The sequence below is a fragment of the Vagococcus fluvialis bH819 genome, from assembly GCF_900163795.1.
Taxonomy (GTDB): Bacteria; Bacillota; Bacilli; order Lactobacillales; family Vagococcaceae; genus Vagococcus; species Vagococcus fluvialis_A.
This window is the reverse complement of record NZ_FWFD01000004.1, coordinates 1-56,236: the sequence shown is the minus strand read 5'-3', so window position 1 is coordinate 56,236 and position 56,236 is coordinate 1. Positions and strand designations below refer to the sequence as shown.

Sequence of the window (56,236 nt, the reverse complement as noted above, 5' to 3'; positions counted from 1 at the left end):
TTAAGACACCGCCCTTTCACGGCGGTATCACGGGTTCGATTCCCGTACGGGTCATAAAGCTCAGAATTGATTAATTCAATTCTGAGCTTTTTTAGTTTATTTAAATAAAAAGGAGTTTTCTAAAAATGAAAAAAAAATTATCCATGAAAGAAAGGTTGTTTGTTGGGTCGCTTATATTTGGTTTATTTTTTGGGGCAGGAAATCTAATTTTTCCTATTCAAATGGGACAAGAAGCTGGGGAGAATATTCTAAAAGCTAATTTGGGGTTTTTAATTACAGGGATAGGATTACCTTTTTTAGGCATTATTGCTTTTGGTTTATCGTCTAGTCGTGATTTATATGAATTGTCTAGTAAGGTTGGTAAAAAATATGGTTTAATATTTACAACTGTTCTATATTTAGTGATTGGCCCTTTTTTTGCTATGCCGAGATTGGCTAGTACATCATTTGAAATTGCATTATCCCCTTTTTTACCTGAAAACAGTCAAAAGATAACTCTTTTTATGTTTAGTTTCTTTTTCTTTCTGATTGTTTGGTTTTTTTCTAGAAAACCAAGTAAAATATTAGATTATGTTGGAAAATTCTTAACACCGTTATTTTTAGTCTTACTATTTTCATTATTAATTTTAGCATTTATAAATCCGTTAGGAACTGTTAATGGAAGTTCTGTTCAGGCAACCTATGAATCAAGTGCTTTTTTCAAAGGTTTTACTAATGGATATAATACGTTAGATGCTTTAGCAGCTCTAGCCTTTGGTATGATAATAATCGAAAATATTCAAAATTTAGGTATAAAAAAACCTAGTCTAGTTGCTAAAGAGGCAACTAAATCAGGTTTTATAGGCATTATTTTAATGGGGATTATTTACACGTTACTTTCTCTTCTGGGTGCAATGAGTTTAGGTACTTTTTCATTAAATAAAAATGGAGGTATCACTTTAGCACTGGTTGCACAACATTATTTAGGAACAGCAGGAAGTGTTTTACTTGCTGCCATTGTGATTGTTGCGTGCTTAAAAACAGCTATTGGATTGAGCACAGCATTTGGAAGAACTTTTAATGAATTATATCCATCTAAATCGTACTCATTTTTTACAGTATCGTGTATTTTATTAGCTACACTGATTGCTAATGTTGGTTTAAATGAAATTATTCAAATCTCGCTTCCTGTTTTAATGTTTATCTATCCTTTAGCGATGACATTGATCTTAATGGGACTTTTTAATCGTTTTATTGGGAATAAATCAGATGTATTCAAATGTGTAACTTACTTAACTATGTTTGCTGGTTTTTTTGATGCTTTAAATAGTTTACCGGAAAGTTTAAAAGAATCAACTTTTGTATCTAGTTTATTATCTTTTGCTAGTAAATTTATTCCGTTTTTTACAAGTGGGTTAGGTTGGATAACAATTGCATTGTTAGGATTGATAATTGGCTTACTTATAGATAAAAAAAAGAACTTGTCATAATGACAAGTTCTTTTTTGATTATAAGTAATATTTTTTTGATAATGTTAAATCATCGTTTAGTTCATAAACAAGTGGTTGGCCAGTAGGTATCTCTAGTGCCATGATGTCATCATCAGAAATATTTTCAATATGTTTTGCTAGAGCTCGTAGTGAATTTCCGTGTGCAGCTACTAAAACGGTCTCTCCTTTTAGTAAAGAAGGTGCTATGTGATCTTCCCAGAATGGTAAGGCACGTTCTAATGTTACTTTCAGATTTTCGCCGCCAGGAATACTTTGTTTATCTAAAAGAGCATATTTAGGATCTTGTGAGGCAGATTTAGGATCTGATGGATCTACTAATGGTGGCAATGTATCGTATGAACGACGCCAAAGCTGAACTTGATCAGCACCATATTTATCAGCTGTTTCTTGTTTATTTAATCCTTGTAAAGCACCGTAATGACGTTCGTTTAAGCGCCATGATTTCACTTCTGGAATCCATAGTTGATCAGATTCTTCTAGTACGTAATGAGACGTTTTAATGGCACGTTTCAAGTATGAAGTATAAGCAATATCGAAAGTTATTTCAGCTTGTTTAATTTTCTGTCCAGCTTCTTTTGCTTCCTTCACACCTGTATCACTTAAATCTACATCTTCCCAACCAGTAAATAGATTAAGTGCATTCCACTCGCTTAATCCGTGACGTACAAAAACTAATTTTTTCATCTTCTTCATCCTTTCTATGTTATCTAGATACTTCGATTGTTTGAACACCATTCTCAGAAGTACCTACGATGACCCGTGACGCCATATCTAAGAATAGGCCATGTTCTACTACACCGACTTGATGATCTAACCATGTTGCTAATTCTTTTGGCTCATCGATTTCTTTTAAATACAAGTCAATAATATAATTTTTACTGTCAGTTAGCAAAGGATTACCATTATCTTGTACTCTAATTTTAGGATTCAATTCTTTACTGTTAAATAAATGTAATAGTTGATTGCTACCATATGGGATAACTTCAACAGGCAATGGAAATGCACCTAGTTTATCCACCATCTTAGATTCGTCAACGATCCAAATAGTTTCCTTAGAATAAGTAGCAACGATTTTTTCGAATAAGAGGGCAGCACCACCACCTTTAATACCATGAAAATCTTTAGAAATTTCATCGGCACCATCAATTGTAATATCTACATGATCTACTTCATCAATACTTTTTAAAGGGATACCTAACTCTTTTGCTTGTTTTTCCGTGGCTTTAGAAGTAGTTACACCAGTGATATCAAGGTTTTCTTCTCGCATACGTCGACCGATTTCTTCTACCATATAAAATGCTGTTGAGCCAGTTCCCAAGCCAACAGTCATCCCATTTTTGACATATTTTGCAGATTCAACGCCAACCATTTGTTTTAAATTCATAAGTCGCCTCCAAGTAAATTTTGTTATATACCTTTATTGTAATCATATCTAGGATAAATTGAAAGATAGAAATTATTAAAAAAATATCTAAAAAACTATTGACTAATTTTGTTTTACTATGCTATAGTTACAAAGGTGCTTGGACAGGTCTCGTTAAGACGTGCTAACTAGTAAGAAGGCACGAGCTAAATGCAGGTAACCTTGCATTAATTTTTTTAAATAAAAAAAAGAACCACCTGGATGTGTGGGTCTATAAGAAGTTTTAAGGAAGGAGGAACTATCATGCCTACAATTAATCAATTGGTACGTAAGTCTCGTAAATCACAAACTACTAAATCTGGCTCTCCCGCTTTAGGAAAGAGCTACAATAGTTTCAAAAAATCTCAAACAAATGTGAACTCTCCACAAAAACGTGGGGTTTGTACACGTGTGGGAACGATGACACCTAAAAAACCTAACTCGGCGTTACGTAAATATGCCCGTGTTCGCTTGTCTAACTTAATTGAAGTGACAGCTTACATTCCTGGTATTGGACATAACTTGCAAGAGCATAGTGTTGTTTTAATTCGTGGTGGACGTGTGAAAGATTTACCTGGAGTACGTTACCATGTTGTCCGTGGAGCTTTAGATACTGCTGGTGTTACAGATCGTAAACAAAGCCGCTCTAAATACGGAACTAAAAAACCTAAGAAATAAATCTTTTAAAAAATAAAATACTTGGAAGGAGGAGTTACACATGCCTCGAAAAGGTCCTGTTACAAAACGTGAAGTTTTACCAGATCCGATTTATAATTCTAAATTAGTTACCCGTTTAATCAACCGCGTAATGATTGATGGTAAGCGTGGTGTTGCTTCAAGCATTATTTATGATGCATTCGATATTATTAAAGAATCTACAGGGAATGATCCATTAGAAGTTTTCGAACAAGCTATGGAAAATATCATGCCTGTTCTTGAAGTTAAAGCTCGCCGTGTTGGTGGTTCTAACTATCAAGTACCAGTTGAAGTTCGCCCAGAGCGTCGTTCTACTTTAGGCTTACGTTGGTTAGTGAACTATGCACGTTTACGTGGAGAGCACACTATGGATCAACGTTTAGCTAAAGAAATTATGGATGCTGCTAACAATTCTGGCGCTTCTGTTAAGAAACGTGAAGACGTACATAAAATGGCTGAAGCCAACAGAGCATTTGCACATTACCGTTGGTAAAATCCTCTTATCTATAGTGAGTAAAAGCTTACTATAGATTAAGTATTGATAACATTGAACTACAATAAGAGAGGAGAAACAATTTAAGATGGCAAGAGAATTCTCGTTAGATAATACACGTAATATTGGAATTATGGCCCATGTTGATGCTGGTAAAACAACAACAACAGAGCGTATCCTTTATTATACAGGTAAAATCCATAAACTTGGTGAAACTCATGAAGGAGCTTCACAAATGGACTGGATGGAACAAGAACAAGAACGTGGTATCACAATCACTTCTGCAGCAACAACTGCACAGTGGAAAGGTTACCGAGTTAATATCATCGATACACCAGGACATGTGGATTTCACTATTGAAGTTCAACGTTCACTACGCGTATTAGATGGTGCTGTAACGGTTCTTGATTCACAATCAGGTGTTGAACCTCAAACAGAAACAGTTTGGCGTCAAGCGACTGATTATAAAGTTCCACGTATCGTTTTCTGTAATAAAATGGATAAAATTGGTGCAGATTTCTTGTATTCTGTAAAATCTTTACATGATCGCTTACAAGCAAATGCTCATCCAATTCAATTACCAATTGGTGCAGAAGATAACTTCACAGGAATTATTGATTTAATCACGATGAAAGCTGAAATCTATACAAATGATTTAGGAACTGACATCCGTGAGGAAGAAATTCCTGAAGAGTATATGGAACAAGCAATTGAATGGCGTGAAAAATTAGTTGAAGCGGTAGCTGAAACTGATGAAGATTTAATGATGAAATACTTAGATGGAGAAGAAATCTCTATTGAAGAATTAAAAGCTGGTATTCGTCGTGCGACGATAAATGTTGAATTCTTCCCAGTAATGGCTGGATCAGCCTTTAAAAATAAAGGTGTTCAGTTAATGCTTGATGCGGTATTAGATTACTTACCTGCTCCAACGGATGTTGAAGCAATTAAAGGAACTGATACTAAAACAGAAGAAGAAACAACTCGTCCTGCTGATGATACTGCTCCGTTTGCATCATTAGCATTTAAAGTTATGACAGATCCATTCGTTGGACGTTTAACTTTCTTCCGTGTTTATTCAGGAACTTTAGAAAGCGGATCATATGTATTGAACGCTTCTAAAGACAAAAAAGAACGTATCGGACGTATCCTACAAATGCATGCAAATAGCCGTGAAGAAATAAACCAAGTTTATTCTGGTGATATTGCAGCAGCTGTTGGTTTGAAAGATACAACAACAGGGGATACTTTGTGTGCACTTGATGCACCAGTTATCTTAGAATCAATTGAGTTCCCAGAACCAGTTATTCAAGTAGCCGTAGAACCTAAATCTAAAGCTGACCAAGATAAAATGGGTGTTGCTTTACAAAAACTTGCTGAAGAAGATCCTTCATTCCGAGTTGAAACAAACGTTGAAACTGGAGAAACAGTTATCTCTGGTATGGGTGAATTACACTTAGACGTTTTAGTAGACCGTATGAGACGTGAATTTAGAGTAGAAGCTAATGTAGGAGCACCTCAAGTTTCATACCGTGAAACATTTAGAGCACCTCTTACTCAAGCAGAAGGTAAATTCGTTCGTCAATCTGGTGGTAAAGGTCAATACGGACATGTCTGGGTTGAATTTACACCTAATGAAGAAGGAAAAGGCTTTGAATTCGAAAACGCAATCGTTGGTGGTGTGGTTCCACGTGAATACATCCCAGCTGTTGAAAAAGGATTAGCAGAATCTATGAACAATGGTGTTCTTGCTGGTTATCCGTTAGTAGATATTAAAGCTAAACTTTATGATGGTTCATATCATGATGTCGATTCAAATGAAACGGCATTCCGTGTGGCAGCATCTATGGCATTACGTGCCGCAGCTAAGAAAGCTCAACCAGCAATCTTAGAACCAATGATGAAAGTTACTGTAACAGTTCCTGAAGAATATTTAGGAGACATTATGGGACATGTAACAAGTCGTCGTGGACGTGTTGAAGGTATGGAAGCTCATGGAAATTCACAAATTGTTAACGCACTTGTGCCATTAGCTGAAATGTTTGGATACGCAACAACATTACGTTCTGCAACTCAAGGACGTGGTACATTTATGATGGTATTTAACCACTATGAAGACGTACCAAAATCTATTCAAGAAGAAATCATCAAGAAAAATGGTGGATCTGCTGATTAGAATGACTAGGCATTTTCCTAGATTTCATGTAAAATGAATAGTCGAAGGAATGAAATTTGATTTTATTCCTTCTTCAATATATTATAAAAATAACTTTCATCTTTTAGGAGGAATTATACAAAATGGCAAAAGAAAAATTTGACCGCTCGAAATCCCATGTAAACATCGGAACAATCGGACATGTCGATCACGGTAAAACAACTTTATCTGCAGCAATCGCTACAGTATTAGCAAAAAATGGTTTCGGTGAAGCTCAAAACTACGCTGATATCGATAACGCTCCAGAAGAAAAAGAACGTGGAATCACGATCAACACTTCTCATATCGAATATGAAACAGAAACTCGTCACTACGCTCACGTGGATTGTCCAGGACATGCGGATTATGTTAAAAACATGATCACTGGTGCTGCTCAAATGGACGGTGCTATCTTAGTAGTATCTGCTGCTGATGGCCCAATGCCACAAACTCGCGAGCATATCCTTTTATCTCGTAACGTTGGTGTACCATACATCGTTGTTTTCTTAAACAAAATGGATATGGTTGATGATGAAGAATTATTAGAATTAGTTGAAATGGAAGTTCGTGACTTATTATCAGATTACGATTTCCCTGGTGATGACACTCCAGTTATCGCTGGTTCAGCTCTTAAAGCATTAGAAGGTGAAGCTTCTTACGAAGAAAAAATCTTAGAATTAATGGCTGCTGTTGATGAGTATATCCCAACTCCAGAACGTCAAACTGACAAACCATTCATGATGCCAGTTGAGGATGTGTTCTCAATTACTGGACGTGGAACTGTTGCTACAGGACGTGTTGAACGTGGACAAGTACGTGTTGGTGACGAAGTTGAATTAGTAGGTATTGCTGAAGCTACTGCTAAATCAACTGTTACAGGTGTTGAAATGTTCCGTAAATTATTAGATTACGCTGAAGCTGGCGATAACATCGGTGCTTTATTACGTGGGGTAGCTCGTGAAGATATCCAACGTGGACAAGTATTAGCAGCTCCAGGAACAATCACTCCACATACAAAATTCAAAGCGGAAGTTTATGTTTTATCTAAAGAAGAAGGTGGACGTCATACTCCATTCTTCACTAACTACCGCCCACAATTCTATTTCCGTACTACTGACGTAACTGGCGTTTGTCAATTACCAGAAGGTATCGAAATGGTTATGCCTGGTGATAACGTAGCTATGGAAGTGGAATTAATCCACCCAATCGCTATCGAAGATGGTACTCGTTTCTCTATCCGTGAGGGTGGACGTACTGTTGGTTCAGGTGTTGTATCTGAAATCTTAGGATAATTCTTAATTATCTTTCAAATAAGTAACAAAGTAACACGTGTCCGGACGTAAGGTTGAAAACTTTTGTTTTCAACCTTTTTTTGTTATGTTATAATTTAAACTTAAACGCGTAAATTTATAACATAGGATACTAAAATGTGTAAGGAGGAGTCCAAGAATGAAAAAAATAAATAAAGTAATTTGGTTGTTTATTTCTATTGTTTTTGCAATGGGGGCATTTATTATAGGGAGTAGATACGAAAAAAGTCAAACAAGCATGTTAGGTGAAACATCTAATGTAAAGACAAAACAGTCTAAAACTAAATCAAAAGATGATTCTAAAACAAAAGAGGATTTAACGTCATTATATTCTGATCAAAAAAAGGGCTTTTTAGCAAATGATGTTACAAAGCAAAAAATCAATTCTTTCGAGAAAAATGCAAAAGATAAAGAAGATCAAAAAATAATGAAGGATTTAAATAAACGACTAAATATCCAAACAAGATTTAATGAATTATTTGTTGAACCTGTTTTAGTAGAGGATGCGTTTAAAAAAGATGTTCAAGTTAAAGAAGAAAAAAACTCTTTGGAAGCAAAACAAGAGTTGATTAAGGATGTAAAAGAAATACCCGAAAAAGATGATTTTTATGAGGGGATTTTAAAATACCTTGGATCGAGCGAAGATAAACCTAGTTCTGATCAATCAGCTAGTGGTCAAGTTGCGCAAGAAGCAATTAATCGGATTATCATAGAGGGACAAGTTCAGTCAGATTTCACATTAGATGATTATTATACTGCTAAATCTGCTGTTGATAGTTTGCCACAAGGTGATGAAAAAGAGAGTTTAATGAATCAAATTGAGCAAATTCAAACAGCATTGACTAACATGGGAATTACATATTAAAAAAAGTTAAAAAAAAGCTTGTCATCAGGCTTTTTTTTTAGTATACTTTTAAAAGTGCTGAAATAAAAAAAAGTATGTCGGTATCTATTGATGAATACCACGGCTTTGAAGCGAGAGGTTGCGACACGCCAGGGAGCATTGCCATGGTGGCGAGTTGGAGATTTTCGTGGAGCTAGTCTACTTACAAAAAATAGACGAAGGAGGGAATATAATGGCAAAACAAAAAATTCGTATCCGCTTAAAAGCGTATGAACATCGTGTATTAGATCAATCTGCAGAGAAAATTGTAGAAACAGCAAAAAGAACAGGGGCAGAAGTTTCTGGACCAATTCCATTACCAACTGACCGTTCAGTTTATACAGTTATCCGTGCGACTCATAAATACAAAGATTCACGCGAGCAATTCGAAATGCGTACTCACAAACGTTTAATTGACATCGTGAGTCCAACACCTAAGACAGTTGATGCTTTAATGAAGCTAGACTTACCAAGCGGTGTAAATATTGAAATTAAATTATAATAAATTCATGGAGGTGTACTCATGACTAAAGGAATCTTAGGAAAAAAAGTAGGAATGACACAAGTCTTTACTGAAAATGGTGAATTAATCCCAGTTACTGTTGTTGAAGCAACTCCAAACGTTATTTTACAATTAAAAACAATGGCAACTGATGGTTACGAAGCTATTCAAGTTGGCTTCCAAGATAAACGTGAAGTTTTATCAAACAAACCTGCTAAAGGTCATGTTGCAAAAGCAAATACTGCTCCTAAGCGCTTCATTAAAGAATTCAATGATGTTGAGCTTGGAGATTACAAAGTAGGACAAGAAATTAAAGTTGATGTATTTCAAGTAGGAGATATCGTTGATGTTACAGGAACGACTAAAGGACATGGTTTCCAAGGCGTTATCAAACGTCACGGACAATCACGCGGACCTATGTCACATGGTTCACGTTACCACCGTCGCCCTGGGTCAATGGGTGCTGCATCAGATCCATCACGTGTATTTAAAGGTAAAAAACTTGCAGGACGTATGGGTGGAGATCGTGTAACGATTCAAAACTTAGAAATCGTAAGAGTTGATACTGATAAAAATGTTATTTTAATTAAAGGTAATGTACCTGGCGTTAAAAAATCATTAGTTGAAATCAAAACAGCAGTTAAGGCTGCTAAATAATTGCGAGAGGAGGAACTAAAGAATGACATCTGTAGCATTATTTAAACAAGATGGAACTCAAAATGGCGAAGTTACTTTAAACGAAGCTATTTTTGGTATTGAGCCAAACGAAAATGTTGTCTATGATGCAATCATCATGCAACGTGCTTCATTAAGACAAGGAACACACGCTGTTAAAAATCGTAGTGCAGTACGCGGTGGTGGTCGTAAACCATGGCGTCAAAAAGGAACTGGTCGTGCGCGTCAAGGATCAATTCGTTCACCACAATGGCGTGGAGGTGGTATTGTCTTCGGACCAACACCACGTTCATACAGCTATAAATTACCTAAAAAAGTTCGTCGCTTAGCAATTAAATCAGTTTTATCTGAAAAAGTTGCTGAGAACAAACTAGTTGTTGTTGAAGGATTATCTTTCGACGCTCCAAAAACAAAAGAATTTAAACAAGTTTTAACTAACTTGAGTGTAGATACAAAAGTATTAGTTGTTTTAGAAAGTGGCAATGATTTTGCAGCTTTATCAGGACGTAACTTACCTAACGTTTCAATCGTTGAATCTGATAACGTAAGTGTTCTTGATGTAGTAGCAGCAGACAAAATGTTAATTACTAAAGCAGCTCTGACTCATGTAGAGGAGGTACTTGCATAATGGAATTAATCGATGTAATCAAACGCCCAGTTATCACAGAAATGTCTGTGGCAGCAATGGACGAAAAAAAATACACGTTTGAAGTGGACACAAGAGCCAATAAAACATTAGTTAAGCAAGCCGTAGAATCTGTTTTCGGCGTTAAAGTTAAAAAAGTGAATATCATGAACGTAAAACCAAAATTCAAAAGAATGGGTAAATACGCTGGATACACTAAAAAACGTCGTAAAGCTATCGTACAATTAACTGAAGAATCAAAAGACATTCAAATTTTTGACGCTGAATAATAAAATGTGTCATATAAAGTAGGAGGGAATCACGTGGGCATTAGAAAGTATAAACCTACCACAAATGGCCGTCGTAACATGACTGGTTCAGATTTTGCTGAAATAACAACATCTACACCAGAAAAAACTTTGTTACAACCACTTAAAAAGAACGCTGGACGTAACAACCAAGGTAAAATTACTGTTCGTCATCAAGCGGGTGGACACAAGCGCCAATATCGTGTAATCGATTTTAAACGTAATAAAGATAATGTAGTCGGTGTTGTAAAAACTGTAGAATACGATCCAAATAGATCTGCAAATATTGCATTGATTCATTATACTGATGGAGTTAAAGCTTACATCTTAGCACCAAAAGGTCTTAATGTAGGTGATAGAATTGAATCAGGTGTTAATGCTGATATTAAAACTGGTAATTCATTACCATTAAACAATATTCCAGTAGGTACAGTTATTCATAACATCGAATTAAAACCTGGTAAAGGTGGACAATTAATTCGTTCTGCTGGTACAAGTGCACAAGTACTTGGTAAAGAAGGCAAATACATGTTAGTTCGTTTAAACTCAGGAGAAGTTCGCATGATTTTAGGAACTTGTCGTGCAACAATCGGTACTGTTGGTAATGAACAACATGAATTAATTAACATTGGTAAAGCTGGCCGTAGTCGTTGGATGGGTAAACGTCCGACAGTACGTGGTAGCGTAATGAACCCTAACGATCACCCACACGGTGGTGGTGAAGGTAAAGCACCAATTGGACGTCCATCACCAATGAGTCCTTGGGGCAAACCAACACTTGGATACAAAACACGTAACAAAAAAGCAAAATCAGACAAACTTATCGTTCGTCGTCGTAAAACTAAATAATTATAAACTCTTAACGGAGTTTGAAATCTTGAGAGGAGGTTCACCATGGGTCGCAGCTTAAAAAAAGGACCTTTTGTAGATGAACACTTAATGAAAAAAGTGGAAGCTCAAAAAGATCTTTCAAAGAAAAAAGTTATCAAAACATGGTCTCGACGTTCAACAATTTTCCCTAACTTTATAGGATATACCATCGCAGTATATGATGGAAGGAAACATGTTCCTGTTTATATCCAAGAAGATATGGTAGGACACAAATTAGGTGAATTCGCACCAACAAGAACTTATCGTGGTCACGTGAATGACGATAAGAAAACAAAACGCTAATTAGAGGGAGGCAACGAACATGTCAGAAAGAATTACTTCAGCGAAAGCAACTGCTAAAACAGTTCGCGTTTCACCTCGTAAATCAAGATTAGTGATTGACTTAATTAGAGGTAAAAGCGTAGGAGAAGCTATTTCAATCTTGAAATTCTCACCTAACAAAGCGGCAGGAGTTATTGAAAAAGTACTCATGTCAGCAATTGCAAATGCAGAAAATAATTTTGACTTAGATGTTGAAGATTTATTTGTATCAGAAGCTTTTGTTAACGAAGGACCAACAATGAAACGTTTCCGTCCACGTGCAAAAGGATCTGCATCACCAATCAACAAACGTACAAGTCATTTAACAGTAGTAGTATCAGAAAAATAAGAGGAGGGACAACTAGTGGGACAAAAAGTACATCCAATTGGAATGCGTGTCGGAGTCATTCGTGACTGGAACGCTAAATGGTATGCAGAAAAAGAATATGCTGAATACCTACATGAAGATTTAAACATACGTAAGTTTATCGCGACTAGATTGGCTGATGCTTCTGTTTCTACCATTGAAACTGAACGTGCTGCAAACCGCGTGAACGTTTCAATTCATACTGCTAAACCAGGTATGGTAATCGGTAAAGGCGGATCTGAAGTTGAAGCTTTAAGAAAAGAATTAAACAAAATTACTGGAAAAAGAGTTCACATTAATATTGTTGAAATCAAAAAACCAGATTTAGATGCAAAATTAGTGGGTGAAGGAATTGCACGTCAATTAGAAAACCGTGTTGCATTCCGTCGTGCACAAAAACAAGCTATCCAACGTACTATGAGAGCTGGAGCTAAGGGTATTAAAACTCAAGTTTCAGGTCGTTTAAATGGTGCTGATATGGCTCGTTCTGAAGGTTATTCTGAAGGAACTGTTCCTTTACATACTTTAAGAGCAGACATTGATTACGCTTGGGAAGAAGCAGACACAACATACGGAAAACTAGGAGTTAAAGTGTGGATTTATCGTGGAGAAATTCTTCCAGAAAAGAAAAACACTGAGAAAGGAGGGAAATAATCATGTTAGTACCTAAACGCGTGAAACACCGTCGTGAATTTAGAGGTAAAATGCGTGGTGAAGCTAAAGGTGGTAAAGAAGTATCTTTTGGAGAATTCGGCTTACAAGCTGTAGAATCTCATTGGATCACTAACCGTCAAATAGAAGCATCTCGTATTGCAATGACCCGTTACATGAAACGTGGTGGGAAAGTATGGATTAAAATTTTCCCTCATAAATCATACACATCTAAAGCAATTGGTGTTCGTATGGGTTCAGGTAAAGGTGCTCCAGAAGGTTGGGTTTCTCCTGTTAAACGTGGAAAAATCATATTTGAAGTTGCAGGTGTTCCTGAGGATGTAGCTCGTGAAGCCTTAAGACTTGCTTCTCACAAATTACCTTTAAAAACAAAAATTGTAAAACGTGAAGAAATGGGTGGTGAATCGAATGAAGGTTAAAGATATCAGAGAATTAACCACTACCGAAATGATCGCTAAAGAAAAAGAATTTAAAGAAGAATTATTTAACTTAAGATTCCAATTAGCTACAGGTCAATTAGAAAATACAGCGCGAGTTTCTGAAGTTCGTAAATCGATTGCACGCATTAAAACAGTTTTGCGTGAAGAAACAGCTAAGTAATAGTGGAAGGAGGCCATTTATAGATGACTCAAGAGAGAAATGAACGTAAAGTTTACACTGGACGTGTGGTTTCAGACAAAATGGATAAAACTATCGTTGTTGTTGTAGAAACTAAAAAAACTCACAAGATTTATGGTAAACGTGTTAAATATTCTAAAAAATATTACGCACACGATGAGAACAACGTAGCAAAAATGGGAGACATCGTTAAAATTATGGAAACTCGTCCATTATCTGCGAAGAAACGCTTCCGTTTATTAGAAGTGGTGGAAGAAGCCGTAATTATTTAATTCGAATTTTCCTATAAAAGTTAGAAAGTTTGAGAGGAGGATACCCAAGTGATCCAACAAGAAAGTCGTATGAAAGTTGCTGATAATTCAGGAGCTCGTGAAGTATTAACTATTAAAGTACTTGGTGGTTCTGGACGTAAAACTGCAAACATCGGTGATGTAGTAGTTTGTACAGTTAAACAAGCAACACCAGGTGGAGTTGTTAAAAAAGGTGAAGTAGTTAAAGCTGTTATCGTTCGTACAAAATCTGGAGCTCGTCGTCCTGACGGTTCATATATCAAATTTGATGAAAATGCCTGTGTGATTATCCGTGATGATAAGAGTCCACGTGGAACTCGTATCTTTGGACCTGTTGCCCGTGAATTACGCGACAACAACTTCATGAAGATAGTCTCACTAGCACCAGAAGTATTATAATATAAACTCATTGTTTAAAGGAGGTGCGAAACAAGATGTTCGTTAAAAAAGGCGATAAAGTAAAAGTTATTTCAGGTAAAGATAAAAGCAAAGAGGGAATCGTTCTTCAATCATTTCCGAAAAAAGATCGCGTCATCGTTGAAGGTGTTAACGTTATGAAAAAACACCAAAAACCTAGCGCATCAGCTCCTCAAGGAGGAATTATCGAAATGGAAGCATCTATTCACGTTTCTAATGTAATGGTGATTGATCCGTCAAACGGAGAGCCAACACGTGTAGGATACAAAGTAATAGATGGTAAAAAAGTACGTATTTCTAAGAAAACTGGCGAAGTTTTAGACAAATAATTCGTGAGGAAGGAGGACAAATCTAGATGAACCGCTTAAAAACAAAGTATGTTAGTGAAGTAACACCTTCATTGATGGAAAAATTTAACTACTCATCAGTAATGCAAACACCGAAAGTTGATAAAATTGTTATCAACATGGGTGTGGGTGATGCTGTTTCAAATACTAAAAACCTAGATAAAGCTGTTGAAGAATTAGCTTTAATCTCAGGACAAAAACCAATTATCACAAAAGCTAAGAAATCTATCGCAGGTTTCCGTTTACGTGAAGGTATGCCAATCGGTTGTAAAGTAACTTTACGTGGAGAAAGAATGTACGAATTTTTAGATAAATTAGTATCTGTCTCTTTACCTCGTGTACGTGACTTCCATGGTATTAGTAATAAATCATTCGACGGTCGTGGAAACTATACTTTAGGTGTTAAAGAACAATTAATCTTCCCTGAAGTTGACTACGATTTAGTAGATAAAGTTCGAGGAATGGACATTGTTATTGTTACAACTGCTAACAGTGACGAAGAAGGTCGTGAGTTATTAACTCAACTTGGAATGCCATTCCAAAAATAATTTAAGGAGGCGAACTACGTGGCTAAAAAATCAATGATCGCTAAGAATAAACGTCCTGCAAAATTTGCAGTACAGGAGTACACACGTTGTGAACGTTGTGGACGTCCACATTCAGTATATCGTAAATTTAAACTTTGTCGTATTTGCTTCCGTGAACTTGCCTATAAAGGACAAATTCCCGGCGTGAAGAAAGCAAGCTGGTAAAAAAAGTAAACCGCTAAAAGGAGGTAAATAATCAATGGTGATGACAGATCCAATTGCAGATTTTCTAACACGCATTCGTAATGCCAACATGGTAAAACACGAATCATTAGAATTGCCTGCATCAACTATCAAACTTGAAGTCGCAAAAATCTTACAACGTGAAGGTTTTGTGCGTGACGTAGAATTCATCGAAGATGACAAACAAGGCATCATCCGTGTTTTCTTAAAATATGGTAAAAACGACGAACGCGTTATTACTAACTTAAAACGTATCTCAAAACCAGGTTTACGTGCTTATGTAAAAGCAAATGAAGTACCTAAAGTATTAAATGGTTTAGGTATCGCAATTATCTCAACTTCAGAAGGTATTGTTACTGATAAAGAAGCAAGAGAACGTAACATCGGTGGAGAAGTATTAGCATACGTTTGGTAAAAAATATTTGAAGAAGGAGGTGTCCTAGAATGAGTCGTATTGGAAATAAACCAGTCGTTGTTCCTGCAGGTGTAACTGTAACGCAAAACGGAACGACTGTAACTGTTAAAGGACCTAAAGGTGAATTAACTCGTGAGTTTTCACCAAATATTACTTTAAGCATTGAAGAAGGCGTTGTTACTTTAACACGTCCTAACGATGATAAACAAAACAAAGCATTACATGGTACTATGCGCGCTAACTTAAACAACATGGTTGTTGGAGTTAACGAAGGCTTTTCAAAAGCTTTAGAATTAATCGGGGTTGGTTACCGTGCTCAATTACAAGGTAAAAAACTTGTATTAAGCGTTGGATATTCACATCCAGTTGAATTCGAAGCTATCGAAGGTATCGAAATAGAAGTTCCTTCAAACACATCTATTATTGTTAAAGGATCTAACAAAGAAGTTGTTGGAGAATTAGCAGCTAATATTCGTGGAACACGTCCACCAGAGCCATATAAAGGCAAAGGAATTCGCTATGTTGGCGAACACGTAAGACGTAAAGAAGGTAAAACAGGTAAATAGTAAATAAAAAAAATTCGAGGTGACAAGTGTGATTACAAAACCAGATAAAAATAAAACTCGCCAAAAGAGACATGCTCGTGTGCGTAGTAAAATCTCTGGTACTGCAGAGTGCCCACGCTTGAACGTTTTTCGTTCTAACAAAAACATCTACGCTCAATTAATTGATGACGTAGCGGGTGTGACACTTGCAAGTGCCTCTACTGTTGATAAAGATATCGCAGGAGACAATAAAACAGAATCAGCAAAAGCTGTTGGTGCAGCAATTGCTACTAAAGCAACAGAAAAAGGTATTAAAGTAGTAGTTTTTGACCGTGGTGGATACCTTTACCATGGACGTGTAGCTGCATTAGCTGAAGCAGCACGTGAAAATGGATTAGAATTTTAGAAAAAGGAGGAATACCATTCATGACTAATATTGATGCTAGACAATTTGATTTAGAAGATCGCGTTGTGGCAATTAACCGCGTTTCTAAAGTTGTTAAAGGTGGACGTCGTCTACGTTTTGCTGCTTTAGTAGTAGTTGGTGACAGAAACGGACATGTAGGATTTGGTACTGGTAAAGCACAAGAAGTTCCAGAAGCAATCCGTAAAGCCGTTGAAGACGCTAAAAAGAATGTAATCGAAGTACCAATGGTGGGTTCAACAATTCCTCACGAAGTTATCGGATCTTTCTGTGGTGGCCGCATTTTAATGAAGCCTGCAGTAGCCGGTTCTGGAGTTGCCGCTGGTGGACCAGTTCGTGCCGTACTTGAGTTAGCAGGTATCTCTGATATCACAAGTAAATCATTAGGATCAAACACACCTGTAAACGTTGTTCGCGCAACTGTTGAAGGATTAAATAGATTAAAAAAAGCAGAAGATGTTGCTGAACTTAGAGGCATTTCTGTTGATAAATTAATCGGATAAGGGGACCAAAAATGAGTGAATTAAAAATTACTTTAAAACGTAGTATCATTGGACGTCCTCAAAACCAACGTGACACAGTTAAAGCTTTAGGTTTAAACAAAATGCACGCAACTGTAGTTAAACCTAATAACGAAGCCATCAAAGGTATGGTTAACACTGTTTCACATTTAGTGGACGTAGAAGAAATTTAATTAAAGATATTTTCAAAACTAGTTTAAGGAGGTGCCGAGTTAATGAAACTTCATGAATTACATCCGGCAGAAGGATCAAGACACGTACGCAATCGCGTTGGACGTGGATCATCATCTGGTAACGGTAAAACATCAGGTCGTGGACAAAAAGGTCAAAAATCACGTTCAGGTGGTGGCGTACGTTTAGGATTTGAAGGTGGTCAAACACCATTATTCATGCGTTTACCAAAACGTGGCTTTACAAACATCAATCGTAAAGATTTTGCAATCGTCAATTTAGACGTATTAAACCGATTTGAAGATGGTACCGAAGTAACACCTACTACTTTAATCGAAGCAGGAATCGTGAAAGATGCTAAATCGGGAATTAAAATTTTAGGAAACGGCGAGTTAACTAAAAAATTAACAGTGAAAGCTGCTAAATTCTCAAAATCTGCACAAACTGCTATTGAAGCAGCTGGTGGCTCAATAGAGGTGATCTAATGTTTAAACTGTTGAAGGATTCGTTTAAAGTGAAGAGTATCCGTAGTAAGATATTTTTCACGCTATTCATTCTCTTCGCGTTTAGAGTTGGGGCCCATATTACTGTTCCAGGCGTTGATGCTAAAGCGTTGCTAGAACTTAACGACTTAGCATTAGTGGCAATGTTTAATCAAGTTAGTGGTAATGCTATGGAAAGATTCTCATTGTTCGCAATGGGGGTTTCACCATATATCACTGCTTCAATCATCATCCAATTACTTCAAATGGATATCGTTCCAAAATTTGTAGAGTGGGCAAAACAAGGGGAAGTTGGTCGACGTAAGTTGAACCAAGCGACTCGTTACTTAACATTAGTGTTAGGGTTTGTACAATCCATTGCGATTACAGCAGGTTTTAACTTCTATACAAATGCAGGTCTTGTAAAAGAACCTAATCCAATGACTTATATTAGTATCGGTATTATTTTAACTGCTGGTACGATGTTAGTAACGTGGATGGGTGAACAGATATCTGAAAAAGGTATTGGTAATGGTGTTTCAATGATTATCTTTGCTGGTATCATTGCGAAACTACCTAGCAGTATTAAAGAAATATATGAAGCTTATTTTGTCAATATTGATCAATCTGAATTGACTCGTTCATTCATTTTTATAGCAATTTTAATTGTAGCCGTGTTGTTAATTGTTACTATGGTAACGTATGTACAACAAGCTGAAAGAAAAATTCCAATTCAATATACAAAACGTGTTGCTGGAGCACCACAAAGTAGTTATTTACCATTAAAAGTAAATGCAGCAGGCGTTATTCCTGTCATCTTTGCAAGTTCTTTCATCGCAACACCTTCGACAATATTAACTGCATTTAAAACAAGCCATGGTGGAGAAGCCTGGTTTAAAGTACTAGAACAAATATTTAACTATTCAACTATTCCTGGTGGAATAATATATACAGTACTGATTATTGCTTTTACATTCTTCTATGCATTTGTTCAGGTTAATCCTGAAAAAGTAGCTGAGAATTTGCAAAAGCAAGGAAGTTATATTCCAAGTGTACGACCTGGTAAGGCAACTGAGCAATTTATCTCAAGTCTTTTAATGAGACTGAGTACAGTTGGTTCATTGTTCTTAGGGTTAGTAGCAATTTTACCTATTATTGCTCAAAACGTTTGGAACCTACCTCAATCTATCGGATTGGGTGGGACAAGTTTATTGATTGTTATTAGTGTGGCTCTTGAAACTAACAAACAGCTTGAAGGATTATTATTAAAACGTCAATATACTGGTTTTATCAGAGAGTAAGAGTGGTGTGTTGAGGATATTCCTCAGCACTTTTCTCGAACTTAAGGAGGAAAACAAATGAATCTCATCCTAATGGGATTGCCAGGAGCAGGTAAAGGGACGCAAGCGGAGAGAATAATCGACGTTTATGGAATTCCCCACATCTCAACTGGAGACATGTTTCGTGATGCAATGAAGAATGAAACGGAATTAGGCCTACTAGCTAAATCATTTATTGATAAAGGCGAATTAGTTCCTGATGAAGTGACAAACGGCATTGTTAAAGATCGTCTATCTCAAGACGATACAGAAAAAGGTTTCCTATTAGATGGTTTCCCTCGTACACTAGCTCAAGCAGAAGAATTAGATAAAATTTTAGAGGAATTAGGTAAAAAAGTAGACAACGTCTTAAACATTCATGTTGAAGCAGAAGTTTTAATTGATCGTTTAGCGGGTCGTTTTATCTGTAAAGATTGTGGTGCAACTTATCATAAATTATTCAATCCGCCAAAAGTGGAAGGAACTTGTGATCGTTGTGGAGGCCATAACTTCTACCAAAGAGAAGACGATAAACCAGAAACGGTTAAAAATCGTCTGGAAGTTAACATCAAAAACTCTGAACCAATTCTAGCGTATTATGAAAACCAAAAGGTAATGCAAACTATTGATGGTGATCGTGATATCCAAGAGGTTTTTAAAGATATCGAAAAAATTATCGGTTCTAAAAACTAGTCATTTATCTAGCTATCTATTATTCTTTGAGAATCAGGCCTTTTTCTTGCTTTATAAGTTGAATCAGGGATTTTTTTTCCTCTCAACTTTATTTTGTAATAGAGTTATGCTATAATACAAAAGTTGGAAAGAAATAGGTTGAATTCTATTTTTGTCAATTTGTCGTATATGTCAGATGCAAACAATGTATAAGGAGGTACTAGTTGTGGCGAAAGAAGATATGATTGAAATTGAAGGTACAGTCGTCGAAACTTTGCCGAATGCAATGTTTAAAGTTGAATTAGAAAACGGCCATGTTGTTTTAGCACATGTTTCAGGAAAGATTAGAATGCATTACATTCGTATTTTACCTGGTGATAAAGTGACGGTTGAATTATCTCCGTATGATTTAACAAGAGGTCGTATTACATATCGCTTTAAATAGTTGTACTCCGTAAAATTCAAGGAGGTATAATCATGAAAGTAAGACCATCAGTAAAACCCATTTGTGAAAAATGTAAAATAATTCGTCGTAAAGGTCGAGTTATGGTTATCTGTGAAAACCCAAAACATAAACAACGTCAAGGATAAAAGGAGGTTAACGTATAATGGCTCGTATTGCAGGTGTAGATATTCCTCGTGATAAACGTGTTGTTATTTCGCTTACTTATATTTTCGGAATTGGAAAGAAAACTTCTCAACAAGTTTTAGCTGAAGCAGGAGTTTCTGAAGAAATCCGTGTACGCGATTTAACTAACGAACAAACAGATTCAATTCGTGCAGCGATTGATAAATTAAAAGTTGAAGGTGACTTACGTCGTGAAGTAAACTTAAACATCAAACGCTTAATGGAAATTGGTTCATACAGAGGTATGCGTCATCGTCGTGGATTACCAACTCGTGGACAAAACACGAAAAATAATGCACGCACAAGAAAAGGACCAGCTCGTTCTATCGCTGGTAAGAAAAAATAAGAATTAAAGTGAAGGAGGTATAAAGCTTCATGGTAGCTAAAAAAGTTTCTAGAAAACGTCGTGTGAAAAAGAATATTGAAGCAGGTGTGGCACATATCCACTCAACATTCAATAACACAATCGTAATGTTAACAGATGTTCATGGTAATGCAATTGCATGGTCATCAGCAGGTTCATTAGGATTTAGAGGAAGTAAAAAATCAACACCATTCGCAGCTCAAATGGCAGCAGAAGTTGCAGCTAAAGCAGCAATGGAACATGGTTTAAAAACTGTTGACGTAACTGTAAAAGGACCAGGTTCTGGTCGTGAAGCAGCTATTCGTTCATTACAAGCAACAGGATTAGAAGTGACAGCAATTCGTGACGTGACTCCAGTTCCTCATAATGGATGCCGCCCTCCAAAACGCCGTCGTGTTTAGTGAGTGAGTTTATTCTAATGAGTAGAACTTTTGCGACATTGAGCAGGACACTTTTCGTTTTGAAAGGGGTATAGACAAGAATGATTGAATTTGAGAAACCAAGAATCACAAAGATTGATGAAGATAGAGATTATGGCAAGTTCGTCATCGAGCCACTTGAAAGAGGCTATGGAACTACGTTAGGTAATTCGTTACGCCGTATTTTATTGTCATCTCTTCCAGGTGCTGCAATCACAAATCTTCAAATTGATGGTGTATTACATGAGTTTTCTACTGTCAAGGGAGTGCGTGAAGATGTCACTCAAATAATTTTAAACATCAAAGGCTTAGCACTTAAATTATATGCTGAAGAAGAAAAAACTTTAGAGATCGATATTACTGGTCCAGCTAATGTTACTGCTGGTGACATTATTACTGACAGTGATGTTGAAATCATGAACAAAGATTTATTCATCTGTAGCGTATCTGAAGGTGCAACGTTCCGTGCTAGTTTAACTGTTAAACCAGGCCGTGGTTATGTACAAGCTGATGAAAATAAAAGTGAAGATATGCCAATTGGTGTTTTACCAGTGGATTCTATCTACACACCAATTACTCGTGTTAACTACCAAGTAGAGAATACGCGTGTTGGACATCGTGAAGATTTCGATAAATTAACTTTGGATGTTTGGACAGACGGTTCTATTGCGCCACAAGAGGCTATCAGTTTATCTGCTAAAATCTTGACTGAGCACTTAGATATATTCGTTAACTTAACTGACGAAGCGAAAAATGCTGAAATCATGATCGAAAAAGAAGAAACACAAAAAGAAAAAATGTTGGAAACAACAATAGAAGAATTAGATCTATCTGTTCGCTCTTATAACTGTTTGAAACGCGCAGGCATCAATACATTACAAGAATTAACAAATAAATCTGAGGCTGAAATGATTAAAGTCCGTAACTTAGGCCGTAAATCACTTGAAGAAGTAAAAGCTAAATTAGCTGATTTAGAACTAGGATTACGTCAAGACGATTAATCGAATTGACTAAGGAGGGAATACGACGTGAGTTATCGTAAATTAGGCCGCACAAGCAGCCAAAGAAAAGCTATGTTACGTGATTTGACAACTGATCTTATCATGAACGAACGCATCGAAACAACTGAAGCTCGTGCCAAAGAAATCCGTTCAACTACTGAAAAAATGATTACTTTAGGTAAACGTGGAGATCTTCATGCTCGTCGTCAAGCTGCAGCTTATGTAAGAAATGAATTACTAGAAGCTCGTTTAGACGAATCAGGAGAAGAAATCATCCAAGAAACAGCTTTACAAAAATTATTTAATGACTTGGGACCTCGTTACCAAGATCGCCAAGGTGGTTACACACGTATCCTTAAAAAAGGACAACGTCGCGGTGACGCTGCACCAATGGTAATTATTGAATTAGTTTAATAATACTGTTTTAAATATGTTGCATCACTTTATAGATGATTCTTTTAGAGTGTTATGATGTTGGAAATTAATTTTTCCGAGTCTAGCTCGGTGCTGGTCCTCTAGTTTTTTAACTAGAGGGCACGCGCTCATCATATAAAGTGCTTTTTTTATACCCGTTAAGTAACACGATTTAATTGTCAAATAGCTGAATATCGACTAAGATGAATAAGTGCTTATCTTAGCCCACAAGAATGTTTCCTTGTATTTTTAATAATTATATTATTAAGAATAGAATGAAACATTTTTTTAAAATAATGAGATAAAGAATAGGGAAGAATTAATATGGAGACTCCTTTAATTGAATTAAAAAATATTACATTTAAATATCATGGTGAAGAAGAAAAAAATGCACTAAATGATGTTTCATTAAATATATACCCGGGTGAGTGGGTGGCTTTAATTGGTCATAATGGCTCTGGTAAGTCTACTTTAGCTAAAACAATCAATGGGCTGATAGTCGCTAATAAAGGTGATATCTTTGTTAAGGGTGAAAAAGTAACGGAAGAAACACTTTGGGATATTCGTCGAATGATTGGAATGGTTTTTCAAAACCCTGACAATCAGTTTGTGGGCTCTACAGTGGAAGACGATGTAGCTTTTGGTTTAGAAAATCAGGGTGTTCCGCGTGAAGATATGGTTACACGTGTGAAGGATGCTTTAGATATGGTAAGAATGTCTGAATTTAGCACTAAAGAACCAGCCCGTCTTTCTGGTGGCCAAAAACAACGAGTAGCAATTGCTGGTGTGATTGCTTTGCGCCCTGATGTGATCATTTTAGATGAGGCGACTTCTATGCTTGATCCTCAAGGTCGTAAAGAAGTGATTGATACGATAAAAAAAATTAAAGAAGATTCTAATTTGACTGTTATTTCGATTACTCATGATATTGATGAAGCCGCTTTTGCTAATCGAGTGTTAGTCATGCGTGAGGGAGAGATTATTCAGGAAGGAACACCGGGTGATATCTTCTCTCATGGTGAAGAACTGATTGAACTTGGTTTAGATGTTCCGTTCCCTGAAAAATTGAAAGCCGCTTTAAAAAATCGTGACATCGATGTGCCTGATGAATATTTAACTGAAGAAGGGATGGTGGACTGGCTATGGACATCCGGTTTGAACAAGTAGATTTTACTTACCAACCTAATAGCCCTTTTGAACAGAGAGTGCTTTTTGATATTAATTTGGAAATTCCAACAAATAGTTATACAGCCATTGTTGGTCATACAGGAAGTGGAAAATCCACCTTACTCCAACATTTAAATGCGCTGCTTAAACCAACTAAAGGCAAAGTAACAATAGGTGATCGTGTGATTACGCCGGAAACGGATAATAAAAACTTGAAGCCCATCCGCAAAAAGGTAGGAATTGTTTTTCAATTTCCAGAGTCCCAGTTATTTGATGAAACTGTAGCCCGTGATATTGCTTTTGGTCCTAAGAATTTTGGTGTATCAGAAGAAGAAAGCTTGAAATTAGCAGCTGAAATGCTCGATTTAGTTGGTTTAGATGAGTCTTATATGGAAAGGTCACCATTTGACCTATCTGGTGGGCAAATGCGTCGTGTGGCGATTGCTGGCGTTTTAGCGATGGAGCCTGAAGTGGTAATTTTAGATGAACCAACAGCTGGACTTGATCCTCGTGGTCGGAAAGACATGATGGAAATGTTTTATCGTCTTCATAAAGAAAAAGGGATCAATATTATTTTAGTGACTCATTTAATGGATGATGTAGCGGAGTACGCTGACTATATGGTGGTTCTTGAAAAAGGAAAAATCCATAAAAAAGGTCATCCTCGTGAAATATTTGAAGATGTTGCTTGGTTGAATGAAAAGCAACTGGGTGTGCCTACTGCGACGGACTTTGCTTTTAAACTGATAGAAAAAGGGTATCAATTTGACCAATTACCATTAACTGCTACAGAACTTGCAGATGAGTTAGCCCGTGATTTGAAGGAGGGTGACGCTCATGATGAATAAATTAATCTTAGGTCGTTTTATTCCTGGTGATTCATTCATCCATAACTTAGATCCAAGAGCCAAACTTGTCGCAAGTTTTTATTTTATTGGCATTATTTTCTTATGTAATAATTTTGTATCATTTGGTTTAATGTTTGCTTTTACACTTTTTGCGATTCTTTTATCCAAAATTAGTTTACGTTTCTTTATCAAGGGTGTTAAACCTTTGATTTGGTTGATTCTATTTACAGTTATCTTGCAAGTTCTCTTCTCAAGAGGGGGCCAAGTGTACTTTGAATGGGGAATCTTTAGTATTAGTGAGTTTGGTCTTAAAAATGGAGCGTATATTTTCATTCGTTTTGTGTTAATTATTTTTATGTCAACGTTACTAACCTTGACGACGCCTCCCTTATCACTAGCTGATGCGATTGAGTACTTACTTCGTCCGTTAAAAGCGATTAAGTTTCCTGCTCATGAAATTTCGTTAATGCTGTCGATTGCCTTGCGATTTGTACCAACGTTAATGGATGAAACAGAAAAAATTATGAATGCTCAACGGGCACGTGGTGTGGACTTTGGTTCTGGAAATTTGATGGACAAAATGAAATCAATCGTCCCGTTGTTAATTCCACTCTTTGTGAGTAGTTTTAACCGAGCGGAAGATTTAGCGATTGCCATGGAAGCAAGAGGATACCAGGGGGGCGAAGGTCGCACGAAGTATCGTGTCTTACATTGGGAAAAGAATGACACCTTCGTTGTGATTGGTTTTGCGATTTTAACCGGTCTGTTGATCTGGTTACGAGGATAAAAAAGAGTTGTGAAAGAAGTATATAGCTTACTTTTGTAGAGGCTGACTCCAATGTCAGTCTCTTTCGTATTTTAATAGTCAGGGATAAAAAGTCTGCTCCAGTTGCTTGGAACAGAACGACTTTTTATCCACCCTAAATTTAGGAGGAAATATTATGCCACGTTATAAAGCGGTAATTAGTTATGATGGAACCAATTATGCAGGCTTTCAAATTCAGAATAATGCCCATACGATTCAAGCTGAAATTGAAAATACGTTGAGACGAATTAATGGTGGGAAATCGATCACGATTCATCCTTCTGGTCGGACAGATTCTGGCGTGCATGCTAAGGGACAGGTGATTCATTTTGATTATCCACATGAAAGAGATAGTGAGAAATTTCGTTTTGCGCTAGATACACAAACGCCAGCTGATATTTGTTTTTTGTCAGTAGAACAAGTGGATGACGAGTTCCATGCCCGTTATTTGGCTAAGGAAAAAATTTATCATTATCATGTGGACTTGGGTCAATCTCCTGATCCCTTTAAACGCCTATATTCAGCGCACTACCGCTATACACCAGATTTGGATATAATGAAGCAAGCAGCTAAGTATATTGAAGGAGAGCACGATTTTAGTATCTTCTGCGCAACAGGGAGCGCGGTACAAGATAAAACAAGAACAATACATGAGGTGACTATCGAAAAAATAAGTGAAACAGAACTTATTTTTATTTTTAGAGGAAATGGCTTTTTATATAAAATGGTTCGTATGTTGGTGGGAACATTACTGAAAATCGGTAATGGACAATTACCAGTAGATGCCATTGAAAAAGCCTTACTTAATCAAGACAAGAAGATGACAGGACCCACAGCGCATCCTGAAGGGCTCTTCTTGATGAATGTCAGTTACAAATAATTAAAAAAAGTAAAAAAATACAGTGAATTTTATTGACATATCAATGAAATCACGATAATATGATAAATGGTATTGTTTGACCACAACATGGTGAGCCCCGGAAACTTATTATGTAATGCCCAAACAACGTAAAGAAAATATTGGAGGAAAAACACCCATGCGTACAACATATATGGCCAAAAATGGCGAAATTGATCGTAAGTGGTTTGTAGTAGACGCGACAGATATTCCTTTAGGTCGTCTATCTACAGTCGTAGCATCTATCTTACGCGGTAAAAATAAACCAACATTCACACCTCATGTAGACACTGGTGATTATGTTATTGTAATCAATGCAGACAAAGTAAAATTAACTGGTAAAAAAGCAAGTGACAAGATTTACTATCGTCACAGCCAACACCCAGGTGGTTTGAAATCAGTTACTGCTGGTGAATTACGTGACAAAAACTCTCGTCGTTTATTAGAAAACTCAATCAAAGGCATGTTACCAAAAAATACTTTAGGCCGCCAACAAGGTTCTAAATTATTCGTTTATGGTGAAGCTGAACACAAACATGAAGCACAACAACCAGAAGTATTAGATATCACTAACTTAATTTAAGGAGGGAATTTCATTGGCTAAAGTACAATATTTAGGCACAGGCCGTCGTAAAACATCTGTAGCTCGCGTACGCTTAGTACCCGGTACAGGTAAAATTATCATGAACAAAAAAGACATTGAAGAATATATTCCACATGCTGATTTACGTGAAGTAATCATGCAACCACTAGTATTAACAGAAACTAAAGGCGCATATGACGTATTAGTTAACGTTGACGGTGGAGGATATGCAGGACAAGCTGGGGCAACTCGCCACGGTATTTCTCGCGCTCTTTTACAAGTAGATCCAGATTTCCGTCCAGCTCTTAAACGTGCAGGATTGTTAACTCGTGATGCTCGTATGGTAGAACGTAAAAAACCAGGTCTTAAAAAAGCTCGTAAAGCATCACAATTCTCAAAACGTTAATTCGTTTATATACAGAATTTCAAGGCATCTTCCATTTGGAGGGTGTCTTTTTTTTGATGCTATATTTCTAATATTTGGGTGGCTTTTATAAATCTACCCAATAATTTGATTAAATGATATTTAAAAAATTTATCATAATTAAGTGGAATAATACTATTTAGTAGAATTAATAAAATTAAGAAATTTAATCCGCGAAACATCTTTTATTTCAAACATAGATCTTGTTGAAACACCTTTTATATGCGATCCTAAAGTAGCAGATAAAAAGTATAAGAGGTATGAAATGATGAAAAAAGAGATTAATGTTGTGGGAGCAATTATTATTAAAGATAAAAAGATCCTTTGTTGTCAAAGAGGTCCTGGGAGAGCTTTAGCGAATCTTTGGGAGTTTCCTGGTGGGAAGATAGAAGAGGATGAATTAAAAGTTCAAGCCTTAAAACGGGAGATTAAAGAAGAGCTAAAAATTCAAGTGGATATAGTGGAAGAAGAGTTTGCTTTTTGCCGGTATGAATATGATTTTGGTTATGTTAATTTAACGACGTTCATCTGTTATTCGAAGTCGGGTGAACCACAATTAACGGAGCATCTCCAAGTTAAGTGGTTAAAGGCAGAAGAACTAAATTCATTAGAATGGGCACCTGCTGATATTCCGACCGTAGACAAATTAATGAATGAGGAAATCGAGGAACTGTGAGATGGATTTATTAGAAACAGCGTTAAAAAGAGCTTTTATTAATAAGCTAGTTCCAAGTGATACGTTAAATCCTAAATTTATTGTCAACAATCCTAAGAAGAAGGATTTTTTATTAACAACGGTTCAAAATGATTTAGATAAGTGTCAGTCTTTTGTTATCTCCGTTGCTTTCATTACCCAAAGCGGGTTAAATGCGATTAAAGTTCAGTTGGCTGATTTGGAACAACGAGGCATTAAAGGACGTATCTTAACATCTACCTATTTAGGTTTTAATCAGCCAGAGGTTTTTGAGTCTTTATTGAAAATATCTAATGTTGATATTCGGATTTCAGATAAAGAAGGATTTCATGCTAAGGGTTATTTGTTTGATATGGGAGATTATCAGAGTTTTATTATTGGTAGTTCTAATTTAACTATGGCTGCTCTAAAACAAAATTATGAGTGGAACGTTAAGCTAACTTCTTATGACAATGGTGAGATGATTACCACAATTCAAGAGCACTTAGAAAATGAATGGCAGAGTGCTGAACCTTTAACAGATGATTGGATAACTAAATTTAAAAAGTCTTATCGTCCCATTATCAATTCTAAAATAATTAAACAAGAAAAAACAGTTTTAGATGAAGAATATGCTGCTTATATTACGCCTAATAAGATGCAGAAATCTGCTCTTAACAGTTTGAAAGACTTACGTAAAACAGGTGCTAGTAAAGGTTTGATTATTTCTGCGACTGGAACTGGGAAAACATATTTGGCAGCGTTAGATGCAGCATCTTATCAACCTAAAAGAATGTTGTTTATTGTCCATAGAGAGCAGATTCTAAAAAAAGCGAGGGCTTCATTCAAAAAAGTAATTGGTGGTGAGGATTCAGATTATGGTATTTTATCTGGTAACTCAAAAGAAATAGATGCTAAATACTTATTTGCCACTATCCAAACTATTTCGAAAGATAATTATCAAGAGCTTTTAGGCAAATCAGCTTTTGATTATATTTTAATAGATGAGGTGCATAAAGCAGGGGCTGAGACATATCAGAAAGTCATTGATTATTTTTCACCAGATTTTTTATTAGGAATGACCGCAACGCCTGAACGAACAGATGGCTTCAATATTTTTGAATTGTTTGATTATAATGTGGCATACGAAATTAGACTTCAAGAAGCGCTAGAAGAGGATATTTTATGTCCTTTCCATTACTTTGGAGTAACGGACTATGAGAAAAATGGTCTGCTAATTAATGAAACGTCAGAACTTAAATATTTAGTTAATCAGGAACGAATTGATTTTCTGATTCATAAAATTGATTACTATGGTTGTTCTGGAAATCAGGCAAAAGGTTTGGTTTTTTGTAGTAGAAAAGAAGAAGCCAAAGAATTAGCCGCACTTTTTAATCAGAGGGGTATTCCAAGTTCCTATCTTTCTGGAGATGATAAACTAGACGCTCGGGAATCTGAGATTGAGAAATTGGAACAAGGGAAAATTCATTATATTTTTACTGTGGATATTTTCAACGAGGGGATTGATATTCCTAAGGTGAACCAAGTTATTATGCTGAGAAATACAGAATCGAGTATTATTTTTATTCAGCAATTAGGGCGTGGCTTGCGCAAAGATGAATCCAAAGACTTTGTGACAGTGATTGATTTTATTGGGAACTATAGAAATAATTACATGATACCCATGGCGTTATCAGGGGATCATTCTAGAAATAAAAATAATTTAAGACGAGATACGATTGATGCTTCATATATTTCGGGTTTATCGGCAATTAATTTTGAAAAAATTGCCAAGGAACGAATTTTTTCATCGATTGATCAAGCTAAATTGGATTCCATGGTTGAGTTAAAGAGGAATTTTTATTTATTGAAAAATCGTTTGAATCAAGTGCCGTACTTATTAGATTTTGAAGAAGCAGGAAGTATTGATCCTTTACTGATTACTGGGAAAACTAAAACCTATTATCAATTTCTAGAAAAATTAGGAGAAACGGAAGGGGATATTTCTGATGAAGAATCACAGGCATTAAAATATGTTTCTTCAGAATTATTATCAGGCATTCGGCCACATGAATTACTCATTTTGGCGCATGTTTTAAAAATTAAAAAAGAAGGACTAACTATAAAGCAGATTGAGGAACTGTTTGTTGAGCAATCGATTTTTTATACACAGGGTATATTAGAATCTTCTCTGAAGGTTTTGGACTTATCATTTTATGAGTCAGGGCTGAGAAAAAGATATTTACCTTTTCAGATGTTTAAAGTTGAATCGGAAAAACTAATGATAACTGATAATTTTAAAGAGTATTTGAAAAATCCTTATTTTGTGAAATTGCTAGAGGATTTGATTTTAACAGGTTTAAAAAAATCAGAGAACTATGAAATAACTCAACCTCTGAACCTGTATAAAAAATACCGAAGAAAAGATGCGTTGCGTCAACTCAATATGACCTTTAAGCAAAATGAACAGGGAATTGGTGGCTACACATCGAGCAATAACCACTTTACAATCTTTGTGACATTAGACAAAGGAAAGGATTTTAAAGCGTCACTGATAGCGTATGAAGATGAATTTTTAGATGAGCGGACGTTTCGTTGGTTCACGAAAGCACCTAGAACATTGGAATCTAAGGAAGTAAAAGATATACGAGATTTAGACGATTTACATATCCATCTCTTTATTAAACGAAAGTACACTAATAAGGATAACGAAACAGACTTTTATTACATGGGTGAGATGAAACCAATTAAAGAATCGATTACTCAAAAGCAGAAACCAACCTCTGATGGAAAAATGAAGAATGTTGTGGAGATAGATTTTAAATTAGAGACAGCGGTGGAATCTAATATGTATGAGTTTTTGACTAAGGTACTAGAATAAATAATAAGCAAAATAAAAGAGCCAATCCTTTAAATTGAAAAGGATTAGCTCTTTTCCTATCTCCCTAAACCGCCATCTCAGCTGCCTTCTCTTGTTCTTCTTTCAGCAACTTATTATCATAAAATCTAATAAACGGTAACCAGATAAAGAAGGCTAAGATCGCACATAAAACTGCTAAAATAGCTGCTTTCCAGTCTCCACCACTGCCGACAAATGCTCCAACCCCAACTGGAGAAGGCCATGGCATTTGAGCCAACATTGGTTTAACGATTTCTAACTTAATAGCAAAATAAGCAAGTGAAGCAGAAGCCATTGGTGCTAAGAAGAAAGGTACTGCTAGATAAGGATTATAAACAATCGGCATACCGAAGATAATCGGTTCATTAATATTGAAAATACCAGGAACAAGAGATGCTTTTCCTAAAACTTTTAATTGGTCTGATTTTGCTAAAAAGGCAATAAAGATGATTAAACCAAGTGTGGCACCAGACCCACCAACCGTTACGTAAGAGTTGTTAAACTCACCAGCAAGTGGAATTGAAGCACCGTTTGCATTTGCTGCCATGTTAGCTAAAACAATCGGTGTTAAGAAAGAAGAGATAATGTTGGCACCATGAATACCGACGATCCAAAGGGCGTGAATTAAGAAGTAAATCACCATAACTCCTAGCCAAGTATTGGTTAGATTAGTAACAAATCCAAAAGGAATTGAGATAATTTTGAAAATATCTGTTCCCAAAGCTACTAAAGTTCCGTTAATAATCATTACGACAAAAGCAATTAGAAAAGTTGGAATTAGTGCTGTAAATGATCTAGAAACACCAGGTGGTACTACATCTGGCATTTTAATCACCCATTTTCTCTTAACACATAAAACGTAAAGTTCAACGGCAATATATGACATGATAATACCAGTAAAGATACCTGATGTTCCTAAACGTTCCACAAAGCCACCCATTCGAATCCCGTTAACCACTGTTTCCGCATCAGTGATACTTGAAATAAGAGAAATCTTACCATCGGACATAACAAGCTCTGGAATACACATGAAGAAGGCAAAAACTGCAAGTAGCGCACCAGTTAGTGGGTTGACGGCCACTTCTTGTTCGTCTCTTTCGATAGAAGTTAATTCATAAGCAAAAACAATAGCAAAATAAATAGATAAGATTCCCATAGTCATCGTATTAACAATCATGTACAAATCGCTAATTTTAAAGAATGTGGCATTGAAAAAACCTTCAAGAAACGGAAATGGTAACGGTAGAATATTTAAAACTAAGAACATTGAACCAACAATAGTAAACGGGATAGAGGCCATCCCAGCAGCCATAACAGATCTTACGACTTTTAATTGAGCAACTTTACTCATTGGACCCATTAAGTATTTTTGTAAAAAGTTAAACATTGTATTACTCCCTTCTTAAATACCCAGTAATTTTTCATATTTTTTAACACGGTCGTACTGTTTATCTTGATTTTGTTGGATTTTAGTTAGACGTTGAAGCATAATTAAAGATAAAATAACACCAACTAATAAAATAAAAATAGCAGAAAGTTTTCCTCCTTTGTCTTGATTCATAAAAAAGAAAAGCTCTTTAAAAATTGGGGTAAAACTTGTTGTTATTAAAACAAAGTTAGCTCCTAGTTGAATTTTATAGTATATTTTTGTTAGAGGAGCGTTACTTGTTGGTTCTCGGTACAATTTAATTTGTTCAATGATTGGTAACAACGAACTACCTAATAACAATAAAGGAATGATAAAACCAGAACTCTTTTGGTACAGCAAAAATACCATCCAATAGAGATTTGAAAAGAAAAAGACAGCAGTAGTATAACGAATCATCAGAAATCTGTTGTATGACATTACTTTAAGGCTCAGTTTCTTTTTGTTAAGTTCAACACTTTCTTCCATAACTAACTGCCCCTCCTTTTAGGTTCTTTCTTGATACAAAAATTCCATTTCTTTTGCGACTTCTAATAAAGTCATAGTGGTCATTAGGTGATCTTGAGCGTGAACCATGATGATTTCCATCTCAATTTTTTTCCCACCAGCATATTCTTTTAATAGCTTTGTTTGAGATTGATGAGCAATCAAAATGCTGTCATTAGCTCCTGTTAGTTTTTGATCTGCTGTTTCAAAATCTTTTTTTCTCATAGAAGCAAAAGCTTCATGTATAAGAGTTCTAGCGTTGCCGCTATTTAATATAATTTCAAAAGCAGTGACTTGTAGTTCTTCACTAGTAGTTATTCCTTCCACTTAATCGACCTCCTGTTGGTTTGCTATTTTGAGAAAATGATTCTGAAAGTTATTAAAGCTAGGATCGTTCAAAATAGCTTGTTGTGTGTCCAAATCATCGACAAGTTTGACGATGTTTTTTGTTAAATAAGTAATTCCTTCATTTTCAATGTAAGAAGGGGAAATCAGAAAAACAAATTGAATCTTATTATTTTGATTCCAATTTATCCCATTTGGAATAATCCCAACTGCCATTTTTGTTGTAATGCCTATAGGTTTTGCAGGATGAGGAACGACGATGCTCTCACTAAAAATAATTTGTCCCATATGTTCTCTTTGTTTTATTTGAACTATCATTTTCTCGATATAGTCGGGATCTTCATCTTGATTTAATTGTGTTAACAAATCTAATAAGACATCTTCTTTTGTGACTGGTTTTGTATAAACTGTAAAAAGCTTTTCTGAGAGATGTTCATCAACATAGTGGACACCTTCTTTATTTGTTAAGGAATGATGTGAGTTTTCATTAACAGATGTTCTAATATCAATTATTTTTGTTTCATTTTTGATTTTTTCAATGTCTTGGTTATTTAGAAAGACACTGACATGAATGACTGGTACTTTAAATAAAACTGAAGATAAATTAATTGATGAAATAATTAAATCAATGTTTGCTAAACTATTCTCATTTAGTTCGTAATAACCTAAAACATCCACCACATTCAGGCTGTTACTAAATTCATTATTTACCCGATTACGTAAGAGCTGAGCACTTCCGTAACCTGTGGCACAAATAATAAGTACCTGTAATTTACGAGTGTTTTTATTTTTTTCAATTGCAGCCATTATATGGAGTGAGAGGTATGCCCATTCATCTTCATTAATTGAATAAGAGTCAAAAATTTTCATAGGTTTCATATGCTTTTTAGTCAATTCAAAAGCTTCAGGATAATTTTTTTTGATATCTTCTCTTAAAGGGTTTTTTAAACTAATATTTTTGTCTAATCGGACTAACATAGGTTTAATGTGTTCCAATAGTCCGTTATAAAGCTGATAGTCGTCCATTAAATTAATGCCAATGTCTAAAGACAATTCTTGAATCATTTGTATGAGTGAATGATGAACTTTTTTATTTTTACGCTTAGAAGTTTGATTAGACTTAGCCATCAAATGGAGAGTGAGGTAACCAATTTCTTCTTTTGGAAATTGAATGTCTAAATTTGCTTCTACTCGCCTCATAATCTTAGTAGCAACTTTATATTCCTTTTGATTGGTTTCATCTATGTTAATACCTGAATTTGTTAATTCAAAGCCTTCCTTAATTCGTTTAATCGCAAGAGAAAGGTGTAACACTAGATTTTGAATGATAACATCTGATAGTTTTAATCGCTCTTCTCTGGACTCATCAAGAATAATAATCGTTAATTCTTCAAAGGTGATATCTGTAAAAAGATCACTATTACTAATATGTTCTTTTAATGGATTTCGATAGTTTTTACCAAAAAAATTATCCATAATGAAATGTCTTTTTTCTTGTTCAAGACCTTCAACCCAGAAACCGGTACCAGATTTGGTTTGAATGATAAGATGATAATCTTTCAAGCGGTCACGAATTTCATTCACATCTTTAGTGACACTTGATTGGCTAATGAAAAGTCGTTCTGATAAACCTTCAAAAGTTAAAATAGCATCTTCTAGTAATAATTTATTTAAAATATAATTTTGTCGATCCTCAATTTCCATGACTTGGGGGCGATCACCTCGAAGAATAGATCCAACTTTTTGTTGTTTTAAAAATAAATCAAAAGTTCCACGTTGTTTTATTTCAAGCTGATAACCGTGGCCTGTTTTCGAATGGATCATGGCACCATGGTCTATAACAGTGGGTTTTAATTTATTAATATACGTTCGAATGGTTCGGTCGGATAAAGAAAATTCTTCAGCAAGTTCTTGGCTAGTGATGTAGTTACTTTGGTTTTCCAATAAGTATTTGATAATATTTTGTTCCTTTTGATTCATCAAATACACCATTTTTTCTACAGACTCTCTTCGATAAGATCAGCCATTTTTTGAATTCCTGTTGGTATAGGAACATAGGCTTGGAAAGGAATACTGACAACGGGTTTATTCACGTTGTCTCCTAATTTTTTAAACTTATCGAAAAACATGGTTGTTTGAGGACTAATCAGAAATAAATCAAAATCACTATTTTTAATCATTTTGTCACCTTCTGTCGCTGAGACAGCATCGACTTCAATTTCAAGTCCTTTATCTTTAAAGTAAGTCGTTGTTTTTGATGCCATCATTGAAGATGACATTCCCGCTGCGCAAATAATTAATGCTTTTTTCATGTGTGTTTCCTCCTAATTATAGTTGTTCGCCATTACTTTGAATGACTTGTTGATACCAATAAAATGATTCTTTTCTACTACGTTCTAATGTCCCTTGTCCTTGATTGTCTTTATCAACAAAAATGAAACCATAGCGTTTTTCCATTTCTCCTGTCCCTGCCGAGACTAAGTCAATACAACCCCAAGGCGTGTAGCCCATTAAATCAACGCCATCTTCAATCACTGCTAAGCGCATTTGCTCAATATGAGCTTTTAGATAATTGATTCGATAAGTGTCATGAATAGTCCCGTCAGCTTCCTTTTTATCGTAAGCCCCAAAGCCATTTTCAACAATGAAGAGTGGCAAGCGGTAAACGTCGGTTAACCAATTCAAAATATATCTAAGACCAACTGGATCAATTTGCCAACCCCAATCTGATCTTTCCACAAATTCATTTTTAATCAAATCTTTTGTCTCATCGTAATCATAATAAGTATTGTCAGGACGGTGTTTGGTGGCGTGAGACATATAGTAACTAAGACCGATATAATCAACCGTTCCTTTTTTTAGCTCTGCCAAGTCTTCTTCTGTGATATCTAAAGTGATTTTATTTCTCTTCCAGTAATTGAGAATATGATTTGGATAACTACCGAAAACATGCACATCGGCAAAGTAATAACGTTTTTCCATAATTTTTAATGCCATTAAGTTATTTTTAGGTTGGCAATTTTCAGGATAAACAGGGGACATCGCCATCATACAACCAATTTCAAAATTAGGATTAATCGTTTTTCCAATTTGAACTGCTTTGGCACTTGCGACTAATTCATAATGAGCGGCTTGATACATGACCGCTTCCCGGTTTTCTCCTGGTTGATAAAAAATACCTGAATTTGTAAAGGGGGCAAAATCTTCATTGAAGTTAGCTTGATTGTTAATTTCATTAAACGTCATCCAGTACTTAACTTTTGATTGATAGCGTGTGAAACACGTTTCAGCAAAATTAACAAAAAAATCAATGAGTTTTCGGTTTCTAAAGCCACCATACTCTGTCACGAGATGATAAGGCATTTCAAAATGAGATAGTGTGACAATCGGTTCGATATTATATTTTAGACACTCATCGAATAAGTCATCATAAAATTGTAAACCAGCTTCATTTGGTTCGTGCTCATCTCCTTTAGGAAAAATTCGTGTCCAAGCAATGGAAGTCCTAAAACATTTAAAGCCCATTTCCGCAAATAATTTGATGTCTTCTTTATAGTGATGGTAAAAATCAATGGCTTCGTGATTAGGATAATACTCGAAATCTAGAACACCCTCTGTAATAGATCGATAGCTAGTTGTACTACCAACAGTCATAACATCTGCCACGCTAGGACCTTTGCCATCAACATTCCAAGCACCTTCTAATTGGTGAGCCGCTACAGCGCCACCCCATAAAAAATTGTTTGGTAATTTATTTGTCATTTTATCACTCCTGTTTTTTTATTTGACTTTATTATATGTTGTTAGCGTTTTCTTATCAAAATTTAATTTTCCTTAGGATTAAGGAAATAAAATATTTTTTATCAAGGAACATAATAATCAATAATAGAAGGATTATTATGTTAAAATGGGAAGAATACAATTTTGATTCCGAAAGTTAAACGAAAGAGTGATAAATAATGGCAGAAAAAACAGCAAAAGAAAAAATGTTAGACTTGATTAAAAACAAGCAATCAGGCGGACGTTCTAAAACAATGGCTGATCCTAAAAATGACGTAAAGAACATGCGTAAAGGTCCAAAGATTTTTAATTAATACAATGAAGCATCTTTCACTAAGTTGGAGGGTGTTTTTTTGTTGAGTTTATTTTTCTAAACCATGAGATATGATGATAATAATAAGAGGAGTACATTTTTATGAATGATTATTTAAGTGATATTTTTGAAAATATAGGAATTGATGAATCTATTAAGGAAGTAGAACTGAATTTACCGATAGCTTATCAAAAAAAATACATACTAGCAGAAATTAATTTCGATAATGAGTCGTAGTTTTCGGTGATAGCCGCTTAAAAAAATTAAACGGTGTCACAAATCCAATATTATGTAGTATCGCAGAAGAAATTAGTAAAACAAGTGAAGTTGCTTATCAGGAAGGTTTTTTAGAAGTATTGATTGAGCAGATAAAAAATTATTATTTATTATAAATAGAGGAAAATAAAACTGTAAGTGACACCCGATTTTCAATATATTATAACTCAAAAAACACCTCCTAATTATTTGAAAGGTGTTTTTTCGTTGTTTCGTTAAGCGTCATTTTCAATGTTTTTATTGAAATTACTGCTTATTTTAGTATATAGTGAACAATATAATACAATTAGGGAAGTTAGCTAAAAAATTGGAGGTGCCAACATGTCGACAAGTCATTTATTTAAAAAAGCCACAAAAGAATTTTTTTCAAACTGTGTCAATTATTTGATTCTATTTTTTAGTATAAATATTATGCTGTTTCTAGCAGTGACTCTATTTGATTTTTTAGCTTCATTGATTTTACAATCACAGGAAATTCCGTATATTTCTTATACTAATTTAAATGTGTTTCTCCATAAACCATTAGCCATTATTGGTTTGCTACTGTTATTAGGTATTTTAATTTTAACGATTTTTTTTCAATTTGCTTATTTGTTATTGGGGGTTAGGCAGATTTATCAGCGTCATTTTAATTTAGTGGAACTATTAAAAGAAAGTTGGGTAATTCTTCGGAAACAAACGGTAGGCTCATTTCTTTTTTTTCTCTTTTATTTTATGTTGATTTTGCCTTTTTCTCATGAAATATTTAATACTCAGCTATTGAACAAAGTGGTCATTCCCGTTTTTATTATGGATTTTATTGAAACTAATGTACTGTATGCGGTGCTACTAGGAATGGCTGGTATGATTGTTGGTTATATAGCTATTCGTTGGCTTTTTATTCTTCCGCTTGTTATCTTAGGTGAATTACCAACAAAAATAGCGGTTCAGCAGAGTTTGGCTTTAACTAAGCATAAATTTTGGCATTTTATGTGGCGAATGTTTGTGCTAGGTTTTATTAGTATGGCTCTTAAATACGTTGTTTTTATAATGATTTGCATACTACAAGCAGGATTAGATCAATTAGCAAATCCCTATCCGTTAATTGGTGCGATGATTAATTTATCTTTAGTTCAACTGATTAATGTTATTGGAGGCGCTTGGACTAGTGTTTTACTGCTGTTTTTATTATTAACTAATCCAGAAATTATTCCTTTCATGGGGTATGGAGAAAAAATAAAACCTCGACGAGTGGCCCCACGTTGGTTTAATCGAATGAACCTAACGATTCTAGTTGGAACAGGATTAATGGTTCTATTATTTAATGTATTGTATCTTAATGGGATGACACAACAAACACCCAAAATAATTTCACATCGTGGCGTAGATAGTTTGGAAAATCCTAATGGCGTTCAGAATACGATTCCAGCACTAAAAGAAACAATGAAATTGAAACCAGATTACGTAGAAATGGATATTCAAGAAACAAAAGAAGGACAATTTGTGACGATGCATGATCCAGATTTGAAAAATCTGACTGGTGTTGATGGGGCACCGCAACAATATACTTTGGATGAGCTAACACAACTGACAGTTAAAGAAAAAGGTTTGGAAGCTAAAGTAGCTAGTTTTGATGAGTATTTATCCACTGCTAATTTAGGTAAGCAAAAATTATTGATTGAAATCAAAGCGTCTAAGCTGGATTCTTCAGAGATGATGACTAATTTTATTGAAAAATATAAAGCTGATATTTTAAAAAATCATCATGAAGTACAATCTTTGGATTATAACGTGGTGACATTTTTAAAAAGCAAAGCACCAGAGATACCTGTTTCTTACATCTTGTCATATAATTTTGTTTTCCCAAACACTAAATCCAATACGTATACAATGGAATCTACAACGTTAAATGATACGTTTATATTAAAGGCTCATGCCACTAAACGAAGGGTTTACGCTTGGACTATCAATGATACAGAGACAATGGATAAGATGATGTTTTTAGATGTCGATGGCATAATTACGGATGAATTGACTGTATTAAAACAAGAAATTAAAGAATTTCAAAACTCGCCTAATTACGCTAACCGGATTATGAATTATATTTCTGTTATACCAGATGATTTGTGAGAATGAATGTTTAATCATATCTAACTCTCAAAGTACTGTAATATTGTACTTTGGGAGTTTTTTTCTTTTAAAAATTCTCTAGATATTCCTTTTTCCTCGACAATATTCCTTTGGTGTCAAACCCACATATTTTTTAAAAACCTTAATAAAATAGCTGACATCTGTAAAATTTAATAAAGAACTAATCGTACTCATATCATACTGGTTGAAAGCAAGGAGTCGTTTACTTTCTTCTATTTTTTGCTTCATGACATATTGATTCAGAGAGAGACCAACTTCTTGTTTAAATAAAGCAGATAGATGCGGAACGGAGTAGTTAGCGTAATCAGCAATCATTGGAACCGACAGTTTAGTATAAGTATTTTTTTGGATAAACTCACAGGTTTTTTTTATAGTAGGCGAGTAATTAATATGCTGGTATTTGATGACTTCTTTGGTAAAGAGCAACATGATATCTAATTCTGGGGGTTCATCTTTTTTAAAAAAACTCTTTTTTTCGATTTCTTGGATTATTTTATCACTAAGAGTATAGGCTCGCTCACTAGGAACACCCCCACGAATAGCGTATCTGGTTGATACGGCAACAGTGACAATCAAAATATTTTTTTTATTTCGTAGTTTTGATTCTGTAGATAACTTACCAAGTTGTGAGTATTTTTGAAAAGAATAAAAACGGCTAATCAGCCTTTCTTGATTGCCATTCATTAGTTCTAAAAAGAGAGCTTCTTCACTTTCGTAATCATGGTGATAAATTTCTTGCTCGATTTTCTGGCTAATTATTTTATCAATGACACTTTCTTTTAAATAAAGAATATTTTGATTAATTGAGAGAATTTCTTTTTTTGAAAAGGGACGTTCGGTTACGAATAAATGAATCATTTCTGCTATTTTAAGTAATTGATCATTATAATAGATGACCCGATTAATCTCATCATCGATGAATAGAAGTAATAATTGCGCTTCATCGGTCATATTATAAGCCATGAGCAGTAGGTGTTGTTCTTTTAGATAATAATTAAAAATCGTCGTCGTTGGTTTTAAAAGTTCCGTTAGTTGTTTATCAGACAAAGTGATATCAGTTAAATTTTTTTGTGAGATAGTTTCTTGAGTTTTCTTATTGATTAAAAGATAAGAAAAGTTAGTGATTTCTGTTAAATGTTTTAAAAAATAAGTTAAAGGTTTCATTTTGTCACTCCTTACATATAAAAATACTATTAATCAGTTAAAATTACTATAATGTTAATCGTATAAAAAGTAAAATATAATTGTAAGCGCTGTAATAAATGTGGGAGGAATTAGTATGACACAATCGACTCATTATTTAAGTATTGATATTGGAGGGACCTTTATCAAGCATGCTTTAATTAACCGAAGTGGCCAAATAGTTTTTGTAAAAAAAGAGGCTACACCTGAAAATTTAGCGGATTTTAAAGTAGTATTAACGATGATTTTAAAACAATATGATAATCAAATAAAAGCTGTAGCAGTTAGTTGTCCAGGGAAAATCGATTCTGAAGAAGGTGTTATCTATCATGGAGGAGCACTGACTTTCTTACATGAATTTCCTTTGAAAGCATTTATCGAAAAAGAAATGAAATTGCCCTGTAGTGTGATGAATGATGGAAAATCAGCTGCCCTTGCTGAATTATGGTTAGGGCAATTAAAAAATATTTCGAATGGTGGCGTCATGACCTTAGGAACTGGCGTTGGAGGTGGGTTGATATTGAATGGCTCACTTCACTCTGGAGCTCATTTTCAAGCTGGGGAATTTAGTATGCTCATGATGGCAACAGAATACCCAGTGGATTTAGGAACCATTGGAGGAGCAAAAGGTTCGGCAGTAAGATTTATTAGACAAGCAACAGAAAAACTTAGTTTGGACGATCGATTAGACGGGCGTCGTGTATTTGAAGCCCTAGAAACAAAGAATGAACTAATCTATCCATTATTCGAAACCTATTGTCGAGATGTTGCCTTCATTATGATGAATGTCCAAGCAGTCGTGGATTTAGAAAAAATAGCGATTGGTGGTGGCATTAGTGCTCAACCGTTACTGATTGAAGAAATTAAAAGACAACACCAACAAATATTAGCATCATTTCCAATTTTTTCAAGTATGATCCCACCTGTTGAAATTGTTCCATGTCATTTTAGAAATGAAGCGGGATTATTGGGTGCGTTATATCATTTATTAGAAGAAATAGAATGAAATGAAACAACGAACTAGGAGGTTTATGAGATGACAAGAAAATATGATATAACACTAGTTGATAAAATTAAAGAAAAACAATATCAAATGACACGTCGTGATGTGGCAGTTACAGTCAAACCAATTCCAGATTGTGATATCACAGGGGCAATGGACCCAAGACTTTATCAAACACAGAAAAAAATAAGCTTACTTATGAAATTTATGCCCAAGAGTTTAATGAAATTTGATGCCAGTCCAAAATCAATTAAGCGTCTTAGAAAAATGTTTAATAATGTAGATGCGACACCGATTGTAGAAGAAACAATAGATGAGTTTAATTTTACTGTGAAAGCAGAAGACGGATATGAAATTCCTATGATTCGGTTTCAAACAGAAACACCAATAGAAAATTCTCCTGTTCTTTATTTTATCCATGGTGGTGGCTTCTTTGCGGGTAGTATTGATGTGATTCGTGAGGCACTTCGCTTATTTGTTAGCCAAACTAATATGATAGCGGTAAGTATTGATTACCGACTAGCCCCTGAAAATCCTTATCCAACTGGTCATAAAGATTGTTACTCTGGTTTGAGGTGGTTAGCAGATAATGCCAAGGAGTGGGGGGCTGATCCGCAAAGTATTTTTGTGGCAGGTGACAGTGCCGGTGGTAATTTGACGGCTTATTGTAGCAATCGTGACATTGAAGAAAATCGTCAAGATGTCTGTGGTCAGATTTTATTATATCCAACGCTTAATATGGGGGAAATCAAGGATCAATATACAGAATTTGATATTACTCGAGATGTAATGATGTATAAAAAACATGAAAATGTGATCCGCCCGACAATTGAAATTTTTTCAGGTATGACAAGTGGTTTATCAGAAATTCTAGGAACAGATAATGTACTGAATAAATACTTAACACCTTACATGTCGGTCAGTGAAAAAATGCCGCCAACTATGATTACATCAGGGGAACATGATTTTCTGACATTTGAAAGTTTAGCTTATGCAAAAAAATTAGTCGATTTAGGTGTGAATACGACAGTGACAATTTATAATGGAATGGGTCATGCTTATATTGATCAAATTGGGAATTTTCCGCAAGCAGAAGATTGTATCTATGATATGATTGATTTTGTTAAAAAAAATAGGCGATAGTGATTTATAAAATAGACATTAAAGACTTGAAGAAGTAGTTTTAAATAACTATTTTTTCAAGTTTTTTTATTGTGTTAAGAAATATCTCTTGACAATTTAGAACTACGATTGTAAACTCGGTTAATAAATTACATTTGTAAACCGAAAGAGGAGTCGACATGAAAAGTATTTTGAAAGTAGTTAATTTGAAAAAAGTATTCCAGAAAGCGAATGGTGAATCCCATGTAGCCGTGAACGGAATTACATTTGATTTAAGAAAAGGTGAAATCTTTAGTTTTTTAGGGCCAAATGGTGCAGGTAAAAGCACGACGATTAATATGGTAACCACACAACTATCTCCAACTTCTGGTGATATTTACATTAATGGTGAGGATATTAAGAAAAATCCGATTGCGGCTAGAGCGAAAATTGGAATTGTTGCCCAACATAATAATTTAGATCGTGGGTTAACAGCTTATGAAAATTTGATTTATCATGGTCGTTACTTTGGTTTAAGTGAAAAAGAAGCAAAGGATCGTGCTAATGTGCTATTAAAAGATTTTGGTTTGTATGATTGGAAAGATGATTATGTTAAAAGTTTTTCAGGTGGGATGGCTCAACGTTTGAAAATTGCTAGAGCCATCATGCATAAACCTGATATTTTATTCCTAGACGAACCAACAACAGGGCTTGATCCAGGCTATCGTGAAATTCTTTGGAATCATGTATTGAAATTAAATAAAGAGAATAAAACGACAGTCTTTTTAACCACACACTATATGGAAGAGCCAGAACGCTTTTCAGATCGAGTAGCAATTTATAGTAAGGGCGAGATAAAAGCTATTGGAACCATCGATGAATTGAAAAAAGAAATTCCATCAGAAAACCTCATTTACTTAAAAGTTGATAAAACAACAGATTTATTCTTCAAACAAATTTCAAAATTAGAAACAGTAAAAAATATTAATAAAGTTAATGATAAAGAGTATCGTATTTACCCTTATGATAGCAAAAAAGCACTGACAGAAATTCTTCATTTGTTTGATACATCAATGACGAAATTAGAAAAGATCCAACTAAGTTCAACTACTTTAGATGACATCTTTATCCATTTAACAACAACGCACGAAGGGGAGAAATAATATGAATAATCAAGTGAAAACATCAACAGTCTTTTGGATTATGGTTAAAAGAGATTTAGTCATTCAACTAAGGAACTGGGCAGAGTTTATTTTTAGGGTAGCGATGTTGCCATTTATTTTAATCTTAACTTATGGTTATGTTCTACCTAAAATAGGTATTTTATCAGAAGATTTCCCCAATCAAATGTTCCCTGGGATGATTGGTATGAGTTTGCTAATTACAGGTATTCACGGAACAGCTGTCCCATTGTCAATGGATTTTAATAATTCGAGAGAGATTGAGGATCGTTTACAAGCCCCAGTTAGTATTAAAGTAACCGCTTGGTCGAAGATGGTTGTCGGGATTATTGAATCATGGATTGGAGCGTTAATTGTTTCACCGGTTTCGGTTATTTTCATGGGAAGTTACTTGAATTTCTCAATGACATCAGTAGATATTCTACAGTTGATTTTAATTCTATTAATTAGTTCAGTTACGTCTGCAACGTTAGGATTATTAGTAGGAACAATTGTTAAACCAATGCAAATTGCGGCAATGTTCCCAGGCTTTCTAATGCCAATTATCTTTACTGGGGCTATTTTCTTCAATTGGGCATCTTTAAGTGCTATTCCAGTAATGAAAGGGTTGGTTTTATTAAATCCCTTAGTATATATTAATGAAGCGTTAAGAAGCACAATGATTGAAACGTCGGATGCCATGCCAATTTGGTTAAGTTTAGGTGGAATTGTCGTATTTACTCTTGTGATGGGAATTGTTGGAATGAAACGATTCAAGAAAATGGCAGCCCGTTAATAGTAGATTTTTGAGTGAAACTACCTAAAGATGATAAAAATATAAAGGAGAGGATAAAAAAATAAAAAGTTGAGGAGAATGTAAAATGTTAATTAAAAAGACAGCAACATCAAATGACTATGAATTAATTTTAACTATTTGGGAATTGTCAGTCAAAGCGACACATCACTTCCTTAGTTCGGAAGATCAAGCCTTCTATAAAATGCAGATTCCAAAATTCTTAGATGCAGTAGAGCTATCTCTTTGGTATAACGGAAATCAAGTAGTTGGTTTTAGTGGAGGTAATGCTCAAGAATTAGAAATGCTTTTTCTAGATCCAAAGTATATAGGCAAAGGTTATGGTAATTGGATCTTAACGTGGTTGATCGAGCATAAAAATATTCGGTACATTGATGTGAATAAGCAGAATAAAAATGCCAAAGAATTCTATTTAAAACATGGTTTTGAAGTAGCATCTGAAAGTCAGACAGATGGGTTTGGCAAACCTTATCCAATATTGCATTTGAAAAGATAAATGAATGAAGTAAAAAAGGCTTTCAGAATTTTTCTGAGAGCCTTTTTTATGGTCTAATCTTCTTTTTTTCTTTCCTTTATTTTTATTTCGTCAGGTAAAATAATATCAGTATTTTTTGAATTTAAGTTTCTCATCAATTCGTCACTAAACTTTTCTTTTAGAATGATTTCTTTGTCTACCTCTTTAATAGAATCACTTGCAGGGGTAGGTGGATTAGGAATATACGGGTTATCATTAGACATAAAAAATCCTCTTTTCTTTAGTTTATTTGATAGTTATATTTTATCATGAAATATCTTTAAAACCTAAATAAATAAAGCGTTCTCATTCTATACTCGATCAGACCGTAAAATACTATAAAAGGCTACATCAACAATCCCTTGGTTATTTAATCCGGCTTTTCTTAAAATCCCTTCAAAGGTCATTCCAGATTTCTCCATAACTCGGCCAGATCCAGGGTTTTCTATATCGTGTTCTGCATCAATTCGGTTCACATCAGTTGTTTCAAATAAAAATTCAATGACTTTTGTTAAAGATTCACTCATATAACCTTGATTCCAAAATTTTTCACCTAATGCATAACCTAGTGTTTTCGATTTAATTTTGGGCTTATCCTCAATAACAGAAATATTTCCAATTAATTGATTGGTTTCTTTTAGTATGATTCCCCAGTCTACAGTGTCACTTTTTTCTTGGAAGGTTAACCAATCTTTTGTTATATCGACGGAAGAATGTGGAGCCCAAGTTAGATACCTTGCTACAGCTTCAGAACTTGTCCAATTTTCAAAGACTTCTTCAGAATCAGCAACGGTCATTTTTCGTAATGTTAAACGTGGTGTCTCTAACGTTTCTACCATTTTAATCACTCCTCATTTTTTATAGTTAATTTAAGTAATCGTAGTTTAGACAAGTTAGTCAGTGTTGATTTTTTCTAAATACCAAGGACGAATGGGACCTGAAGAATTTTGACTATCAGAGGTATAAATTTTTGTCATAGTTAAACGATCATCACAAAGAGAAAATTTATATCTCGCAGAGTTATCACTGCTAGAAAAAGAACTGTAACCACTTGTAGTGTTAAAAAAACCGACAGCATCTTCTGGAGCTAAGATGCTGAGTTCAAGTTGATTTGTTTCAAGATTTTCATAAATATCTATCTCCATAGGCCAATTTTGTTCTGTGGATTACCGTCTACTTAGTAGATATTCTTTAGATAATTTTATTTGATTGATCTTAGAAGTCGTTGTATTAGTTAGTGTGGAGCTATTAACTGTTTGAATTTTTTATTTTTAGGTTTACACCCATAAGCAAATAGACTAAAACTAATTAAGATAAAAAAGATTATCTTTTTTTATTCAAACATCACCTTTTTAATTGATAATTTTATCATAGTTATTTAAATAAAAGGTAGTAATAAATTTTTTTATCCTAAATATATCAGAATAAGTGGTTTTATCTTAGCTTATTTTTCTAACTTTCAATTAGTTAATTAAAAATTAGAAAAAAATAAGTCTATAGACCGATGAGTTAAAAAAAATCCGCATTATAATTAAGGTACGTATTAAAAGAAAGGTGGTTTATTTATGAGGAGAAATATATTATCTATAGGTATTTTCACATTTTTATTTCTTATGTTTTTGACGAATACTGAGGTTCACGCATCTGAAAGAGAAAATTTAGAAGAAACCAAAGAAGCAGTGATTAAAAAGGTTCCAATATCAGATTTTGAATTAAAACAAACTGCTGAAGTTTATGGGGAAAATCATAAAAAAATTAAGAATAGTTGGGATGATCATTGGGAACAGTTTACATTTTCTGATTACAATATTTTTATCACTAATGGATCTAAAGCTTACTTTATTTCAGATGATAAAGTAAACAATGTAGATTTAAATAGTTATTCAGCCAAAAAAGCATTGAAAAAAGCTGATAATACAGTAGGATCTTTTAGTAAAATTACTTTTAATAAAAAAAGAAGTATATCACTATTTTTAGGTAAATCTGCTGATGTTTTTACAGATATTGAAAGAGATAATTTTTATGATCTTGCTATGCATGAATCTTTTCATTTTTATGAACAAAAAAATTGGCCGGAAGAATCTGGTTATGAAAAAAGAGGAACATCATATCCTATTCAAGAAAAATCAAGAACACTACGAATAAGTATTTATGACCGCCTGTTATTAGGATACAAAGAAAAAGATGCGGAGAAAAAGCAAGAATATATTTCAGAAGCTGCCTACTTACATGACCGCTGGAAAAAAGAGTTTAAGCAAGAATACTTAGAGACATTATCTACAGATATTTCAGAAGGTACTGCTTCATATTTTGAAAAAAGTTTGCGACGTTTTTTAAGTGGAGATGAAATAGACGGCATTTACCCTATTGATACAGTGGTTACTGAATTATCTGGAAATGCTGAAATTGAAAGCTATATACTTGGAGATTTAGCGTTATCTTTAATAAATCAATTAAATAAAATAGATACAATTGAATTTAAAAAAAATAAAAAGTCACCTTTAGACCTTTTATTTGAAACGAGTGCAAGAAAAAAAATTGATTTAGATCAAGAAAATATAGTCTTACCAATTAAAAAAAATTTTAATAATATAAATAAAACAATTGGAGAATCATTTGATGAATTAATAAGAAAAGATTCTCAAGGATCAGCAACTTACATTAATATTTCACTTGCTGAATTTACAGATAATCTGACAAGTCAAGGTGTATACTTATTTCCTTCTATTCAAAAATCAGGGATAATAAATACCACTATACAAAATGAAAAAATAATGATAAAACATAAAAATATTTTTATGTTTGAAACGTATTTACAAATTCCAGTTGAAAAAGAAGATGTGGTAATCGAAAAAAATCGTCTATCAATAAAAAATAAAGAGGGATTGATAATAGATAAAATGAAATTTAATAAAAAAAAGGACAGTAATGGTAATAATGTGTATCAAATAAAAACGAGTATTTTCTCTTATATAAAAATGTATTTTGAGTAAAAAATTATACAGAAAAAAGTATTACAGAAGGTATCTCTTATTTTATAATTTTTTGAAATCACTCCAAGTGCTGCTCCTGTGACCATTGCAAAAGCAAGCATATCAATCTGTAAAATAAGGTAATAATAAAATATGTTCTTTTTTTTCATAAAATAATTAATCATTTATAAATTTTTAAAACATTGTGTCAGTTTACTAGAAATGTCTACGTTAATTGTATCATGGGGGCCTTTTTGTAATTGTTAAATGGTATATTTATTGTTAGTTAGAAACATTTTTTTATAGTATTAGTGTAAATCTCACAAATCAAAAGGTTTTTGTGTTATACTAATATAGTAATTGAATTTGACATGTAATAAGGATACTAAATATATATTTATAATTCTTCTTTTGCTTATCAAACGTCTATTGCAACAAAACGCATACTAAGATATGCATAGGAGGAAATTATATGAATAACGGTACAGTAAAATGGTTTAATGCAGACAAAGGTTTTGGTTTTATTACAGGAGAAAACGGTGAAGATCTTTTCGCACATTTCTCAGCAATCCAATCAGACGGATTTAAAACACTTGACGAAGGTCAAGCAGTAACATTTGAAATTGAAGAAGGCCAACGTGGAATGCAAGCTGTTAACATTCACAAAGCTTAATTTTAAAGGGTAAAAAGATCTAATTATTTTAGGTCTTTTTTTTTGAAGGAGGAAAATAATTATGGGATTTGGACAATGGAAACCGCAAGAAAAGATAATAGAAAACCAACAATTTTATAAAAATCAAAAAGTATCTTTCGTATACAAAAAAGAATTATATGAGGGTAGAATTAGTAAATTATTGATCAATTCGGCAATTGTCACAGTTCCTACATTTTCTAAAACAAGCACTTTATCAGAAAAAACAGTGATTAGTTATAAAGATTTGATTAAATAGAGTTATAGTAGATAATAAAAATAAAGTGGGACTAAATTTGTTTTTAAATAAATTTAGCCCTATTTTGTTTTTTATGAAAATTTTCATAATTTTTTTCATTAAAAAAGCACAAAGCAGATTAAAAAGTGTTAGAATATGTTCAAGGTAAGTGAAAGGAAGATTACTTTTGAAAGTTATGAAGCAGTTATTCGTCATATTTTTATTTTCTTTTTTAGGAGAGATTGTCTCAAAAATCATCCCCATTCCAGGAAGTGTGATAGGCATGGTGCTTTTATTTTGTGCCCTTCATTTTAAATGGATTAAGATGAATCAAGTAGAGGATACCGGACATTGGCTTATTAATAATATGGGACTATTTTTCGTTCCAGCAGGAGTTGGCTTAATGGCTAATTTTGATATGTTAAAGGACATTTGGTGGCAGTTACTTATTATTATGGTTATTACAACGGGGCTGATGATTGTCTTTGTGGGACGTGTGGTTCAACGAATTAAACGTCGTTTTGATAAAAAAACTCTATTAAAAAAGGAATTAAAATCTCATGTTGAATGATATATTGAAAAATCCCTTACTTTGGATTACGTTGACATTTGGTTTTTACTTGTTATCTAGCCATTTAAAAGCCAAGTATCCTTCCAATCCATTATTTACACCTTTATCTTTTACGATCATTGCAATCATTATTTTGTTGATGGTTTTTGATGTTCCATTAAATACTTATCAAGAGGGTGGCAAGTATTTTAGCTTGTTTATTACACCGGCAACAGTTTCTTTAGCTATTTCCTTAGAGAAAAATTTTGATTATCTCCGTCGTTATTTTCCAGCAATTTTAAGTGGTATTTTTTTAGGCGTTCTTTTCCATACGATGTTGATTTTCTTATTTGCGAAAGTCTTTAATTTTAATCAAGAAATGGTCATAACGTTGATTCCCAAATCCATTACGACAGCGATTGCGGTAGGCGTTTCTGATTCTCTAGGTGGAATTGTTTCTCTAACCGTTGGCTTAGTGGTAATCACAGGCGTTTTGGGCGCTATGATTGGACCAAGTGTTATGAAATGGTTTGGTGTGGATGACCCAGTGGCGCAAGGGATTGCTCTAGGTAGTGCGTCCCATGCGATTGGAACATCACGTGCGATTGAGATGGGAGAAGTCCAAGGAGCTATGGCGGGACTTGCAATTGTGGTGACTGGTATAACCGTTGTGGCATTAGCGCCTATTGCAGCGATTGTTGCTAGTTGGGTGATTTAAAAAAATAGTCAGTATTCAGTGGGCCTGATTCACTGAATACTGACTGTTTTTTTAGGTGTCGTTTCCACTTTGCTTCTTTTTTTATTTATTAGTATAATGGTGATGCTTTTATTCAGAAGGAAACACAAAATAATCAAGACAATGAACGGAGATATAAATTATGACAACTAATTTTTGGGCAGAGTTACCAAAGCCCTTTTTTATTTTAGCACCGATGGAAGATGTGACAGATGTGGTATTTCGACATGTGGTAAAAAAAGCTGGTGCACCAGATGTCTTTTTTACAGAATTTACTAATTCAGATAGTTACTGCCATCCAGAGGGCCGTGATAGCGTGCGGGGCCGTTTAGTTTTTACGGAAGATGAGCAACCTGTTGTGGCGCATATCTGGGGAGATAAACCGGAATTTTTTCGTGAGATGAGTATTGGATTAGCAGAAATGGGATTTAAGGGAATTGACTTAAATATGGGATGTCCTGTACCTAATGTGGCAGATCGTGGGAAAGGGAGTGGATTAATTTTAAGACCAGAAGTAGCAGCTGACTTAATTCAAGCAGCTAAAGTTGGGGGCTTACCTGTAAGTGTGAAGACTCGTTTAGGTTTTAAAGAACTGTCAGAAATGGAAGCGTGGATTACACATTTATTGAAGCAAGATATCGCTAATTTATCGATTCATTTAAGAACAAGAGATGAGATGAGTAAGGTAGAGGCTCATTGGGACTTAATTCCCGAAATTATGGCTATTAGAGATAAAGTGGCGCCAAATACTCTCATTACAATTAATGGTGATATCCTAGATCGCCAACAAGGTATGGAACTAGCAGAAAAATATGGCGTTGATGGTATTATGATTGGCCGAGGAATTTTTAAAAATCCTTTTGCTTTTGAAAAAACACCAAGACAACATAGTTCTTCAGAATTATTAGGATTACTACAAATGCAAATAGATCTACAAGACAAGTTTAGTGAATTAGTACCGCGATCAATTGTTGGTTTACATCGCTTCTTTAAAATCTATGTTAAGGGATTCCCGGGTGCTAATGATTTACGAGTGAAATTGATGAATACTAAATCAACAGACGAAGTGAGAAATATTTTGGAAGAATGTAACTTTCATATTATAAAGGACTGATTATCCTTATAAGGTTTTTTATTGTCTATCTAATAAGATGTTTTATTCTTAAAAGTTGAATACTTTGTATATATGTAAAAAGAAGATGGTTATTAATCATCTTCTTTTTTTTATTAAAAAACAAGACTATTTTATTACAAAAAAACATTTTTAGAGTATATACTGTTATTTAAAATAAATTAAGACATATAAAGTCTTATTAATAAGACAATATATTAATATAAAAGACTTATTAAAAGGATTAATATCTATAAAATTTTATACCTAAAAATTATAAAAAAGTAATCAAAATTTTTTTATTGTTATTTAATTATTACTATAACGTTTTAAAAATAAAAAAGAAAGATGCTTTGTTTTAGTAAGTTTGGTAACGTATACATAACTAATTGTTGTTAAAATCACAAAAAAATGATGTTGTTATATTGCATATGGTGGTGTAAAAAGAGAGAATGTCATTTGAAAAATAACCTCTATAATTGAATTTGCCGAATAAATGAAACCGTGAATAAGTACGATGTCTACCCAGACGTCGTTTTTTTTACGAGTATTTTAAAAATAAGGGATGGGGAAAAGTTGAATAAGAATTTAAAAAAAGCGTTAGTCTTTTTTGTGACGTTTTTATTTACTGCGCAGTCATTTTTACCAATTATGGCGTTAGCGGAAAATGAAAAGGTGACAGGTGTATTATTAGAAACATTTAAGGTTATTTCAGAGAGTGAAGAAGAAATTGCGACAGAAATAACAGCTCACGTAACTAATGTAACAGAAGTAGATGAAAAGTTTGAAATTCTTTTGAATGAAGGAATAGCAGCAACTGTTTCAAGTACTAGTGGGGCAGTACAAGAAGATGTTGCGATTGAGAATGGCAATAAACTTTTAATCAATAGCCGAGCTCAGAGTCAATCAGCTCTTAAAATTAAATTGAGTATTCGTCGTGATTCAGTTGAAGGCCTAAGTGAATTGAGTGCCTCAACTATTTCACAAAAAATAACGGTACCATTAGAAATGAAAAAATATGAAATTGAATCATCAGATATATCAGAAATGGATACTTCTACAACAGCCTCTTCAGAGGAAAAAGAAATAGTTAAAGAACAACCTGTAGTCAAACAACAGATGCAAAGAAATGTAGTGGATCAACCCTCTAGTCTAGAGATGATTTTAGAGCTTAATGGTTCTAAATTTAATGGGATACCAATTATTAATGAAAATGATACATTTACTTTTCGTTTAGGGTATCAAGCAGGATCGACTGATTTAATAGGAAAAACAGTTCCGATTATTTTTCCAGAAGAGTTAGAACTGCCCGACAGTATTTTAAAAGTTCCAGCAGGAAATGAAAATATTGAAAGCATTACTCGTGATCCCAATAATCCCCAAAAAATTAATATTAAATTTAAAGATAGCACGATTAACAGTAATGGTGAATTTACGATTTCTGGTAAATATCATTTAACACAAAAAGAAAAAAATGAAGAACGTCATTTATCTTGGTCTTTGGATGGAGATGAAGGCACAGTCACAATTATCGAAAAAGTACCAGGGTCAAAAATTCCAAGTACCAACTATAAAAATCGAACTAAAAAAAATGTTGAAAATGGTAATAAATATGCTATCACCCAAGATGAAAAGGGTAAGGTTACTATTACTGAAAATAAACAGGCCAATGTTAAATACAAATTAAATTGGGAAACAGCTGAAGGAGTGACTGGTGGAACGATTACGGATGAAATTGATTCACGATGGAACATTAATTCAGATGTATCAAAAATAAAAGCTAAAGTAACAACAACAACCGTTATGGATGAATTGAATGAAGTAACAGAAACAAAAGAGTATCCATTGGACGCTTCTAATATTGTTATTGTAGATAATAAATTAACATTAACAAATATTAATTTGCCAGCAAATTCTAAGTTAGAGCTGAACTATACTGCTTTTATGACAGAATCTGGTAAGGAAGAGCTTATCAAGGAAGCTGAAAAAGAGTTAGAAACAAAAGATCAAGGTAATTATGTTGTTAAAAACATTGCTAAATTCAATGATAAAGAAGAAACAGGTCAATTTTCAATAGGCTATTCAAAAGCAACAAAACCAGGAGTTATTGATCCTAATCAAGAGAATACCTGGGACATTATTAATAAAACAGTGGATCAAGATTTTATGAAACATCGTTTAACAGATGATGGTTATTTTATTGATGAAGCAGATAAGCCGACAACGGTTGATCTAAATTATCAAGTCGATATTAATTTGAATAAGTTTAAAACAGAAGGAACAAACGCTTTAAAAGAAAATACCGTTTTGGTTGATATTTTACCGACAAATATTGAATATCAAATCTCAGCGCTTAATGTAATGCAGGGTGATAAATCAATTGGAAAAGATGTTAGTAGTCAATATCAAGAAATTCATGATGGTGATATGATTACTGAGTTAGCTAAAGCACCAGTCTTTTCTTATGCTTTAAAAAATGGCAGATTATATGTGAATGTAGGTAAAGATAAAAATCAGTCGTATCAATTAAAAATGACACTAAAGGTTAGTCGGATGATAAATGGACAATACGTTGGAAAATACAACCGTCCAACTTGGTCTATTAGAAATTGGGCGATATTACATGATGGTCCTAATCAGTACCCGACATACGTTGATACGGGGATAGAGAAGAAAGAAACCGTGACTCCTCCTGTCAAAGAAGATAAAGCCTTTAAAAAGAATGCTAAAAGTAATATCCAAATTGAAAAAGGTGAAGCAGCAACTATTGACTATGCGTTTGAGATTAATGGATGGGATAAACCAATTAGTCGCATGGATGATTTTGAATTAATTGATTGGGTTAACTTGGATTATTTTGATGAATCAGAGTTATTAAATGCTAAATTATCTGGAGAATTAGGTTGGGGCGAAAGAGAACTGGCAGATTTATTAACGCTTTCTCTAGGTGATAAGAATGAAAATAATGAACAACAATTAATCATTCGACCGAACGATAAATTTAAAGAATTAGCAGCAGGTTTTCAAGATGGTAAACGCATGAAAATTAATTTATCTTTGAAAACAAAAGTCTTTGACAAGAAGGTATTACTAGATATTAAAAATACAGCAACTTTCAATGTCAAAGGGCATGAAGAAGTTTATACAAGTACTAAAGAAACAGAAGTTAATTCTTTTGGTGATGAGATGGCTTTAGATAAGCAAGTTGCTTCAATGGACGAGCAAGTCTTTAAAAAATCTTTAAACCTGGATATGAAAGAAAAAAATAGTGATGATATCGTGGTTTATCAAATTAAATTATTACCAAATGGTGGTTATACTGGTGCTTTTGGTTTTGAAGTGATTGATGAATTACCAAAGGAGATTGAATTTTTAGGTTTTGTTCCTGAAAATAACTTATTTACTTCTCTTCCAACAGAAAAAAATAAATTATCAGAAATTAAATTATTAGATAAATCAGGTAAATATCAAGCAGTTTATGACAATAATGAAATTAAAATAAGTAATTCTAAAGGGAACAATATTCAAGGAAAAGAGACCAGTGTTTATTTTTACGCACGAGTAAAATCCTATGAAAAAGATCAACCTATTATTAACTCTTTAAAAAATACAGATGTTGAAGCAACTGTTGTTCCTAAAGTAGTCAGTCTACCCATTACAAAAATTTGGGAAGATTATGACAATCACTTTAATACTCGTCCAGACAGCATTAAAGTAGCTTTGTTACAAAATGAAAAAGAATTTAAAGAAATAGAATTATCAGGACAAGACAATGAATGGACTTATAATTTTACTAATTTACCGCAACAAGATGCTTTAGGTAATGACTATCGATATACAGTGCAAGAAATCAAAGTACCAGAAAACTACACAAGTAAAGTGGAAGGTACAACGATCACGAACACTTACGTTAATAAAGATACTGTTGAAGTCCCAGTAACTAAGATTTGGGAAGATTATAGTAACCAATTTAATACTCGTCCAGAAAACATTACCGTTGAATTACTTAAAAATGGTAAATCAGAAATGGTTCAAGAGTTAAAAGGTGATTCAGACAAGTGGAGTTATACTTTTAAAAATCTACCTAAGTATGACAACAAAGGGAAAGAATACAGCTACAGCGTCAAAGAAATCAAAGTACCAGAAAACTACACAAGTAAAGTAGAAGGCACAACGATTACAAATACTTACGTCAATAAAGAAACAACAGAATTACCAGTAACCAAGATTTGGGAAGATTATAGTAACCAATTCAAAACTCGTCCAGAAAACATTACTGTTGAGTTATTGAAAAATGGAGAGTCAGAAAAAGTAGAAGAAATAAAAGGTAATTCAGACAAATGGATTTACACTTTTAAAGACTTACCTAAGTACGACAATAAAGGTAAAGAGTACAGCTACAGCGTCAAAGAAATCAAAGTACCAGAAAACTACACAAGTAAAGTAGAAGGTACAACAATTACAAACACTTATGTCAATAAAGAAA

General features: G+C 34.2%; 70 protein-coding genes. 58 read left to right on the top strand and 12 right to left on the bottom strand.

Annotation, left to right across the window (positions count from 1 at the left end; translation table 11 throughout):
- The first annotated feature begins 125 nt into the window (after positions 1 to 125).
- Positions 126 to 1,469, top strand: a complete 1,344-nt coding sequence (gene brnQ / locus FM121_RS02295) for a branched-chain amino acid transport system II carrier protein (RefSeq protein ID WP_086950535.1) — start codon at positions 126 to 128, stop codon at positions 1,467 to 1,469.
- An 18-nt stretch (positions 1,470 to 1,487) separates the two neighbouring features.
- Here the strand turns inward: brnQ and gpmA are convergent, their stop codons facing one another.
- Together gpmA and rpiA are read right to left on the bottom strand one after the other, a co-directional pair.
- Positions 1,488 to 2,174, bottom strand: a complete 687-nt coding sequence (gpmA, locus tag FM121_RS02290) for a 2,3-diphosphoglycerate-dependent phosphoglycerate mutase (RefSeq protein ID WP_086950534.1) — start codon at positions 2,172 to 2,174, stop codon at positions 1,488 to 1,490.
- 19 nt (positions 2,175 to 2,193) lie between these two features.
- A complete protein-coding gene (gene rpiA / locus FM121_RS02285) occupies positions 2,194 to 2,874 on the bottom strand; it encodes a ribose-5-phosphate isomerase RpiA (RefSeq protein ID WP_086950533.1) in 681 nt (226 codons plus the stop codon).
- Positions 2,875 to 3,156: 282 nt separating this feature from the next.
- Between rpiA and rpsL the strand changes: the two genes are divergently transcribed.
- From rpsL to FM121_RS02075, 42 genes are all read left to right on the top strand, one after another.
- On the top strand, positions 3,157 to 3,570 hold the full coding sequence (gene rpsL, locus FM121_RS02280) for a 30S ribosomal protein S12 (RefSeq protein WP_086950532.1): 414 nt from the start codon (positions 3,157 to 3,159) through the stop codon (positions 3,568 to 3,570).
- Between the two features lie 40 nt (positions 3,571 to 3,610).
- Positions 3,611 to 4,081 carry a 30S ribosomal protein S7 gene (rpsG, locus tag FM121_RS02275; protein ID WP_086340779.1) on the top strand — a complete coding sequence of 157 codons (471 nt, stop codon included), beginning with the start codon at positions 3,611 to 3,613 and terminating at the stop codon, positions 4,079 to 4,081.
- Positions 4,082 to 4,169: 88 nt separating this feature from the next.
- Positions 4,170 to 6,257: an elongation factor G gene (gene fusA, locus FM121_RS02270; protein WP_086950531.1), complete on the top strand. Its 2,088-nt coding sequence runs from the start codon at positions 4,170 to 4,172 to the stop codon at positions 6,255 to 6,257.
- A gap of 122 nt (positions 6,258 to 6,379) precedes the next feature.
- Entirely contained in the window at positions 6,380 to 7,567 is a 1,188-nt protein-coding gene (gene tuf, locus FM121_RS02265) for an elongation factor Tu (RefSeq protein WP_086950530.1), read from the top strand.
- 157 nt (positions 7,568 to 7,724) lie between these two features.
- A complete protein-coding gene (locus FM121_RS02260; protein ID WP_086950529.1) occupies positions 7,725 to 8,450 on the top strand; it encodes a hypothetical protein in 726 nt (241 codons plus the stop codon).
- A gap of 211 nt (positions 8,451 to 8,661) precedes the next feature.
- Positions 8,662 to 8,970 (top strand): 30S ribosomal protein S10, encoded by a 309-nt coding sequence (gene rpsJ / locus FM121_RS02255; RefSeq protein ID WP_071457767.1) that lies wholly within the window; start codon positions 8,662 to 8,664, stop codon positions 8,968 to 8,970.
- A gap of 21 nt (positions 8,971 to 8,991) precedes the next feature.
- Positions 8,992 to 9,627, top strand: coding sequence for a 50S ribosomal protein L3 (rplC, locus tag FM121_RS02250; protein WP_086950527.1), 636 nt, complete (start codon positions 8,992 to 8,994; stop codon positions 9,625 to 9,627).
- A 22-nt stretch (positions 9,628 to 9,649) separates the two neighbouring features.
- The gene (rplD, locus tag FM121_RS02245) at positions 9,650 to 10,273 is read left to right on the top strand and encodes a 50S ribosomal protein L4 (RefSeq protein WP_086950526.1); all 624 of its coding nucleotides are present in this window, start codon (positions 9,650 to 9,652) and stop codon (positions 10,271 to 10,273) included.
- On the top strand, positions 10,273 to 10,560 hold the full coding sequence (rplW, locus tag FM121_RS02240) for a 50S ribosomal protein L23 (RefSeq protein ID WP_086950525.1): 288 nt from the start codon (positions 10,273 to 10,275) through the stop codon (positions 10,558 to 10,560). The genes rplD and rplW overlap by 1 nt, the downstream gene beginning before the upstream one ends.
- Positions 10,561 to 10,593: 33 nt before the next feature.
- On the top strand, positions 10,594 to 11,427 hold the full coding sequence (gene rplB, locus FM121_RS02235) for a 50S ribosomal protein L2 (RefSeq protein ID WP_086950524.1): 834 nt from the start codon (positions 10,594 to 10,596) through the stop codon (positions 11,425 to 11,427).
- 45 nt (positions 11,428 to 11,472) lie between these two features.
- The gene (gene rpsS, locus FM121_RS02230) at positions 11,473 to 11,751 is read left to right on the top strand and encodes a 30S ribosomal protein S19 (protein ID WP_086950523.1); all 279 of its coding nucleotides are present in this window, start codon (positions 11,473 to 11,475) and stop codon (positions 11,749 to 11,751) included.
- Between the two features lie 19 nt (positions 11,752 to 11,770).
- Positions 11,771 to 12,118, top strand: coding sequence for a 50S ribosomal protein L22 (gene rplV, locus FM121_RS02225; protein ID WP_086950522.1), 348 nt, complete (start codon positions 11,771 to 11,773; stop codon positions 12,116 to 12,118).
- 15 nt (positions 12,119 to 12,133) lie between these two features.
- Positions 12,134 to 12,790, top strand: a complete 657-nt coding sequence (gene rpsC, locus FM121_RS02220) for a 30S ribosomal protein S3 (protein WP_086950521.1) — start codon at positions 12,134 to 12,136, stop codon at positions 12,788 to 12,790.
- 2 nt (positions 12,791 to 12,792) lie between these two features.
- Positions 12,793 to 13,227 (top strand): 50S ribosomal protein L16, encoded by a 435-nt coding sequence (gene rplP, locus FM121_RS02215; protein WP_086950520.1) that lies wholly within the window; start codon positions 12,793 to 12,795, stop codon positions 13,225 to 13,227.
- Positions 13,217 to 13,408 carry a 50S ribosomal protein L29 gene (gene rpmC, locus FM121_RS02210; RefSeq protein ID WP_086950519.1) on the top strand — a complete coding sequence of 64 codons (192 nt, stop codon included), beginning with the start codon at positions 13,217 to 13,219 and terminating at the stop codon, positions 13,406 to 13,408. Before rplP ends, rpmC begins: the two co-directional genes overlap by 11 nt.
- Positions 13,409 to 13,431: 23 nt before the next feature.
- Positions 13,432 to 13,698 carry a 30S ribosomal protein S17 gene (gene rpsQ, locus FM121_RS02205; protein WP_086950518.1) on the top strand — a complete coding sequence of 89 codons (267 nt, stop codon included), beginning with the start codon at positions 13,432 to 13,434 and terminating at the stop codon, positions 13,696 to 13,698.
- Positions 13,699 to 13,746: 48 nt separating this feature from the next.
- Positions 13,747 to 14,115 carry a 50S ribosomal protein L14 gene (gene rplN / locus FM121_RS02200; RefSeq protein ID WP_086950517.1) on the top strand — a complete coding sequence of 123 codons (369 nt, stop codon included), beginning with the start codon at positions 13,747 to 13,749 and terminating at the stop codon, positions 14,113 to 14,115.
- A 35-nt stretch (positions 14,116 to 14,150) separates the two neighbouring features.
- On the top strand, positions 14,151 to 14,462 hold the full coding sequence (rplX, locus tag FM121_RS02195) for a 50S ribosomal protein L24 (protein WP_086950516.1): 312 nt from the start codon (positions 14,151 to 14,153) through the stop codon (positions 14,460 to 14,462).
- A 26-nt stretch (positions 14,463 to 14,488) separates the two neighbouring features.
- Positions 14,489 to 15,028 (top strand): 50S ribosomal protein L5, encoded by a 540-nt coding sequence (gene rplE / locus FM121_RS02190; protein WP_086950515.1) that lies wholly within the window; start codon positions 14,489 to 14,491, stop codon positions 15,026 to 15,028.
- Positions 15,029 to 15,046: 18 nt separating this feature from the next.
- Complete coding sequence (locus FM121_RS02185; protein WP_077275924.1) at positions 15,047 to 15,232, top strand: type Z 30S ribosomal protein S14; 186 nt, start codon at positions 15,047 to 15,049, stop codon at positions 15,230 to 15,232.
- A gap of 34 nt (positions 15,233 to 15,266) precedes the next feature.
- Positions 15,267 to 15,665: a 30S ribosomal protein S8 gene (gene rpsH / locus FM121_RS02180; RefSeq protein ID WP_086950514.1), complete on the top strand. Its 399-nt coding sequence runs from the start codon at positions 15,267 to 15,269 to the stop codon at positions 15,663 to 15,665.
- Positions 15,666 to 15,694: 29 nt separating this feature from the next.
- The gene (gene rplF, locus FM121_RS02175) at positions 15,695 to 16,231 is read left to right on the top strand and encodes a 50S ribosomal protein L6 (protein ID WP_086950513.1); all 537 of its coding nucleotides are present in this window, start codon (positions 15,695 to 15,697) and stop codon (positions 16,229 to 16,231) included.
- Between the two features lie 28 nt (positions 16,232 to 16,259).
- Positions 16,260 to 16,616, top strand: coding sequence for a 50S ribosomal protein L18 (rplR, locus tag FM121_RS02170; RefSeq protein ID WP_086950512.1), 357 nt, complete (start codon positions 16,260 to 16,262; stop codon positions 16,614 to 16,616).
- Positions 16,617 to 16,636: 20 nt separating this feature from the next.
- Complete coding sequence (gene rpsE, locus FM121_RS02165) at positions 16,637 to 17,137, top strand: 30S ribosomal protein S5 (protein ID WP_086950511.1); 501 nt, start codon at positions 16,637 to 16,639, stop codon at positions 17,135 to 17,137.
- An 11-nt stretch (positions 17,138 to 17,148) separates the two neighbouring features.
- Entirely contained in the window at positions 17,149 to 17,328 is a 180-nt protein-coding gene (rpmD, locus tag FM121_RS02160) for a 50S ribosomal protein L30 (RefSeq protein ID WP_086950510.1), read from the top strand.
- A gap of 42 nt (positions 17,329 to 17,370) precedes the next feature.
- Positions 17,371 to 17,811, top strand: a complete 441-nt coding sequence (gene rplO / locus FM121_RS02155) for a 50S ribosomal protein L15 (protein ID WP_086950509.1) — start codon at positions 17,371 to 17,373, stop codon at positions 17,809 to 17,811.
- Positions 17,811 to 19,109: a preprotein translocase subunit SecY gene (secY, locus tag FM121_RS02150; protein ID WP_086950508.1), complete on the top strand. Its 1,299-nt coding sequence runs from the start codon at positions 17,811 to 17,813 to the stop codon at positions 19,107 to 19,109. The genes rplO and secY overlap by 1 nt, the downstream gene beginning before the upstream one ends.
- 57 nt (positions 19,110 to 19,166) lie before the next feature.
- Complete coding sequence (locus FM121_RS02145; protein ID WP_086950507.1) at positions 19,167 to 19,820, top strand: adenylate kinase; 654 nt, start codon at positions 19,167 to 19,169, stop codon at positions 19,818 to 19,820.
- Positions 19,821 to 20,025: 205 nt separating this feature from the next.
- Positions 20,026 to 20,244, top strand: coding sequence for a translation initiation factor IF-1 (infA, locus tag FM121_RS02140; protein ID WP_086950506.1), 219 nt, complete (start codon positions 20,026 to 20,028; stop codon positions 20,242 to 20,244).
- Positions 20,245 to 20,276: 32 nt separating this feature from the next.
- Entirely contained in the window at positions 20,277 to 20,390 is a 114-nt protein-coding gene (gene rpmJ / locus FM121_RS02135; protein ID WP_071457744.1) for a 50S ribosomal protein L36, read from the top strand.
- Positions 20,391 to 20,407: 17 nt separating this feature from the next.
- On the top strand, positions 20,408 to 20,773 hold the full coding sequence (gene rpsM / locus FM121_RS02130; protein ID WP_086950505.1) for a 30S ribosomal protein S13: 366 nt from the start codon (positions 20,408 to 20,410) through the stop codon (positions 20,771 to 20,773).
- Between the two features lie 29 nt (positions 20,774 to 20,802).
- Positions 20,803 to 21,192: a 30S ribosomal protein S11 gene (gene rpsK / locus FM121_RS02125; protein WP_086950504.1), complete on the top strand. Its 390-nt coding sequence runs from the start codon at positions 20,803 to 20,805 to the stop codon at positions 21,190 to 21,192.
- 80 nt (positions 21,193 to 21,272) lie between these two features.
- Positions 21,273 to 22,211, top strand: coding sequence for a DNA-directed RNA polymerase subunit alpha (locus tag FM121_RS02120; protein WP_086950503.1), 939 nt, complete (start codon positions 21,273 to 21,275; stop codon positions 22,209 to 22,211).
- 27 nt (positions 22,212 to 22,238) lie between these two features.
- A complete protein-coding gene (gene rplQ / locus FM121_RS02115) occupies positions 22,239 to 22,625 on the top strand; it encodes a 50S ribosomal protein L17 (protein WP_086950502.1) in 387 nt (128 codons plus the stop codon).
- Between the two features lie 324 nt (positions 22,626 to 22,949).
- A complete protein-coding gene (locus FM121_RS02110) occupies positions 22,950 to 23,792 on the top strand; it encodes an energy-coupling factor ABC transporter ATP-binding protein (RefSeq protein WP_086950501.1) in 843 nt (280 codons plus the stop codon).
- Entirely contained in the window at positions 23,768 to 24,640 is an 873-nt protein-coding gene (locus tag FM121_RS02105; RefSeq protein WP_179203775.1) for an energy-coupling factor ABC transporter ATP-binding protein, read from the top strand. The genes FM121_RS02110 and FM121_RS02105 overlap by 25 nt, the downstream gene beginning before the upstream one ends.
- Entirely contained in the window at positions 24,630 to 25,427 is a 798-nt protein-coding gene (locus FM121_RS02100; protein ID WP_086950499.1) for an energy-coupling factor transporter transmembrane component T family protein, read from the top strand. Before FM121_RS02105 ends, FM121_RS02100 begins: the two co-directional genes overlap by 11 nt.
- Positions 25,428 to 25,581: 154 nt before the next feature.
- Complete coding sequence (truA, locus tag FM121_RS02095; RefSeq protein WP_086950498.1) at positions 25,582 to 26,325, top strand: tRNA pseudouridine(38-40) synthase TruA; 744 nt, start codon at positions 25,582 to 25,584, stop codon at positions 26,323 to 26,325.
- Between the two features lie 157 nt (positions 26,326 to 26,482).
- Entirely contained in the window at positions 26,483 to 26,926 is a 444-nt protein-coding gene (gene rplM, locus FM121_RS02090) for a 50S ribosomal protein L13 (RefSeq protein WP_086950497.1), read from the top strand.
- Between the two features lie 13 nt (positions 26,927 to 26,939).
- Positions 26,940 to 27,332 (top strand): 30S ribosomal protein S9, encoded by a 393-nt coding sequence (gene rpsI / locus FM121_RS02085; RefSeq protein WP_086950496.1) that lies wholly within the window; start codon positions 26,940 to 26,942, stop codon positions 27,330 to 27,332.
- Positions 27,333 to 27,618: 286 nt separating this feature from the next.
- The gene (locus tag FM121_RS02080) at positions 27,619 to 28,026 is read left to right on the top strand and encodes a (deoxy)nucleoside triphosphate pyrophosphohydrolase (protein ID WP_086950537.1); all 408 of its coding nucleotides are present in this window, start codon (positions 27,619 to 27,621) and stop codon (positions 28,024 to 28,026) included.
- Position 28,027: 1 nt separating this feature from the next.
- Positions 28,028 to 30,904, top strand: a complete 2,877-nt coding sequence (locus FM121_RS02075; RefSeq protein WP_086950495.1) for a DUF3427 domain-containing protein — start codon at positions 28,028 to 28,030, stop codon at positions 30,902 to 30,904.
- 64 nt (positions 30,905 to 30,968) lie between these two features.
- Here the strand turns inward: FM121_RS02075 and celB are convergent, their stop codons facing one another.
- Genes celB through FM121_RS02045 form a run of 6 tightly spaced genes read right to left on the bottom strand, consistent with a single transcriptional unit; the run spans position 30,969 to position 36,941 of the window.
- Complete coding sequence (celB, locus tag FM121_RS02070; protein ID WP_086950494.1) at positions 30,969 to 32,309, bottom strand: PTS cellobiose transporter subunit IIC; 1,341 nt, start codon at positions 32,307 to 32,309, stop codon at positions 30,969 to 30,971.
- Positions 32,310 to 32,324: 15 nt separating this feature from the next.
- Complete coding sequence (locus FM121_RS02065) at positions 32,325 to 32,816, bottom strand: hypothetical protein (RefSeq protein ID WP_086950493.1); 492 nt, start codon at positions 32,814 to 32,816, stop codon at positions 32,325 to 32,327.
- An 18-nt stretch (positions 32,817 to 32,834) separates the two neighbouring features.
- Positions 32,835 to 33,161: a PTS cellobiose transporter subunit IIA gene (locus FM121_RS02060; RefSeq protein ID WP_086950492.1), complete on the bottom strand. Its 327-nt coding sequence runs from the start codon at positions 33,159 to 33,161 to the stop codon at positions 32,835 to 32,837.
- On the bottom strand, positions 33,162 to 35,159 hold the full coding sequence (locus FM121_RS02055; RefSeq protein WP_086950536.1) for a BglG family transcription antiterminator: 1,998 nt from the start codon (positions 35,157 to 35,159) through the stop codon (positions 33,162 to 33,164).
- Positions 35,160 to 35,176: 17 nt separating this feature from the next.
- A complete protein-coding gene (locus FM121_RS02050) occupies positions 35,177 to 35,491 on the bottom strand; it encodes a PTS cellobiose transporter subunit IIB (RefSeq protein WP_086950491.1) in 315 nt (104 codons plus the stop codon).
- A gap of 16 nt (positions 35,492 to 35,507) precedes the next feature.
- Positions 35,508 to 36,941: a 6-phospho-beta-glucosidase gene (locus FM121_RS02045; protein ID WP_086950490.1), complete on the bottom strand. Its 1,434-nt coding sequence runs from the start codon at positions 36,939 to 36,941 to the stop codon at positions 35,508 to 35,510.
- A 197-nt stretch (positions 36,942 to 37,138) separates the two neighbouring features.
- On the opposite strand from FM121_RS02045, the gene FM121_RS14615 reads away from it, so the two are divergent.
- The 3 genes from FM121_RS14615 (at position 37,139) to FM121_RS02040 (ending at position 39,657) form a co-directional block, all read left to right on the top strand.
- On the top strand, positions 37,139 to 37,273 hold the full coding sequence (locus FM121_RS14615) for a hypothetical protein (RefSeq protein WP_256958396.1): 135 nt from the start codon (positions 37,139 to 37,141) through the stop codon (positions 37,271 to 37,273).
- Positions 37,274 to 37,374: 101 nt separating this feature from the next.
- Positions 37,375 to 37,509, top strand: coding sequence for a hypothetical protein (locus FM121_RS14610; RefSeq protein WP_256958395.1), 135 nt, complete (start codon positions 37,375 to 37,377; stop codon positions 37,507 to 37,509).
- Positions 37,510 to 37,869: 360 nt separating this feature from the next.
- Complete coding sequence (locus tag FM121_RS02040) at positions 37,870 to 39,657, top strand: glycerophosphoryl diester phosphodiesterase membrane domain-containing protein (protein ID WP_086950489.1); 1,788 nt, start codon at positions 37,870 to 37,872, stop codon at positions 39,655 to 39,657.
- 78 nt (positions 39,658 to 39,735) lie between these two features.
- Here FM121_RS02040 and FM121_RS02035 read toward each other — a convergent pair whose 3' ends face one another.
- Positions 39,736 to 40,842: a helix-turn-helix domain-containing protein gene (locus FM121_RS02035; RefSeq protein ID WP_086950488.1), complete on the bottom strand. Its 1,107-nt coding sequence runs from the start codon at positions 40,840 to 40,842 to the stop codon at positions 39,736 to 39,738.
- 115 nt (positions 40,843 to 40,957) lie between these two features.
- Here FM121_RS02035 and FM121_RS02030 point away from each other — a divergent pair, with 115 nt between their 5' ends.
- The 5 genes from FM121_RS02030 (at position 40,958) to FM121_RS02010 (ending at position 45,434) form a co-directional block, all read left to right on the top strand.
- Positions 40,958 to 41,866 (top strand): ROK family protein, encoded by a 909-nt coding sequence (locus FM121_RS02030; protein ID WP_086950487.1) that lies wholly within the window; start codon positions 40,958 to 40,960, stop codon positions 41,864 to 41,866.
- A gap of 30 nt (positions 41,867 to 41,896) precedes the next feature.
- Positions 41,897 to 43,006, top strand: a complete 1,110-nt coding sequence (locus FM121_RS02025; protein ID WP_086950486.1) for an alpha/beta hydrolase — start codon at positions 41,897 to 41,899, stop codon at positions 43,004 to 43,006.
- A 158-nt stretch (positions 43,007 to 43,164) separates the two neighbouring features.
- Positions 43,165 to 44,127, top strand: a complete 963-nt coding sequence (locus FM121_RS02020) for an ABC transporter ATP-binding protein (protein WP_086950485.1) — start codon at positions 43,165 to 43,167, stop codon at positions 44,125 to 44,127.
- A 1-nt stretch (position 44,128) separates the two neighbouring features.
- Positions 44,129 to 44,920 carry an ABC transporter permease gene (locus FM121_RS02015; protein ID WP_086950484.1) on the top strand — a complete coding sequence of 264 codons (792 nt, stop codon included), beginning with the start codon at positions 44,129 to 44,131 and terminating at the stop codon, positions 44,918 to 44,920.
- Positions 44,921 to 45,005: 85 nt separating this feature from the next.
- Positions 45,006 to 45,434, top strand: a complete 429-nt coding sequence (locus FM121_RS02010; protein WP_086950483.1) for a GNAT family N-acetyltransferase — start codon at positions 45,006 to 45,008, stop codon at positions 45,432 to 45,434.
- Positions 45,435 to 45,487: 53 nt separating this feature from the next.
- Here FM121_RS02010 and FM121_RS02005 read toward each other — a convergent pair whose 3' ends face one another.
- The 3 genes from FM121_RS02005 to FM121_RS01995 all read right to left on the bottom strand — a co-directional run bounded on the left by FM121_RS02005 (position 45,488) and on the right by FM121_RS01995 (position 46,597).
- A complete protein-coding gene (locus FM121_RS02005) occupies positions 45,488 to 45,676 on the bottom strand; it encodes a hypothetical protein (protein ID WP_086950482.1) in 189 nt (62 codons plus the stop codon).
- Between the two features lie 87 nt (positions 45,677 to 45,763).
- The gene (locus tag FM121_RS02000; RefSeq protein ID WP_086950481.1) at positions 45,764 to 46,291 is read right to left on the bottom strand and encodes a GNAT family N-acetyltransferase; all 528 of its coding nucleotides are present in this window, start codon (positions 46,289 to 46,291) and stop codon (positions 45,764 to 45,766) included.
- Between the two features lie 54 nt (positions 46,292 to 46,345).
- Complete coding sequence (locus tag FM121_RS01995) at positions 46,346 to 46,597, bottom strand: hypothetical protein (protein ID WP_086950480.1); 252 nt, start codon at positions 46,595 to 46,597, stop codon at positions 46,346 to 46,348.
- A gap of 420 nt (positions 46,598 to 47,017) precedes the next feature.
- Here FM121_RS01995 and FM121_RS01990 point away from each other — a divergent pair, with 420 nt between their 5' ends.
- The 7 genes from FM121_RS01990 to FM121_RS01960 all read left to right on the top strand — a co-directional run.
- On the top strand, positions 47,018 to 48,445 hold the full coding sequence (locus FM121_RS01990) for a hypothetical protein (RefSeq protein ID WP_086950479.1): 1,428 nt from the start codon (positions 47,018 to 47,020) through the stop codon (positions 48,443 to 48,445).
- A gap of 451 nt (positions 48,446 to 48,896) precedes the next feature.
- Positions 48,897 to 49,097: a cold-shock protein gene (locus tag FM121_RS01985; RefSeq protein ID WP_086950478.1), complete on the top strand. Its 201-nt coding sequence runs from the start codon at positions 48,897 to 48,899 to the stop codon at positions 49,095 to 49,097.
- 61 nt (positions 49,098 to 49,158) lie between these two features.
- Positions 49,159 to 49,374 carry a hypothetical protein gene (locus FM121_RS01980; protein WP_086950477.1) on the top strand — a complete coding sequence of 72 codons (216 nt, stop codon included), beginning with the start codon at positions 49,159 to 49,161 and terminating at the stop codon, positions 49,372 to 49,374.
- A gap of 175 nt (positions 49,375 to 49,549) precedes the next feature.
- On the top strand, positions 49,550 to 49,924 hold the full coding sequence (locus FM121_RS01975; RefSeq protein ID WP_256958397.1) for a CidA/LrgA family protein: 375 nt from the start codon (positions 49,550 to 49,552) through the stop codon (positions 49,922 to 49,924).
- Positions 49,914 to 50,621, top strand: coding sequence for an LrgB family protein (locus tag FM121_RS01970; RefSeq protein ID WP_086950475.1), 708 nt, complete (start codon positions 49,914 to 49,916; stop codon positions 50,619 to 50,621). Before FM121_RS01975 ends, FM121_RS01970 begins: the two co-directional genes overlap by 11 nt.
- Before the next feature lie 160 nt (positions 50,622 to 50,781).
- The gene (locus FM121_RS01965) at positions 50,782 to 51,753 is read left to right on the top strand and encodes a tRNA dihydrouridine synthase (RefSeq protein ID WP_086950474.1); all 972 of its coding nucleotides are present in this window, start codon (positions 50,782 to 50,784) and stop codon (positions 51,751 to 51,753) included.
- A 573-nt stretch (positions 51,754 to 52,326) separates the two neighbouring features.
- The coding region (locus FM121_RS01960; protein ID WP_143597052.1) for a Cna B-type domain-containing protein at positions 52,327 to 56,236 on the top strand (3,910 nt) is incomplete at its 3' end.

What these genes read in the sequence shown, in the direction of transcription:
- brnQ (WP_086950535.1), top strand. Translation starts at nt 126, where the DNA reads ATGAAAAAAAAATTATCCATGAAAGAAAGGTTGTTTGTTGGGTCGCTT.
- gpmA (WP_086950534.1), bottom strand. Translation starts at nt 2,174, where the DNA reads ATGAAAAAATTAGTTTTTGTACGTCACGGATTAAGCGAGTGGAATGCA.
- rpiA (WP_086950533.1), bottom strand. Translation starts at nt 2,874, where the DNA reads ATGAATTTAAAACAAATGGTTGGCGTTGAATCTGCAAAATATGTCAAA.
- rpsL (WP_086950532.1), top strand. Translation starts at nt 3,157, where the DNA reads ATGCCTACAATTAATCAATTGGTACGTAAGTCTCGTAAATCACAAACT.
- rpsG (WP_086340779.1), top strand. Translation starts at nt 3,611, where the DNA reads ATGCCTCGAAAAGGTCCTGTTACAAAACGTGAAGTTTTACCAGATCCG.
- fusA (WP_086950531.1), top strand. Translation starts at nt 4,170, where the DNA reads ATGGCAAGAGAATTCTCGTTAGATAATACACGTAATATTGGAATTATG.
- tuf (WP_086950530.1), top strand. Translation starts at nt 6,380, where the DNA reads ATGGCAAAAGAAAAATTTGACCGCTCGAAATCCCATGTAAACATCGGA.
- FM121_RS02260 (WP_086950529.1), top strand. Translation starts at nt 7,725, where the DNA reads ATGAAAAAAATAAATAAAGTAATTTGGTTGTTTATTTCTATTGTTTTT.
- rpsJ (WP_071457767.1), top strand. Translation starts at nt 8,662, where the DNA reads ATGGCAAAACAAAAAATTCGTATCCGCTTAAAAGCGTATGAACATCGT.
- rplC (WP_086950527.1), top strand. Translation starts at nt 8,992, where the DNA reads ATGACTAAAGGAATCTTAGGAAAAAAAGTAGGAATGACACAAGTCTTT.
- rplD (WP_086950526.1), top strand. Translation starts at nt 9,650, where the DNA reads ATGACATCTGTAGCATTATTTAAACAAGATGGAACTCAAAATGGCGAA.
- rplW (WP_086950525.1), top strand. Translation starts at nt 10,273, where the DNA reads ATGGAATTAATCGATGTAATCAAACGCCCAGTTATCACAGAAATGTCT.
- rpsS (WP_086950523.1), top strand. Translation starts at nt 11,473, where the DNA reads ATGGGTCGCAGCTTAAAAAAAGGACCTTTTGTAGATGAACACTTAATG.
- rplV (WP_086950522.1), top strand. Translation starts at nt 11,771, where the DNA reads ATGTCAGAAAGAATTACTTCAGCGAAAGCAACTGCTAAAACAGTTCGC.
- rplP (WP_086950520.1), top strand. Translation starts at nt 12,793, where the DNA reads ATGTTAGTACCTAAACGCGTGAAACACCGTCGTGAATTTAGAGGTAAA.
- rpmC (WP_086950519.1), top strand. Translation starts at nt 13,217, where the DNA reads ATGAAGGTTAAAGATATCAGAGAATTAACCACTACCGAAATGATCGCT.
- rpsQ (WP_086950518.1), top strand. Translation starts at nt 13,432, where the DNA reads ATGACTCAAGAGAGAAATGAACGTAAAGTTTACACTGGACGTGTGGTT.
- rplX (WP_086950516.1), top strand. Translation starts at nt 14,151, where the DNA reads ATGTTCGTTAAAAAAGGCGATAAAGTAAAAGTTATTTCAGGTAAAGAT.
- rplE (WP_086950515.1), top strand. Translation starts at nt 14,489, where the DNA reads ATGAACCGCTTAAAAACAAAGTATGTTAGTGAAGTAACACCTTCATTG.
- rpsH (WP_086950514.1), top strand. Translation starts at nt 15,267, where the DNA reads ATGGTGATGACAGATCCAATTGCAGATTTTCTAACACGCATTCGTAAT.
- rplF (WP_086950513.1), top strand. Translation starts at nt 15,695, where the DNA reads ATGAGTCGTATTGGAAATAAACCAGTCGTTGTTCCTGCAGGTGTAACT.
- rpsE (WP_086950511.1), top strand. Translation starts at nt 16,637, where the DNA reads ATGACTAATATTGATGCTAGACAATTTGATTTAGAAGATCGCGTTGTG.
- rpmD (WP_086950510.1), top strand. Translation starts at nt 17,149, where the DNA reads ATGAGTGAATTAAAAATTACTTTAAAACGTAGTATCATTGGACGTCCT.
- rplO (WP_086950509.1), top strand. Translation starts at nt 17,371, where the DNA reads ATGAAACTTCATGAATTACATCCGGCAGAAGGATCAAGACACGTACGC.
- secY (WP_086950508.1), top strand. Translation starts at nt 17,811, where the DNA reads ATGTTTAAACTGTTGAAGGATTCGTTTAAAGTGAAGAGTATCCGTAGT.
- FM121_RS02145 (WP_086950507.1), top strand. Translation starts at nt 19,167, where the DNA reads ATGAATCTCATCCTAATGGGATTGCCAGGAGCAGGTAAAGGGACGCAA.
- rpmJ (WP_071457744.1), top strand. Translation starts at nt 20,277, where the DNA reads ATGAAAGTAAGACCATCAGTAAAACCCATTTGTGAAAAATGTAAAATA.
- rpsM (WP_086950505.1), top strand. Translation starts at nt 20,408, where the DNA reads ATGGCTCGTATTGCAGGTGTAGATATTCCTCGTGATAAACGTGTTGTT.
- rpsK (WP_086950504.1), top strand. Translation starts at nt 20,803, where the DNA reads ATGGTAGCTAAAAAAGTTTCTAGAAAACGTCGTGTGAAAAAGAATATT.
- FM121_RS02120 (WP_086950503.1), top strand. Translation starts at nt 21,273, where the DNA reads ATGATTGAATTTGAGAAACCAAGAATCACAAAGATTGATGAAGATAGA.
- FM121_RS02110 (WP_086950501.1), top strand. Translation starts at nt 22,950, where the DNA reads ATGGAGACTCCTTTAATTGAATTAAAAAATATTACATTTAAATATCAT.
- FM121_RS02105 (WP_179203775.1), top strand. Translation starts at nt 23,768, where the DNA reads ATGGACATCCGGTTTGAACAAGTAGATTTTACTTACCAACCTAATAGC.
- FM121_RS02100 (WP_086950499.1), top strand. Translation starts at nt 24,630, where the DNA reads ATGATGAATAAATTAATCTTAGGTCGTTTTATTCCTGGTGATTCATTC.
- truA (WP_086950498.1), top strand. Translation starts at nt 25,582, where the DNA reads ATGCCACGTTATAAAGCGGTAATTAGTTATGATGGAACCAATTATGCA.
- rplM (WP_086950497.1), top strand. Translation starts at nt 26,483, where the DNA reads ATGCGTACAACATATATGGCCAAAAATGGCGAAATTGATCGTAAGTGG.
- FM121_RS02080 (WP_086950537.1), top strand. Translation starts at nt 27,619, where the DNA reads ATGAAAAAAGAGATTAATGTTGTGGGAGCAATTATTATTAAAGATAAA.
- FM121_RS02075 (WP_086950495.1), top strand. Translation starts at nt 28,028, where the DNA reads ATGGATTTATTAGAAACAGCGTTAAAAAGAGCTTTTATTAATAAGCTA.
- celB (WP_086950494.1), bottom strand. Translation starts at nt 32,309, where the DNA reads ATGTTTAACTTTTTACAAAAATACTTAATGGGTCCAATGAGTAAAGTT.
- FM121_RS02065 (WP_086950493.1), bottom strand. Translation starts at nt 32,816, where the DNA reads ATGGAAGAAAGTGTTGAACTTAACAAAAAGAAACTGAGCCTTAAAGTA.
- FM121_RS02055 (WP_086950536.1), bottom strand. Translation starts at nt 35,159, where the DNA reads ATGAATCAAAAGGAACAAAATATTATCAAATACTTATTGGAAAACCAA.
- FM121_RS02050 (WP_086950491.1), bottom strand. Translation starts at nt 35,491, where the DNA reads ATGAAAAAAGCATTAATTATTTGCGCAGCGGGAATGTCATCTTCAATG.
- FM121_RS02045 (WP_086950490.1), bottom strand. Translation starts at nt 36,941, where the DNA reads ATGACAAATAAATTACCAAACAATTTTTTATGGGGTGGCGCTGTAGCG.
- FM121_RS14615 (WP_256958396.1), top strand. Translation starts at nt 37,139, where the DNA reads ATGGCAGAAAAAACAGCAAAAGAAAAAATGTTAGACTTGATTAAAAAC.
- FM121_RS14610 (WP_256958395.1), top strand. Translation starts at nt 37,375, where the DNA reads ATGAATGATTATTTAAGTGATATTTTTGAAAATATAGGAATTGATGAA.
- FM121_RS02040 (WP_086950489.1), top strand. Translation starts at nt 37,870, where the DNA reads ATGTCGACAAGTCATTTATTTAAAAAAGCCACAAAAGAATTTTTTTCA.
- FM121_RS02035 (WP_086950488.1), bottom strand. Translation starts at nt 40,842, where the DNA reads ATGAAACCTTTAACTTATTTTTTAAAACATTTAACAGAAATCACTAAC.
- FM121_RS02030 (WP_086950487.1), top strand. Translation starts at nt 40,958, where the DNA reads ATGACACAATCGACTCATTATTTAAGTATTGATATTGGAGGGACCTTT.
- FM121_RS02025 (WP_086950486.1), top strand. Translation starts at nt 41,897, where the DNA reads ATGACAAGAAAATATGATATAACACTAGTTGATAAAATTAAAGAAAAA.
- FM121_RS02020 (WP_086950485.1), top strand. Translation starts at nt 43,165, where the DNA reads ATGAAAAGTATTTTGAAAGTAGTTAATTTGAAAAAAGTATTCCAGAAA.
- FM121_RS02015 (WP_086950484.1), top strand. Translation starts at nt 44,129, where the DNA reads ATGAATAATCAAGTGAAAACATCAACAGTCTTTTGGATTATGGTTAAA.
- FM121_RS02010 (WP_086950483.1), top strand. Translation starts at nt 45,006, where the DNA reads ATGTTAATTAAAAAGACAGCAACATCAAATGACTATGAATTAATTTTA.
- FM121_RS02005 (WP_086950482.1), bottom strand. Translation starts at nt 45,676, where the DNA reads ATGTCTAATGATAACCCGTATATTCCTAATCCACCTACCCCTGCAAGT.
- FM121_RS02000 (WP_086950481.1), bottom strand. Translation starts at nt 46,291, where the DNA reads ATGGTAGAAACGTTAGAGACACCACGTTTAACATTACGAAAAATGACC.
- FM121_RS01995 (WP_086950480.1), bottom strand. Translation starts at nt 46,597, where the DNA reads ATGGAGATAGATATTTATGAAAATCTTGAAACAAATCAACTTGAACTC.
- FM121_RS01990 (WP_086950479.1), top strand. Translation starts at nt 47,018, where the DNA reads ATGAGGAGAAATATATTATCTATAGGTATTTTCACATTTTTATTTCTT.
- FM121_RS01985 (WP_086950478.1), top strand. Translation starts at nt 48,897, where the DNA reads ATGAATAACGGTACAGTAAAATGGTTTAATGCAGACAAAGGTTTTGGT.
- FM121_RS01980 (WP_086950477.1), top strand. Translation starts at nt 49,159, where the DNA reads ATGGGATTTGGACAATGGAAACCGCAAGAAAAGATAATAGAAAACCAA.
- FM121_RS01975 (WP_256958397.1), top strand. Translation starts at nt 49,550, where the DNA reads ATGAAGCAGTTATTCGTCATATTTTTATTTTCTTTTTTAGGAGAGATT.
- FM121_RS01970 (WP_086950475.1), top strand. Translation starts at nt 49,914, where the DNA reads ATGTTGAATGATATATTGAAAAATCCCTTACTTTGGATTACGTTGACA.
- FM121_RS01965 (WP_086950474.1), top strand. Translation starts at nt 50,782, where the DNA reads ATGACAACTAATTTTTGGGCAGAGTTACCAAAGCCCTTTTTTATTTTA.